This is a genomic window from Rhodanobacter sp. L36 (genome assembly GCF_009765755.1).
GTDB lineage: Bacteria > Pseudomonadota > Gammaproteobacteria > Xanthomonadales > Rhodanobacteraceae > Rhodanobacter.
In genome coordinates this window covers 1,515,404-1,573,074 of the sequence record NZ_LMUV01000011.1, presented here as the reverse complement: position 1 = coordinate 1,573,074, position 57,671 = coordinate 1,515,404, and the positions used below count along the sequence as shown (strand labels likewise).

Below are 57,671 nucleotides of genomic sequence, written 5' to 3'. Positions count from 1 at the left end.
TGCGGGTTACCTGATCCTTCCGAACATGCTACAGACGCTCAACGGCCTGAGCATCGCGCAGTATTGCGGCTCCAGCGCCGGTGGCCCGGCACCGCAGGCGGGCACGTTCTGCGCGCTTACACCGGCGCAGCAGCAGCAATACGTGAGCTTTGCCAATGGTGCCTATACGCCGATTTCAGCGGCCAGTTCGTATGGCAACTGGTTGCCGAGTTTCAATCTGGCGGTCGGCTGGAACGACGACTTCGTTACGCGCTTCGCGTTCTCCAAGTCGGTCTATCGACCCACCCTCGTTCAATTGCAAGCCGGGCAGTCGGTCGCAGGACTTCTTCCCTACGGCACCAATGGCAGCTCCGAGCCAACGGTGGGCAACGGATACAACGGCTCGAACCCGTATCTCAAGCCCATCACGGCACACAATTTCGACCTGACCCAGGAATGGTATTTCGGTCATGCAGGTTCGTTGACCGGCATGCTGTTCTACAAGCAGTTGAACAACACCATCCAGTACATCACCAACGTGGTCGATACCACAGTGACCAACAATGGCGTGACCTATCCGGAGCAATACACGGCAGGCCTGGCCAACCTGGATCAGAAGGGCAGCGTGGCCGGTGCGGAACTGGCCTACCAGCAGAAATACGATTTCCTGCCCGGCTGGCTGTCCGGTTTCGGCACGCAGATGAACTACACGTACATCAAGCCGCATGGCCTGGGTTTTGGTTCGATCTCGTATTGCCCGGCGAGTTATCTGGCCGCCACGCAGTGCATCAACCAGCACAACCTGCCGCCGTCCGAGTTGTCGCGCGACACCTTCAATTTCACCGCGTACTACGAGAAAGGTCCGCTGTCGGCACGACTGGCTTGGAACTGGCGATCGGCGTTCCTGATCACTGGCCAGGAAGCGGATTTCCCGTTGCTGCCGGTGATGGCCGATTCGCAGGGACAGCTGGATGGATCGGTGATCTACGCGCTCAACGATCACGTCAAGCTGGCGCTGCAAGTGGCCAATCTTTTGAACTCGACGTTCAAGACCCACGAGATCGTCAACACCGACGGCCTGCAAGTACCGAAGGGCTTTTTCCGCAACGACACCCGCTACAACCTGAGCTTGCGCGCGGACTTCTGATCGAAGGCGTCAAGCAAATTTGCGTCATGGCGCATGCCCGAGCATGTGCCATGACGCGAGGAAGGAAACGGAATGTGATTCCCCCCGTTGCCGCCATTTCTGCAATAACGGGAATGGCGGTTTTTTTTCCGCAGCTTGTCGGCCTCGTCGAAACCATGGCCGCGTCGGTGGAAGGACACGGCGCACGCCACCTGTTGCGCGACTTCGAGGCGTCAAGGTCATGAGTGCAGTTGTTGAGGCCCGATCCAGTAAACGACATGGCGATTGGCAGGTTCGTTTGGCGATAGCCGTGGTGCTGGTCGTGTTTTCGGTGACAGCCTCAGGTACCGAAACGACAGAACCATCGATTACACGCGCACGCAGTGCAGCGGAGCGCATCGAAGCCTTTTCGCACACCGGCTGCAACGCCATCGCTTCGCGCGTCGATGCATGGCCGGGAAACAGTCCGGTACTGCTGCGCAGCTACGACGACTTGCGCGGCGTAGGCGCACCTGCCCTTGCGCCCATCCACTCTGCCGCATTCACCTACGACAACGCGCTCGCAGTCATCGCCCTGCTCGCCTGCAACAAACGTCCACGGGCCGAACGCATCGGCGAAGCGTTACGGCTCGCGGCCATCAACGACACACGCCTGCGTGATGCCTATCGCGCTGGTGTTGTCGCGGGTAAAAAGCCCTTGTCGAATGGCTGGTGGGATGCGCAACAGAAGTACTGGATCGATGCCGCGCATCACTACGCCGGCGCGTATCAGGACGGCACGTCATCCGGCAATGTCGCCTGGGTTGCATTGGCCCTGCTGGCGCTGCATGACGCCACCGGCGACACGCGTTGGCGCGACGCCGCGGTGCATCTCGCCAACTGGGTTGTTGCTCACGCATCGGACAACCGCGGTGCTGGCGGTTTCGATGGGGGCGTCGAATCCTACTTGCTGGTGCCTAGGAAATCGTCGTGGAAATCGACCGAGCACAATATCGATCTCTGCGCGTTGTTCGAATGGCTCGACCGAATCTCCGCGCCAGGCGGCGACTGGAACACGCAGGCGGCGCATGCCCGTGATTTCGTCACCGCGCAATGGGATGCGGCGAGCGGCCATTTCTGGATGGGCACCACGGCCGATGGCATCTCGTCGCTTCGCTCGCCATCCGCGCTCGACGTGCAACTCTGGGCGCAACTACTGCAGGATGCAGCGAAGACATGGACACGTGCGTTGCATTGGGTGGAACAGACGAATGCCGTCAAGGGCGGTTTCGATTTCACCGACGTGCGCGACGGACTATGGACGGAAGGCACCGCGCAGGCCGCGCTTGTCTATCGACGAATGGGCGATGACGCCGCGGCGAATGCTTTGTTCGCATCGATCGCGCAGCAGGCGTCTCCAGGCGGGTATTTGTACGCCACGCCGCAGCCACGCATCACAGCCGTGTATTCCTACTACTACCATCAGCCGGCGCTCGCGGCGACGGCCTGGGCGCTGCTTGCCGCGTTCAATCGCAATCCTTATGTGCCCAGGGGAATTACCGATAGTCGGCGACATTGATGCGGCGGTTATTCAATGCAACGCTCGGCATGACACCCATACCGTGCTCTACAAAAAAAAATGGTCTTGAGCCTCAACGGAGGAACGCATGTCGTCTTTCAAGAAAATCGGTCAATTATTCATCGCGGCAAACCTCGCCATCGCAACTCTGATGGTAACTTCGCAGGCGCGAGCCGAGCATTGCGTGAGCTACGGAAATCAACCGTGGAATGGCAAAGAGCCTTATGCCAAATTGGCAAGCGCCGACCCGCGACAGAAACTCAATCTCGATGTCTGGAGCGTCGGCTCTCACTGGAAAGGCGGGTGGGTCAATCTGTGCAGTCACGCCGGCCCCCATAACCGATGGGCATTCAGAGGCGAGTGGCAACTCGACGGAAAAATCGTCCAGGCTTACCCGCACACAACAAGAGGTTGGGACTGGTTCCATTGGCTACCGCACGATGCGGCTGGAGTCGACGGGTTTCCGATCAAGGTCAGCAACGCCGGATTGCACAGCAAGGTTCAGTACGATCCGCGTCCTCTCCACGGCGTGTTCGATGTTTCCTATGACATCTGGCTGAGCGACAAACCCAACCCCGAACCGAAAGACAAGATCACCGAAATCATGATCTGGCTGACACGTGGCGGCGGATTGGAGCCACTCGAAAATAACGGCGGATATCTCGGTACGGCGGCTTTCGAAAACGTGACAGGTGCCTGGGGCATTTACGCCGGAAAAATGAATTCGACCTATCAAGGCGTCGACATGCACTGGCCGGTTTATTCCTATGTGAGTGATCAGCCGATCAGTCAATTCGATGACGACCTCGCGCCCTTCATCTGGGGTGCCATCCACGATTTTCAAACACGGGGACCGCTGTCCAATCACATGGACGACCGCTGGTACGTGCTCGGTGTGCAGTTCGGGGCCGAGCCGGTTTCAGGTTACGGGCGACTCGATGTTCATTCCTACAGCGTCCAGCCAGGACGCGAAACAAACTGATGTTCCCGGATGGTCTAGACGCGAACCTCTGATCGTATTGGGGCATTTTCGGCGGGCTCCCAACCAGTTCCTTCACCGCAGCTCTGGTTTCATGCTGCATTCCCGCCGTTCTGTTCTGATCGACTTTGATCAGGCTGCATGGTCGGGCGAAGAGTTGCAAACGCTCCACCGTCCGATAGTTTGCTCAACATCGTAGCGCTGCCAGACACATCGAATCGGCAACAAAAAGGGGTGAGTGATGACACAGCAGGAATTGCCGACAACCTCGGCCGCGCCCGTCGAAAAGGCGGATGCGTCGGACATGCCTTTGCCGCAGGATCCGAAGGTGGTCTTTCAAGGCGGCCTTTTTGTGCTGGCACTTCTTGCAGGGGCGTTTTTCGCCAAGGAAGTACTGCTGCCGATCGTGTTGGCTTTCATCCTGAAGCTCTTGTTGCAGCCGATCATGCGATTACTCGCCAAGGTGCACGTGCCTCGCGTTGTCGCCTCACTTCTGATGATCGTGTTGCTGTTCGGTCTGATCGGCGGCTTCGGCGAAATGCTCAGCGGGCCCGCCGCGAGCTGGGCCAAGCGGATTCCCGAGGGACTTCCGCGTCTGGAACAGCGCGTGCGTGTGGTCAGTGCACCGCTGAATGCGCTCGACCACATGCTCAGCCACGCGAAAGGCATCGTGGGAACGGCGCCCGCGCCGTCGACTTCTGCGCCACCGCCTGCGTCATCGCCCACAACAGCTTCCGCGACACCGGCGCCCGCCAGCGCGCCCCCCGCTGAAGCCGCGGGTGCCGTAGGGGCCGGGGCAGGTATCGAGTCGACGTTGATCGATGGGCTGCACACGTTCGCTTCGGAGTTTCTGACCACCTTCCTGGTGTTGTTCTTCCTGCTCAATTCCGGCGACACGTTTCTCAGGCGGCTGGTCGAGGTCATGCCGCGTTTTCGGGACAAACGTCAGGTCATCGATATCTCCCAGCAGGTCGAGGCGGATATCTCCTCGTATCTGGTCACCATCACGGTGATGAATGCGCTCGTCGGTATCGCCACCGGCTGCGCGATGTGGGCACTGGGTTTGGAAAACGCGGTGCTCTGGGGCGCCATCGCTTTCCTGTTGAACTTTGTGCCGATCCTCGGTCCACTGACGGGGCTGGTGATTTTTCTCGGCGTGGGCATGTTGAGCCTCGATCCGTTGTGGAAGGCCTTCATGCCGATGGTGGTGTACGCGGGCATTCACCTCGTCGAAGGTGAAACCATCACCCCGATGCTGCTGGCCAGGCGCTTCACGCTCAACCCGGTGCTGGTGATCATCGCCCTGCTCTTCTGGGACTGGATGTGGGGCGTGCCCGGGGCCATCCTCGCCGTGCCCATGCTTGCCATTACCAAAATCATCTGCGATCGCATCCGGCCGCTGGCGGCGTTTGGACATTTCCTCGAAGGCGAAAAAAATCCTCTTGAGCGCCAGACGCAGGAAGCGTCGTCGAAGAAAGGTACTTGACCCATGTGGATCGCGGTGCTTGCGGCCATCGCGATCACGGCGTTCGTCGTGGTCGTGTCGATGAATTTTCACCGGCCCGAAAAAACCGTTCGCCATGCAGTCAAGCACTGCCATGCCATCGATGATCCCCAGTTCGCGCTGGAAATGGATGCGATGCTCGGGCCCGATGTGCTTGAGGGAAATTCCATTACGCCGCTGCAGAACGGCGACGAGATTTTTCCGTCGATGCTTCAGGCGATCCGTGAAGCAAGAACGAGCATTACCTTCGAGACCTACATCTACTGGTCCGGGGATATCGGAAAGGAATTTGCCGATGCACTGAAAGAACGCGCGAAGGCAGGCATTCCCGTCCACGTGATGCTCGATTGGGCGGGTAGCGAAAAGATGGAGCGCAAGCTGCTCGACGAGCTCGTCGATGCCGGCATCGAGGTCGAGAAATATCACCCGCTTCGCTGGTATTCCATCGCACGCCTCAACAATCGCACGCACCGAAAACTGCTCGTCGTCGACGGGCGCATCGGGTTCACGGGCGGTGTCGGAATCGCCGATCAGTGGCAAGGCCATGCGCAGGATCCCGACCACTGGCGCGACATGCATTTTCGCGTGGAAGGACCGGTGGTCGCGCAGATGCAGGCCGGCTTCATGGACAACTGGATCAAAAGCACCGGCCGCGTCTTGCACAGCGATGTGTATTACCCAGTGCTGTCTCCATCGGGCCACGACCGGATGCATCTGTTCGTCAGCTCGCCGGCAGGCGGCAATGCGTCGATGCACCTGATGTATCTGCTCGCTGTCGCCGCTGCCAAAAAATCCATCGATCTGCAGGCGGCGTATTTCATTCCGGACGACATCATGGTCGACGCGCTGATCGCGGCGACAACGCGCGGCGCGCGTATCCGGCTACTGGTCCCGGACAAACACATCGACTCTCGTCTGGTTCGCATGGCCTCCAGACGAACATGGGGAAAACTGCTCGGTGCCGGCGTCGAGATTTACGAGTACGAGAAAACGATGATGCACAACAAGATGCTCATCCTCGACGGCCTGCTGGTTTCGGTCGGCTCCACCAACTTCGACATGCGCTCGTTCAACCTCAACGACGAGGCAAGCCTCAACATCTACTCGAAAGAGTTCGGTCGCGCGATGACCCAGGTGATGGACGACGATCTGAAAGGAGCCACGCGTTACACGCTGGAAAAATGGAACCAGCGATCGCTGCTCCAGAAGATCGGCGAGATTCTTGTCCGACCTTTTGAATCGCAACTTTGAAAGGCGCCTTGAAGAACCAACGGCAAAACGCTTGCAATAACGCGAAGTTTATCCTCGAGAGTTTCTGAAGAAATTTCCACGGCTGCGCGTGGATTTTCTTGTTTCCGCGCCTACCTTCTTCCTGGTGCATGCACCAGCTGATCGACGCGATGTGTGGTGCCAAAGTCTGACCAGATCGAACTCAGATTTTCTAGAGATCCACTGAATGACGAATGGAGTTTCAGAGGTAGCAGGCATCGTGCCACTCGCAGATACGCCAATACTCACGGGTGCGCGATAGTTTTGGCCCGGATTGATGTGTCCGCGGACATCTGCAAACGCTCGCGGACGCTCGGCATCCACGAATTCGAAAGTTGCGACGATCGAGCGTCCGCGTTCTGCATAGCTACGATGGAGGTCCTGGCGAACCCGCATGGCGGGCCACGCGATTGAAAGATGCCATCTTCCAATACAAGCTGGACGCAGCGCCAAAGAAAAAGGCCTGCATTGCTGCAAGCCTTTGATGTTCTTGGCGCCCGAAGCTGGACTCGAACCAGCGACCCCCTGATTAACAGTCAAGTGCTCTAACCAGCTGAGCTATTCGGGCGTGAGCTGCGTAGTTTGTCGGGGCCGCCATGGGCTGTCAACCCATTCGCAGCCTTTTCGGAACGCGTTTCAGCGCGTGATCACGCGATAGCACGGTACATACGCAGCGCCGCCGGGTAACTTCATGCGGTGCTGCTCGACGAACGCCTGCAGCAGCTTGTCGAGCGCCTGCATGATGTCCGTATCGCCATCGATCTCGAACGGGCCGGATTTCTCGATTGCCTGCACGCCCTCTTCTTTCACGTTGCCAGCCACGATGCCGGAGAAGGCGCGGCGCAGATCCGCCGCGAGTTCGTGAAGTGGTCGATCGTGATGGATCTGCAGCGCGCGCATCGCCTCGTGGGTCGGGCGAAACGGCATCTGGAATTCGAGCGGGACCTGCAACGCCCAGTTGAAGAAGAACGCGTCTTTCGTATCGAGCCGGTTGTGGCGCACCTTGTCGATGCCCTTGATCATGGCCTTCGCCACGGCGGCGGGGTCGTCCACGATGATCTGGTAATGCGCGGCGACTTCATCGCCGAGGGCGAGTCGCAGGAACCGGTCGATCTGCTCGAAATACGCGGCCGACTGGCTCGGGCCGGTGAAGATCAGCGGGAACGGCGTGCCGGCGTTGTCCGGATGCAGCAGGATGCCGAGCAGGTAGAGAATTTCTTCTGCTGTGCCGACGCCACCGGGAAACACAATGATGCCGTGGCCCATGCGCACGAACGCTTCGAGGCGCTTTTCAATGTCCGGCATGATCACCAGATGATTGACGATCGGATTGGGCGACTCGGCCGCGATGATGCCGGGCTCGGTGATGCCGATGTAGCGATTGTTGCGACGACGTTGCTTCGAGTGCGCGATGGTCGCGCCTTTCATCGGCCCCTTCATCGCGCCGGGACCGCAACCGGTGCAGATATCCAGGCCGCGCAAACCGAGTTGATAGCCGACGAGTTTGGTGTAGTCGTATTCCTCGCGCGAGATCGAATGCCCGCCCCAGCAGACGACGAGGTTGGGATCGATGTGCGGCTTGAGGATGCGCGCATTGCGCAGGATTTCGAACACGCCCTGCGTCAGGCCTGCCGAACCGTCCAGCTCGAGCCCGGTCTGCTCAAGCTGGGTCGACACGTAGACAATATCGCGCACCACGGCGACCAGCAGCTCGTTGATGCCGCGGATGATTTGTCCATCCACGAAAGCCTGTGCCGGCGCATGACTGAGCTCGATCTTGATGCCGCGGTCCTGCTGCAGTACCTGGATATCGAAATCCGGATATTGCTCGAGTATCGCGCGCGGATCATCGCTGATGCTGCCCGACGTCAGCACCGCGAGCGCGCAGCGACGCAACAGTGCATGCAGGCCGGAATCGCTCGCTCCACGAAGGCGCGCGACTTCGTTGCGCGAAAGAATATCCAGCCCGCCGACCGGCGAGATGCGCGCACTGACGGTGGCAAGTTTGCCGGCGGCGCTGCGGAAGTTTTCGTTGCTCAAATGATTCTCCTGGGTCTTTCGAACTAGTCCGCCAACAGATGACGCATGCTGGCGGACCGCCTAGCTTCATGCGCGTGCATCACATGGTCAAGCATGCACAAAAAAACCGGCGCCCTCGCGGACGCCGGTGTTACTTGTCACGCCTGAAACGTTACGAATGGATCAGAAGGTGTATTTCACCGTCAGCAGCAGCGACCAGCGCTGTGCCAGATCGTCGTTGTTGTTGATGTACGTGGGAACCGTCAGTGGGCTGTACTGGCCGTTCTTCACGTAGTTGGTGCAGGTTTTGCCGGCGCCGGCAGCGGTGCCGCAGTCGATGTTGTAGATGTATTCGCCGGTCAACGGATCCACGCCGTAGTAGTCAGCCAGTGCGCGACCGCCGGGGAAGTTCACGCGCTTCTCGATGCCCCACTTCTTGCTGAGCAAGTTGGTGAAGTTGTAGACGTCGAGCCGGATGATGCCCTTGTTGCCGCGGAAGATGCCCGGAATTTCTTGGCTGAAACTCAGGTCGAGCTGATTGAGCCAACCCGCACGATCGCCGTTGCGGCTGGCGATGTCGCCCTGATGATCCTTCAGGTAATCGTTGTGCTGAATGTAGCTGTAGAACGAATCGATCAGCTGCTGGCTGGTACCCGGGCGGAATTCCACCTGACCCGGCTTAGGGATGAAGGCGAGGTCGTTGGTGAAGCTGTCGCCGTTCGCATCGTTGCCGAACGTCCAGCTGTACGGATAAGCCGAGTGCCCGTCGAAGAACGCGCTGGCGCTGGTCGCGTAGTCGCCAAAGAAATGGTGTTGCCAGGTCAGCGAAGCGATCACGCGCTTAGGCACGGAGTAGTTCGAGACGCTGGCGACATTCTCGTTCGGATTGCGCACGTAGTCGTTCAAGTAGTTCGACGCCGCGACGCTGGACGTGCCCGGATTCACTTCGGTGGCGCGACTCCAGCTGAAGCCGACCATCGCCGACCATTCGTCGCTGAAAGACTTCTTCAATGCCAGGGTCAGGTTGTCCGCTTTGCCGCGGCTGGTGTCGGCCAAGTTGATGATGGAACCGGAGAATACCGGGTTGGCGTTGGCGCGGTTCGACTGGCCCGTGGCCTTCGGATCGCTGTTGGTCAGCTTGTAGAACAGTGCGCGACCATCCGGCAGTACGCCCGTCGGCGTACCCAGATTCAGATCCTGATAGAGGATCGCGTCACGCTGCTTGATGTGCTCGTAGTCGACCGTTGCGACCAGGCCCCACCACGGCAGTTCCTTGTCGAAGCCGAGGCTGAACTTCCATGCGCTGGGAATGCGGAAGCCCGGCTCGACCGTGTTCACGGTCATCTGGCCGCCGGCGGCACCGTCGTTCTGCGCGTGGGCATCCGGACTGAATGGCGGCAGGTTGGTGTTGCATGGTTTGGCTTGCGTCGGACCGCAGGTGAACTGCGTTTGCGTCACGCCCGAGTTCGAGAAGATGTTGCCGATCCACACGCCTGGCGGATTGGAAACGAACAGGCCGGCGCCACCACGCAACTGCGTCATGTGCTCGGTTTCGAAGTTGTAGTTGAACGACATGCGCGGCTGGACCACGCGATTGCCGTTGATGTTCGTCTGGTTGGTACGACCAAAGCCACCCGTCGCAGCACCATTCGCGCCGACGCCGGGCGCCGATGCGAACTTGGCGTTGTAGAGCGGCTTGTCGTCCATCAACGGAATGTCGATACGAACGCCGTATTGCACCGACAGGTTGTTGTTGACCTGCCAGGTGTCCTGCAGGAACACGCCGTATTGGTTCAGGCTGTACGCAGCGGCGGTATCGTTGAGACCGAGGCCGTTCGACGGACGATGATACGAATACTGGTAGTAGTCGCCGGCGAGGAAATTCTGCAGGCCCGTATTGGTGCTGCCCTTCAAGTCTTCGAACGTATAGCTGCCGAAGAGGCCCTGCACGAACAGGTTGTAGTACTTGTCCTTTTCAAAATCGACGCCGCCCTTGATGGTGTGGTCACCGAGGAACAAGGTGCCCGCCCACGCCGCGTTGAGCGTCTTCACCGAAAGCACGTTCGCTTGGCTCGAATACTCGGAGCCGAACTCCACTGCCGGGCCACCAAAGGCGACTGGGTACACCGTGATATCAGGCATGTCCACGCCGTTGTACGGGCCGCGGTTCTGCTTGAAATCCGAATAGGACAAGGTGGTGTCGGTCGAGAACTTGTCGGACCAATCATCGTAGAAATGGAACGCGTAGCTCTTGTTGTTCACCGCCGTGTTGTACCAACCGCTGGAGAGCACCAGCTTGGTAGTGCTGCCGGTGATGATCGGCTTGCTTTCCTTGGTCTGGCTGTAGGTGAAACTGGCACGGTGATTGTTGGTGATGTTCCAGTCGATCTTGCCGAGGTAGCGCTTGTCTTCGAGATTGGAATTGCCACCGCCGACCGAGCCGAGATCCTGCGTGATGCCGACGGTTTTCGCCGCATCGCGCACCTGCTGCACCATCGCGGATGTCAAACCGGCGATCGGCGTACCCGCGCCCGAATCGACTGGACCGTAAGGACTGCCGGCACCGACCTGCACGCTTTTTTCCGCTGACACGAAGAAGAACAGCTTGTCCTTGACGATCGGACCACCGACGGTGCCGCCACCAGTCCACTGGCGATCGAAGCCCTGGTACTCGGCGCCCTTTTCGTTGTCGCCGATCAGGTTCTGGTTCTGGAAGGCGTAGTACACCGAACCGTGGAAATCATTGGTGCCGCTCTTGGTCACCGCATTGACGCTGGCGCCCAGGCCGCGGCGGTTGGCCACGTCGTAGTTCGCGGTGGAGATGTTGTATTCCTGGATCGTGTCCTGCGAAATCGGCGTGCCAAGCGTCGGCAGGCCGTTGGCATTCAGGCCGAACGGATCGTTGGCGCTGATCGAATCGACCGTGATGTTGTTGTAGCGGCTGTTCTGGCCGACCGCTGAAATTTCGCCACGTGCGCGATCGGTGACGACCACGCGCGGATCCATGCGCACGATGTTCTGAATCGAGCGGCCTGGCGTCGGCTGAGCATCCAGCTCGGCGCGGGAAATATTGGTGCTGATGCCCTTGTTGTCCGGCGTGAACGTCTGTGACAGCGAGTTGGCCGAGACGCTGACGCCGGCAAGCGTCTTTGCGTTGGCTGCGTCGGCGGCCGCGGCACCCATGGTCAGGTTGACCGAAGTGCTCTGCGCCAGTTGCAGGTAGACGTTGTCACGTTCGGCCTGGGTCAGGCCGGCCTTGGACACGGTGATATCGAACGGTCCGCCGACGCGCATGCCCTGAGCCGAATAACGGCCAGCGGCATCGGTGGTGATGATCTTCGTGGTACCGGACGGCTCGTGCACGATCTGCACCGTGGCGCCGACAACAGGCTGGCCGCTGGCATCGAGCACATGGCCGTCGATCGAGGAGGAGGTGTCTTGCGCCATCAGCGGCGCGGTTGCCAGAAGCGCAGTGATCGCCAGGGGCAGAACCTTTGCGCGAAAACGATTGTTCATGGAGCATCAACCTCTTCGATTTCGAAAAATGGGTAAGACGCGACATCAACCGGATAGCCGGAAGTCAGGATGTCGTTCGTTTTCCCTTGGACGGTCTTGTGGACCAGATGCAGCGCTGCTGTCGCGTAGACGGCGAGCCGAAGCAAATCTAGCCGCATGATATTACAGTTTCGTAACTATTGACGATTGATCGGCAATTTCCTGCGAATTTAGGACACAAAAAAAGCCGATGCTTGTGGGCATCGGCTTTTTGCTGACTGTGACGAAACCGTTCTTAGAAGAACGAAGCTCCGAACGTCACCATCAGGGTGCGGCCTTCGAGCAGCGAGTAGTACGGCTCGGAAGCGAACAGCGTGGTGCCGTTGTCGTCCTTCATCTTGCTCGGATTCGCAGCCAGGTACGAGCTGATGTTGTTAGCGTTGGTGAGCGCCTGGCGATCCGTGATGTTGAACAGGTTGACCTTGATGAACGGCTTGCGGAACGACGTGGAGAAGTCCGGGAAGTTCCAGCCCGTGTTGAGGTTGAGTGTGGCGTAGCCACCCACCTTCTGCGTATTCGACCAGTCACCCCAGATCGGGCCGCGGTACTTTTCGTCGAGGCTCGCCCAGAACGGACCCTGGTCGTAGCTCAGGCGCACGTAGGCGGTGTTCTTCGGAGTATTGAGCAGAATCTTGCCGTCGGTGTTGTAGATGCCGTCGCCCTGCGTATCGAGGTTGGCCGCAAGTTTCGCCTGGGTATAGGCGTACGAACCGTACACCGACCAGTTATCCGAAATCTTGTAGCTGGCTTCAGTGTTCAGGCCGCGCATGTGCACCTTCGGCAGCGACAGGTACACGGTTGCAAACGTATATTCGTCGAAGCCCGAAATCTGCTTGTTGGTGAAGTTGGAGGCGTACGCATCGACGCTGGCCGAGAACGTGTCGTTGTAGAAACGCCAGCCGAGATCTCCGGTGGTGGAGATTTCCGGCTTGTTGAGGAAATTGTTCGCTGCCGTGACCTGGCCGGGTGCGGTGGCGACCGCTGCGTTCTGCAAGGTTGCGCCATTGATCGGCGCACGGAAGGTACGGCCGGCACCGAAGTAGAACTGGTTCTGCTCGTTCAGCTGATACTTCACGCCTGCGGTCGGCGTCACCTTGTGGTATGTCGAGCTGATGCCGTCGAGGCCGTACTGCGTGTAGCCGGGACGCACCGAACCCAGGTACTCGTAGTCGAAGCCCTTGCGCTGAACCCACAGATACGAAGCACCTGCGGTGATCGTCCACTGGTCGTTCGGCGTCCACGTGTCGGTCGCGAAGACCTTGCGCGTTTCGCTGGTGGTGTACTCGTTGTAGAGCGTCTGCACCAGACCATCGGGGTAACGGATCAGGTCGGTTTTGGCCCAATTGTCCGAAGGAACGCCATCGGCCGTCGGCGTGAACACTTCGCTCTGTTCCTGACGAGGGCGCTCCCACCAGAAACCGTATTCGAGGCTGTTGTTTTCGCCAAAGTCCTGGTTGAGCTTGGCGATCACGCCCGGACGCATGGTGTAGGTGGAGCTCAACGAATAGGCGAGTGCCTTGCCGCCGATGGTGCCGTTGCCATTGAGGTCCTGATTTGCGTACTGGTAGTAGTTGAGCGGAGAAGTCGACTCGGTGAAAGTCGCGCCGCCGCCGCCGCCGCCAAGGCCGTACTGGAAATACGGCACGACCGACAGACGCAGGTCGTCACTCAGCTTGAATTCGCCATCCAGGCTGACCAGCCAGCTGCGGAACGGGTTGGTATGCAGCTTGTAGAAATTAGTGTCGGTCGGACTTGTCAGGTCGCGGTCGTAGTTCTGGTTGTAATTCGTCTGCGCCTGCGCTTTGGTCAGGCTCTCGTACGTGTTGGTGAATTCACGGTTGTACTGGAACGACGCCGATATGGAATCATTGTCGTCGATGGTCCAGATCGACTTCCCATCGATCTTGGTGACTTTCTGTTCGCCGGGACCGCGCCACAGATCGGCACGATTATCCGAGTACGAGAGCCACGAACGCACCGGGCCGGTATCGCCGGTATTCAGCCGGAAAAACGTCCGGCGATAATCATTGCTGCCGAAGGTCTGGCTGACGTCCAGGCCGGCCGTGTGCGATGGGTCGATGGTGACCCATGCGATCGAGCCGCCCGCGGCGCCGCCGATCGGCGTGTCCACATCTGGATAACCCTGCAGCACGGTGATGTCACCCATGTTTTCTGTATCGCCGTACTCGGTCGAGTAGACCTTGTAGTTACCGCTGTCGTTGATCGGCGCGCCGTTGACTGTGGTACCGATTTCGTCGCTGGTGTAGCCGCGAATGCTGTAGTTGCCGTTGGCCAGGCCGGTGTAATCGTCGGTCGACGCGTTCACGCCAGGAATGCTGTCGATCATCTGCACGAAGGTCGCGCCGGGAGCCGCACGCACAATGGCGTCGCGGGTGATTGTCGAAACCGCCTTCGGCGCGGTCTGCACCGACATCAATCCATGAGCCAGCGACAGCGACTGTGCCTGTACCTGCACCGTGCTCAACTGCTGCACGCGCTTCGTATCGTTCGAGGTCGTCGTATTTGACGTGCTCGAAACGCTGGCGCGTTGCGCAGGTTTGGACGCATTGTCCTGCGTGGTGTTCGTCTGATCGCTGGTGCTTTGCGCCAGCGATACCGACGAGGCCAGCCCCAGAACCAGGGCCACGGATGCGTAGAGGTACTTTCTTTTCATGAGTTGATCTCGTTGATTCGTTGACTGGTCGACAGGTTCGCGTTGCCAATGGCAACCGCCCCGATCACAAATTCCTGCGAAAACCATCATTTAATCCGAAAGAAAAAGCGATTTCTTCGGGCATAAAAAAACCCAACCGACCAAGCTGGGTGGAAATGAGGTTTTATTCGCAATTTCATGCGCCGCGACGATTATGTCCAGCGGCATGGTACGTGACGGTGACGTGCCCATTGTTCCCGATTAATTTTACAGTAGTTTTACAAAATTTCCAGCTATGCCATTCGCCATAAGTGCACGAGTGTACGAAACATGGCGATACAGGCTGTGGCTCAGTAGTGAGCACTCGGCAAGCTGAGCGCGCCATGCGAATGGTCCATCGCAAATAAGAGCGACGTGCAACCGCTCGATGCGCTACATGCTTACGACGACAGCCCCAGGTAGCGGCTGCGCTTGGCCGGTTTGAGCGAAGCGAGATCGAGCATGACCAGTCCGTCCACGCAACCGGAGAAACCAGGGTCCTCGCCGAAGTCGAGAAACTGCACGCCCTCGGGCTCCACCAGGTCAACGTACTGGCGATAAAGCACCGGCATGGTGACGCCGAGAGCATCGAGGTGGTGCTTGAGCTTGCCGAGCCCAGCCGATGCGTCGAGACCTTCAAAGGCCAGGCGCACACCACGGATGACGTCCGGAGAAATCACGAATGGCTGGCGTGCGGCTGCAAGGCCGGGCGCACCGAAATAATGTTGATGCGCAGCGGCGATCCACTCGCGCGCCTCGCGCGGCAGGCTCACCGACATGCTTACCGGACCGAACATGTAGCGCAGGTCCCGATGGCGCTGCAGGTAAAGCCCAATGCCCTGCCAGAGTTGATCGAGCGCGCGCGAGCGCCAATATGCCGGGGCGATGAAGCTGCGACCCAATTCCAATCCCTGCGCCAGGCGGGATTCGAGTGCGGGCGAATACTTGAACAAGCTGGCGGTGTAGAGACCGGCCATGCCACGTTCGGCGATCACACGCCTGCCGTGACCAAAGCGGTAGGAGCCGACGATGCGCAACGATTTCGGTTCCCACAGCACGAGGTGTTCGTAGTGCGGATCGTAAGCATCGAGGTCGCGCCGCGCGCCGGTGCCTTCACCCACCTTGCGGAAGGTGAGTTCGCGCAGGCGGCCGATTTCGCGCATCACCGCGCTATCCAGCGCGCCCTTGAACAACCACGCCTGCTTGCCGTCGCTGAGGTCGGCAAGTTTGTCGGAGGCCATCAACTCGGCATTCACTTGCTCGGCCAGCTCCGGCAATGCCAGCGGTGCCTGCCCACCGAAGATCAGGCCGCGATGACGACCGATACGATAGACATGGCGACGCATCAGCTTGGCGGCCTGCTCCGGCACGCCACCGCTGCGCTGCTCCAGTTCGTCCGCACCGACCAATGCACCGATGCTGAAACCGATCCGACGCCTGCCCGGCGCAACGGCCTCGCGCGGCAACATGGCCGTGCTCAGCGGTTTCACCAGCATCGACAACCCATAGAACATGGCCGAATTGCGCGCGGCGACATGCACCGGCAACACCGGTGTCTTGGTACGCAACGCAAGCTTGGCAAAACCATCCGACCATTGCCCATCGCGCACGCCACCGGCTCGCACTCGCGACACCTCTCCTGAGGGAAACACGATCAATGCCTCACCGTTCGACAGCGCGCGGTAGATGCCACGTAATCGCGATGCGGCACCCTTGCCGAATACGTCGACGGGCAGCAGCAGCTTGCCCAACTGCGGGACGCTCGCCAGCCAGTCGTTACCGAGGATGCGCACATCGCGGCGAACCGATCCGATCAATTGCAGCAACGCAATGGCGTCCTGCATGCCGAGTGGATGATTGGCCACCACGAGCAGCGGGCCGTCCACCGGAATATGTTCGCGTTCGCGCGGGTTGACGTGATAACTGGTGCCCAGCACATCCAGCACGCGTTCGACAAAGTCGAAGCCTTCATTCGTGCCCACCTTGTCCAGCACGCGGTTGAAACCGCTTTCATCGGCAAGCCGTCCGAGCATTCCGGCCATCGGGCGACGGATGCCGGGATGATGTGCCAACCATGGCAGTCGTTCAGTGAGGCTCTGTTCGATACTGAGCATGACTGGGTCCTCGAATTTCGATCATCTTGCCCGCCGATTATGACAGCAAGCCGACCGGAGAACGTCGATTGCGTGCACCTGCGAGCGTGGCAGTTTCAAACAACCAGATGAAGAAACGATGCGACGCCCGCCATGAACATTTGCACGGAAAGCGCGATCAGCAGCATGCCCATCACGCGTTCGAGCGCGGTCAGCACGCTTTCGCCAAGCCATTTGAAAAGATAGGTGGCGCTGAGCAGGATCAGCGATGTCGCCAACCATGCCAGCAGCAGTGCCGTCATCCAGTCTGCCGTGCGTCCCGGCTGGGTGTTGGTCAACAGGAGGAGTGCTGCCATCGCCGAAGGTCCGGCCACGCCGGGAATCGCCATCGGCACGATGAAGGGCTCGCCTTCGCCCGGCTTGCCGAAAATACCGCCGCCATCGGCGGGCGGAAAAACCATGCGAATGCCAATCAGGAACAGCACGATGCCGCCGGCGATGCTGATCGAATCGGGCTTCAGCTGCAGCACCTGAAGAATGTGCTGACCGCCGAACAGAAATACCAGCAGCACACCGAGCGCGATCAGCAGTTCGCGCACCATCACCAGTCGGCGCCGCTTCGGCGGCACATGCCTCAGCAGGCTCAGGAAAAACGGAATATTGCCCAGCGGGTCCATGATCAGGAACAACATGATTCCCGCGGACAACGTGGTCATCTGCGTGTCCATCTCAGCTCCCTCCTAACCCCTTCGGCGTCGACCAGCGTCGGCACCGTTCAATCGGCGCGCAAATCCAGTATCGAACCACGTGCATTCATTGCCTGCGCACTGAGCAGATAGACGGCTGCTTCTGCGGTCACATCCGGCAACGGACGCTGCAGAATGTCTTCACCGAAATAAGCCAATCGCCGCAGGGCAGTGCGCATGGGCGCGGGCAACAGCGCATGCGTGCGCAACGGACCGCTGTCGGTTTCTTCATGGAGTATCGCCACGAATCTCTCCAGCGCTGCTTTCGAGACGCCGTAGCTGCCCCAGTGTGCGCGCTGCATCAACGCCGGATCGTCGAGAACGAAAACAACGGAACTGTCGCTCGCCTGCATCAGCAACGGCATGCATGCCTGCGTGAGTGCGAACGGTGCGGAGACATTCACGTGCAGCGCTCGCAGCCAGTCATCCGGCTTGTGCATGGCGATTGGCGTCAATCCGGCGAAGCTGGCAGCGGCGTGCACGATACCGTCGAGTCGACCGAGGTCGCGTTCAAGCCCTTCAGCGAGCGCTGCGTATTCGCGTGGCGTGGCGACTTCCATGTCGAGCGGATGAATGATGGGTTCGGAAAGCCCCTCTTTCATCATCGCGTCGTACAACTGTTCCAGCTGACGTTTGCGTTTCCCGGTGATCACGACGGTCGCGCCGGCGCGCGATGCCGCGCGCGCTACCGCGCTGCCAAGTCCGCCACTGGCGCCGGTGACAAGCACGACGCGTCCAGCCAGCGTATCCGCCGCGGGCATCCAGTCGAACGGCAATCGCGACGTGGGCAACGCGGTCAAGACGCGGCTCCCGCGACATCGCTCGCCATGCGACTCAGTTCACCGGCCGATTTCAAATCTTCGATGATGTCGCAACCTCCGATCAGTTCACCGTTGATGAACAACTGCGGGAACGTCGGCCAGTTGGCGAAGTGCGGCAGCGCCGCGCGCACCTGCGGATCGGCGAGCACATTCACCGCGTGGAAAACCGCGCCAGCTTCGAACAATGCGTTCGCGGCGCGACTTGAAAATCCGCACATCGGAAATTCGAGCGTGCCTTTCATGAAAAGCACGATGGGATGTTCGGCCAGTGTCGCCTTGATGCGCTCGTCGATGTCCATAGCTTGGTGTTTCATCTTTACAATGCAGGCAGACCGATATTGTATCAGTCACCCGTCGGCTGCCGTCCGCTGCGCCGGCCGTCTCCCCCAGCCACCGCTAAGGAGCCAACTCATGGCGATCGAACTTCCCCCGCTTCCGTACGAAAAAAATGCGCTTGAGCCGCATATCTCTGCCGAAACGCTTGAGTACCACTACAGCAAGCATCACCAGGCGTACGTGACCAACCTCAACAAGCTGATCGAGGGCACCGAGTTTGCCGACGCCAAGCTGGAAGACATCATCAAGAAGGCGTCCGGCGGTGTGTTCAACAACGCCGCACAGATCTGGAACCACACTTTCTACTGGCACTCGATGAGCCCCAAGGGTGGCGGCGAGCCCAGTGGAAAACTGGCCGATGCGATCACCAAGGCTTTCGGTTCGTTCGACAAGTTCAAGGACGAGTTCAGCAAATCCGCCGCCGGCAATTTCGGTTCGGGCTGGACCTGGCTGGTGCAGCGTCCGGACGGTTCACTCGCCATCGTCAACACGTCGAATGCCGCCACGCCGATTACCGGCAGCGACAAGCCGCTGTTCACCGCCGACGTGTGGGAGCACGCGTACTACATCGACTATCGCAATGCGCGACCGAAGTACGTGGAAGCTTTCTGGAATCTGGTGAACTGGGAATTTGCGACCAGCAACCTGGCTTGACGTTTTATTTTTTCGATAAAAAAACGGAGCCGCTCGGCTCCGTTTTTTTGTGACTGCGAATAACTTCAGCTTATCGCCAGCACAACCGGCTCCGCCTGTGTCTCGCGTCCCAACGCAGTCGCAAGTTCGGTAAGGCGCGCACTCAACTGCTGCGCATCCGGCGCACAAAGCGTGGCATGACCGACCTTGCGACCAGCACGTTCCTGCTTGCCGTAGTCGTGCCAGTGCGCATCGACAGCGCACAGCACGGGAGCGGCATCGGGCAGATCGCCGATCCAGTTGAACATCGTCGACATGCCACGTGCCGCGGTGTCGCCGAGTGGCAAACCAAGCACGGCACGTACATGATTTTCGAACTGGCTCGTATGCGCGCCTTCGATCGTCCAGTGGCCGGAGTTGTGCACGCGCGGCGCCATCTCGTTGCCAAGCAATTCGCCGTCCTTGACGAAAAGTTCGAGCGCGAAGACGCCGACATAACCCAGGCGTTCCGCCAGCGTACGCGCCAGCGTGGTGGCGCGTTGCTGCAACTCGTCGATATCCGGCGCTGGCGCCAGGCTCATCGACAATACGCCGTCGGTGTGCCAGTTGCGCGTCAACGGCCAAGTGCGGAAATCGCCATCGCGGCTGCGCACCGCGATCACCGACAGCTCGCACTCGAAAGGCACAAACGCTTCCAGAATCAAACCGTGTTTCGACGCCTGAGCACCCAACGCTTCCCATGCCGCGTCGGCCTCAGCCGCGCTCTTGAGACGAAACTGGCCCTTGCCGTCATAGCCAAGCCGACGCGTCTTGAGGATGGCCGGCGCGCCAACGGTGGCGAGTGCACGGTCCAGATCTCCGCGCGTAGCCACCGTCATGAAGTCCGGCGTCTGCAGGCCGCACTCACGAAACAGATTTTTTTCGGCCAGCCGATCCTGTGCGATGGCCAGTGCATGCGGTGCGGGAAAAACGGCAACGTGTTCGGCTAGCCAGTGTGCGGTTTCGGCCGGCACGTTCTCGAAATCGAAAGTGACGACATCGACCTGCGCGGCGAAAGCCTCAAGCGCGGCGTAGTCGGTCCAGTCTGCGACCACCAGCGGTGCGACCTGTCCCGCACATGCATCCGTGGCGCTATCCACAACAAGCGCCTTCACGCCGAGCGGCGCGGCAGCGATCGCCAGCATGCGCGCCAATTGCCCACCGCCGAGGATGCCGAGGACGGCCTGTCGACGCTCACTCATTGACGTGGATCCGGTTGCTCCAGCACGGCCTGGGTCTGTCGGCTGCGCCAAGTGTCGAGCGCGGTTGCCAGTTCCGGATCGTGCAACGCCAGCACGGCGGCGGCGAGCAGGCCGGCATTGACTGCGCCTGCGCGACCGATGGCCAGCGTGCCGACGGGAATACCCGCAGGCATCTGCGCGATCGACAACAGCGAATCCATCCCGTTGAGCGCCTTGGACTGCACCGGCACGCCGAAGATTGGCAAGCGCGTCTTGGCTGCAAGCATGCCGGGCAAATGGGCGGCGCCGCCAGCACCGGCGATGATCACCTGGATACCGCGCGCTACCGCATGCTCGGCATAGGCAAACAGCAGATCCGGCGTGCGGTGAGCGGACACCACCTGGACTTCATGCGGCACGCCCAATTCGGCCAGCACGCTGACCGCGTGCTGCATGGTTTCCCAGTCCGAACGTGAGCCCATCACCACGCCGACGCGCGGCGGATTGGTTGCTGCTGTCATGGTCCAGCCGTCCAAAAACGGCTATTGTACGGGCTTTCCTCCACCTCGACACCTTCAGCGGGCCTCATGGACAAGCGTCTTCTCGACATCCTTTGCGACCCCGTGAGCAAGACGCCGGTGCGCCTGTTGGGCAAGCCGGAACTGGATGCATTGAACAGCGCGATCGCCGCCGGAACCGTCGAATCGGTCGCCGGCGTGACGGTTCGCGAACGGCTGGCCGAAGGCCTGATCACGGTCGACCGGAAGGTTGTCTATCGGATCGACGACGGCATTCCGGTCATGCTTCCCGAGGAAGGGATCGGCACCCTACAGCTGACGGATTTCCCCGCCGCAGCCTGAGTTACGGCACTTTGGTGACCCTCCGTGCATGACACGGACACATCATTTGGCTTATCGTCACACTCCGCGAGGCGTGCGTTCGCCGCGTACGCAATGCTCCACAGGGGTGTGGCAATGAACGAAGCCAGCGATCCATCAAAGGTGGTGAACCTCAGTCCTCGCCTGGACGCCTCGAGCCAGCGCGTCGGCGAATTGCTGAATGCCGTTCGCAACATTGCCGGCCGGCGACTGCAGCAATGGGTCGGCAATGCGTTTGAACACGTCGATGACGCGCTCTTCGATCTTGCCGAAAAAGCCGAGAACAACGCGGCACAGATGCACTACTTCGACGGCATGCGCGATGTGCGCAAGCGCCGGCCCACGGTGGAGCGCAACTTTCTTGCGGCGATCAACCGCGACCTCGGCGAACTGGTGCATCCGCAGCAGCCCTCGTTGACTAACGCATCGGCGCAACCGGGTTCCGTAGAGCTGTCGCTGGTGGCCGACAACGAACTGGAAGAATCGCTGGCCATCACCAGCATGATCAGCAAGAACGAATCACGGCTGGCCCGCGACCTGTTCACGGTCAACCAGCGTTTGTCGGTGATCTGCGGTGGCCACAAGATCGACGATGCCAGCAATCCGGTGGCGCCTGCGATCCTTGCACAGGCATTCCGGCGCGCGCTGCATGAACTCAGCGCGGACATGCGCGTGAAGCTGATCATCTACAAGCTGTTCGATCGCTACGTGCTCTCGTCTCTCGAAGAGCTCTATCAGGAAATCAATGTCGAGCTCGTTCGCGCCGGCGTGCTCCCGCAACTGCGACTGGAAATTCCACACAACGCGAATGCTGGCACCGGTACGCGAGCAACACCCGCTCAAGCCAGCGTCGAACAGGCTGCGGGCGTCGTGGCGGGCACCGACGAAGCCGGCGAGATTCCAAGCGATCTCCTGCAGACGCTGCACGCATTGTTCAGCGCGCGTCGCGGACCTGCCGCCGGCATGTCGATGGGAAGCGATGGCGGCATGGTTTCCGTGCCGAGCGGGCCGTTGCCGTCGGCCAATGAACTGCTTGGCGCACTCAGCGTGCTGCAGAGTCAGATCGCCAGCGCCGGGCCGCTGCCGCAAGCGCGTCCCGGCGATGCGGCCGATCTTGGCCGTGAAGTCATGCAGCTCAAGAGCCAGTTGCTGAGCCAGATCGGCGCACTGCGCGGCGAGCGCCCGGCGCATGTTGCCACGATCGACGAAGACACCATCGATCTGGTCGGGATGCTGTTCGAGTTCATCCTCGAAGACCGTAACCTGCCGACCCAGATGCAGGTGCTGCTGGCGCGTCTGCAGATTCCGTATCTCAAGGCGGCGATCCTCGACCGCAAGATGTTCGCGCATCGCCAGCATCCTGCGCGTCGACTGCTGGACGGGCTGGCCGAACAAGCCAAGGGCTGGTCCGAAGAGTCGGATCGCGATCACCGGTTGCACGAGAAAGTGAAGTCGATCGTCGAGCAGCTGCTGCACGATTTCGACGACGACATGGGCATCTTCGATCGGTTGCTGATCGACCTGCAACAATTCCAGGACATCAACAAGCGTCGTTCCGAACTGGCCGAACAACGTGTGGCCGAGTCCACCCAGGGACGCGAGAAACTGGAACAGGCCCGTCGTCGCGCCGCCCGCGAAATTCTCGATCGCATCGGCGAGCAGAAGCTGCCGCCGCTCGTCCATGGCGTGCTGTCGCGCGCCTGGGCTAATCATCTGGTGCTGACGATACTGCGCCAAGGCGAGTCATCGCCGGAGTTCAGGAGTGCGCTGCATTTCGTGGACGATTTCATCGCCAGCACGCGCACGTCGAACGACCCGCAAGGTCGCCAGATGTTGCGGCAGACGTTGCCCGGCATCGAACGCGCCCTGCGCTTGGGCCTGGCCAACGTCGCGTTTCAGGATCAGGACATCGAGCGCCTGCTCGCGCAGTTGCACACCTACTATCGCCAGCAGCTCGGCGAGCCTGTTGCGGTCAGCGAAGAGATCGCCGAACAAGTCATTCCCAGCAGCATGCAGCCAATTGCCGAACGCGATGCGCTGGAAGAAGACGATGTCATCGACGACACCGTTACCGTGCCGCCGGACAGCCCCGAATGGCAGATGGTGCAGGCACTGCAGCCCGGCACCTGGCTGGAATTTGCGTTGGCGGATGAAGCACCGACGCGCGCAAAACTTTCGTGGATCAGCCCGATGAGCGGACGCTATCTCTTCGTCAATCGGCGCGGACTGAAAGTGGCGGATTACGCGCCGCATGAACTCGCCGTGCTGCTCGCCGATGGGCATGCGCGCATTCTTGCGGCCAATGCGCTTTTCGATCGCGCGATGACGGCCATCGTTGGCAAGCTTCAACAGCCCAGCGCATCGGATACCGAATGAGTGTCGATTTGTCGTCGGCATTGCCGAATGCCGACCAGATTCGAGCCGATGTCGATCGCGCCTTCGCCGAAGATCTGGGTCCAGGCGATGTCACTGCCGAATTGTTGCCCGCCAACGCCGCCGCCCGGGCGGAACTGACCTGCAGGGAAGACGCCGTGATCGCGGGTACCGCGTGGTTCGACGCGTGTTTTCGCAGTATGGATTCCGCCGTTCGCATCGAATGGCTTGCCCTCGATGGTGAGAAAGTTCCGGCTGGCAGCGTTATCTGCAAGCTGTCGGGACCGGCGCGGGCGTTGGTGAGTGCCGAACGCTCGGCGCTCAATTTCCTTCAACTGCTTTCGGGCACTGCAACCATCACCGCGCGTTACGTCGCTGCAGTCGCTGGCACGAAAACGCGCGTACTGGATACGCGCAAGACCATTCCGGGACTTCGGCTCGCGCAGAAATATGCGGTGCGATGCGGCGGTGGATTCAACCACCGCATCGGTTTGTACGATGCCATCCTGGTCAAGGAAAACCACATCATCGCTGCCGGCAGCATCGCTGCTGCAGTGGAGGCCGCGCGCCGGCTTCACCCCGATTTGCTGCTCGAAGTCGAAGTCGAAAACCTCGACGAGCTCTCACGGGCGCTGGATGCAGAAGTCGACCGGATCATGCTGGACAACTTCAGCGTCCCGCTGATGCGCGAAGCGGTGCAGAAAACGGCAGGGCGCGTGCCGCTGGAAGTTTCCGGCAATGTGGACCTGGAAACGATTGCCGAATACGCCCGCACCGGCGTCGATTTCATTTCCGTCGGCGCGCTGACCAAGCACGTGCGAGCCGTCGATCTGTCACTGCGGCTGCAGTTGCACTAGACGCCCCGAGCCGCTTGCGCGGCGGGGTTGGCGCCCACACACTGCATGCATGAGCGATCTCCATACGCTGTTCCTGTTGCTGCTGCTCGGCGCGGTCGTTGGCCTCTGGCTGAAATTCAGCGCCGGACGCGACCGCGCCGTGCGCGAAGCGCGGCGGCAATGCGAGCGGCACGGACTGCAGTTGCTCGATGAAACCGTTGGCCTTCGCGCGCTGCGTCTTCGCCGCGTCAATGGATGGCAGGCGATCGAACGTTGCTATGGTTTCGACGTGAGCATCGATGGCGACGACCGCGAACCGGGTCGCCTGTGGATGATCGGAAACGCCATGACCGGTCTGAGCCTGCCGACCGTGAAACTGGTTTCACCGCAAGAGGCTGTTGCCTCGTTGCTGGCGACGGCCAGCACAAGCAACGTCGTCCCGATCGATCGGCAGCGTCAGACCAATAACCGACCGCACTGATTCCGGTTGTGCGTGGACGGCGCGTTACTTGACCACGCGCAGGAACGGCGCACCGCGTTTTGGCTTGTCGCCACCACCATCGTTGCGCGGCGGCGGTTCGTCGCCCGGTTCGCTCGCAGGCGACGGCGGTGTGTCGCCACTTTCATCGGCCGGAAACATCATTCCCTGACCGTTCTCCTGCGCGTACAGCGCGAGTACCGACTGCACCGGAATATGGATCGCCTGGCTGACGCCGGAGAACCGCGCCTGGAAACTGATCCACTCGTTGCCGAGGTCGAGGTTGGCCACTGCACGCATGGCCAGGTTGAGCACGACCTGACCGTTCTTGATCACCTGCGGCGGCACGCGCACACCTTCAAAGCCGGCATCGACCAGCACATAAGGCGTCAGGTTGTTGTCGCTGATCCAGTCGTAGATCGCCCGCAGAAGGTACGGGCGGTTGGAACTCATCGACGTGCTTTCATTCGTACTCATGGGTTTGTCGCATGGCCTTTTCTTGATCGGTCATGCTGCGCGCAAAACCCTGACTGTGAAACAAACGCTCGCCGTAATCGACGATCGGCTTGCCTTCGCGACCCAGATCGACACCGAGCCACGGCAACCGCCAGATCACAGGCGCCACGAGGCAATCGGCCAAGCTCATTTCCGGATTCAGGAAGAACTTCGAAGCCTTGAACAGCGGCAGCGTGGTGAGCAGATGCTCGCGCAGGCGCTTGCGCGCAGCGTCGGCCGTACGGCCTCCCGCGCGGATGATATCGACCTGCGGCAGCCAGTCTTTCTCGATGCGCACGGCGGCCACGCGCAAGCGTGCACGCGATTGCGGATCGATCGGCATCAGCGGCGGATGCGGATAGCGCTCGTCGAGGTATTCGCAGACCACCGACGTATCGAACAGGGTGAGGTCCCGGTCAACCAGCGTCGGAGTGCTGACATAAGGATTGAGATCGACCAGGTCTTCCGGCGGCTTGGCCGGATCGACCAGTACCCGTTCATAGCTGACGCCTTTGGCGGCCATTACCAGTCGAGCGCGATGACACTGGATGTCATCGGCTGTGGTGTAGAGCGTCAGTACGGCACGCGAGCGAGCGCTTTGAACCATGCGCGGTTACCCCCATCGGTGAGACGGATGCGGCGGCTCTTGGCCGCCGCATCCGGATAATGCCATCCGTATCAGTGGACGTCTTTCCAATATTCCTTTTTGAGCACATAGGCCAGCAAGGTAAACAGGGCCAGGAACAGCACCACCCAGATGCCATAGTGCTCACGCTGCAGGGCCGCCGGCTCGGAGGCGTATTGGAGGAAACTCGTCAGGTCGCGCGTCGCCTGCTGGAACTGCTCCGGCGTCAGCTTGCCCTGATGCGCCAGCTGCAGCTTTTCCACTTCATCGCTGCTGCCCGACTTCATCACCGCGGTCTGCGTGCCCTGCAATTCCCACAACGGGAACGGCATGGCGGCATTCGGCAGTGCCGTGTTGTTCCAGCCGATCGGGCTGTGCGGGTCGAGGTAGAACGAATTGAGATACGTGTAAACCCAATCCGCACCCTTGGCGCTGACTTCGAGCGAGAGATCCGGCGGTGCCTTGCCGAACCAGGTGGCGGCGGATTCGGACGGCATCGGCGAAATCACCGGATCGTCGAACCTCGCGCCGGTGAGGTCAAAGTTCTGCATGACCTCCTGCTGGGACAGGCCGAGGTCGTCCCCAATGCGCGAATAGCGCAGGTACTTCAGCGAATGACAGCCGACGCAATAGTTGAAGAACAACTTGGCGCCACGCTGCAACGCCGCCTGATCGCGCACGCTGGAGCCGGACGCCATCAAGCCGTGCCCCTCTTCCGCATGCGCAGGAATCGTGCTCGCCAACAGGCCGAGCGCGAGCGCCAGCGATGGCAGGAATTGCTTCATCAGGGATCCCCGTTTCATCAAGTTCTGCCGCTTAGTCATGCACCGTCACCCGATCCGGAACCGGCTTGGTCTTCTCCCAGCCGAAGTACGTGTAGGCCCACAGAAACACGAAGAAGCCGAAATAAATGATGGTCATCACACGACCGAACAGGTTTTCCCAGAACGTCAGGTCGACGTTGCCAAACCACTCGGGAATGACCTCGGCGGTAACACCGGCGCCGACCGCACCCAGACCGAGGAACGCCACCACGAACAACCCCAGGCTCACTTTGTAGCCGGTGCCGCGATAGCGGATCGACTTGACCTTGCCGCGATCGATCCAGGGCATGAAGAACAGCACGGCGATCGCGCCAAACATTGCCAGCACGCCCCAGAATGCCTGACCCAGGAACGACGGGATCATCCGCACGATCGCGTAGAACGGTGTGAAGTACCAGACAGGCTTGATCTCGGCCGGCGTGACCAGGTTGTTGGCCATGATCGAGTTGTCGTGCTCTAGGAACCACCCGCCAAACGTCGGCGCAAAGAAGATGATGAACGCGGCGATCAGGAGGAAAAAGCCCACGCCGACCAGATCCTTCACCGTGTAATACGGATGGAACGGAATACCGTCGGTCGGCTTCAGCGCATCCCAGCGATTGCCCTTGGGGCCTTTCTTGATTTCCACGCCGTCCGGGTTGTTCGAGCCCACCTCATGCAGCGCGGCGATATGCAGCACAACCAATAACAGCAACACCAGCGGTAGTGCGATCACGTGCAACGCGAAGAAGCGGTTGAGCGTGGCGTCGGCGGGCAGGAAGTCGCCCATGATCCACTCGACCAGTGCGCCGCCAATTTTCGGAATCGTGCCGAACAGGGAGACGATCACCTTCGCGCCCCAGAACGACATGTTGCCCCACGGCAGCACGTAGCCCATGAACGCTTCCGCCATCAACACCAGGAAGATCAGCATGCCGAGCAGCCACACCAGTTCCCGTGGCTTCTTGTACGAGCCGTACATGATGCCGCGGAACATGTGCAGGAACACCACGATGAAGAACAGCGAGGCGCCGGTGGAATGCATGTAACGGATCAGCCAGCCCCACTCCACGTCACGCATGATGTACTGCACCGAGTCGAAGGCTCCCGCCGCGCTCGGGTTGTAGTTCATGGTGAGGAAGATGCCGGTGACGATCTGGTTAACCAACACCAGCAACGCCAGCGAACCGAAGTAATACCAGAGGTTGAAATTCTTCGGCGCGTAATACTCGGTCATGTGCGTGCGGTACATGGGCATCAGGCCCGGTGCACGCTCGTTGACCCAGTCGCCGATGTTGGTGAATACGTTGGCCATTACGCAGCCCCCTTCGGATCCACGCCAATCTGGATGGTCGTGTCGTCGATGAAGTTGTACGGGGGAATCTGCATGTTCTTCGGTGCCGGCACGCCCTGATACACGCGGCCCGCCATGTCATAGCGCGAATGGTGGCACGGGCAGTAGTAGCCGCCCTGCCAGTTCGGATCGAACGGTTCGGGTTTCATTTCGCCGACATAGCCCGGCACGCAACCCAGGTGCGTGCAGATGCCGACCATCACCAGCCATTCCGGCTTGATCGATCGGGTGCCGTTCTGTGCGTACTTGGGCTGCTGGTCAACGGTCGATTTCGGATCGACCAGCCGCGTGTCCTGCGCTGGCAATACCGCGAGCTGCGCCGGCGTGCGGTTGACGATGAACACCGGCAGGCTGCGCCAGCCGACGATCAGCTGCTGACCGGCCTCGATCTTTTTCAGCGACTGCGTAACCGGAGCACCAGCGGCCTTGGCGCGCGCGCTGGGTTCCCACGACTTGATGAAGGGCACAGCTGCCGACACGATTCCCAGACCACCAACCACCGCGGTGGTTGCTGTAAGGAAACGGCGGCGGCCGTGATCGACGACTTCGTTCGCCATCAGGCTCTCCGGTACTTGTACTTGCAATGCATGGTGGGGTTTTGGGCCCCGCAAAAATCGCGTTAGTGTAGCGTCAGGCCCTGGCCCGTACAATAAAACCGCAACACCGGGCGCGAGCAACGCCATCGCCCCGCACCACTCGCCACGACAGCCGGATTTCCCTTTTCGACATGAAACATGCCGCCGGCACTTTTGCCTTCATCGCCCGCTTCGTCGTTCTCGGGCTGGCGGTCGCGTTCGTGGTCAGCCTGTTCTGGCCGGGAAGTGGAGAACGCCTGCGCGCGCGCTTCGGGTTGCATTCGACGCCTGCCGCGATCTTAACCGCCCATGTCGGAGCCGGCCCGGTTTCTTACGCCGACGCGGTGGCGGCGGCAGCGCCATCGGTGGTGAACATCTACGCCAACAAGATCGTCAACGAGCCGGCGATCCAGATGTACACCGATCCGACATTGCAACAACTCTTCGGCGGCCAGCCCACGACCTATCAGCATCGCGAGCAGACACTCGGCTCCGGCGTGATCGTCAGCGCGCGAGGGCAAGGGTACGTACTGACGAATTACCACGTGATCGCCCAAGCCGAAGACATCCAGACCCTGCTCTACGACGGGCGCGTCGCGAAGGCGACGCTGGTGGGCGCGGACGAGGAAACCGATCTAGCCGTCCTGCGCATCGACGCAACCAACCTTCCAGCGATTCATCTGGGCGATCAATCGCTGCTGCGCGTCGGCGATGTCGTGCTGGCGATCGGCAATCCTTTCGGACTCAACCAGACCGTGACCATGGGCATCGTGAGCACCATCGGCCGCCAGTTGAACAGCTCAAGCGCGGAAGATTTCATCCAGACCGATGCTGCGATCAACCTTGGCAACTCCGGCGGCGCACTGATCAACACGCAGGGCGAACTGGTCGGCATCAACGCCTTGCTGATCGGCAAAGGCCAGGCCGCCAATGCTGAAGGCATCGGCTTCGCTATCCCGGTGGCAACGGCGCAAAAGGTTCTCGATCAACTCATCACCACCGGCCATGTAGTGCGTGGCTGGCTCGGTGTCGACTACACCTTCGTTCCCGTTCCGGCCAACAGTGGACTGCCCGCGGCGGCGCGCGGCGTGCAGGTGACGGACGTCTATCCCGGCGGCCCGGGTGCGCAGGTCGGCATCCTGCCGCACGATGTATTGCTGCGCATCGGTGATGACGACATTCGCGATCCGGCGGACCTGCGTCGTCGCGAAGCGTCGCTCAAGCCCGGCAGCACGGTGGAGGTTTCCGGTCTTCGCAACGGCAGTCCGTTTCACGTCAGCGTCGTGCTTGCACAACGGCCCACGATGAGTGCCAGCTCGGCCGCGAGCGACGGCTAGAAACGCGTTTCGTCAGTTCGAACCGCTCGCCGCCAGCGGCGGATGCAGCGCCGCGCCATAGCGCTTGCGCAACGCACCGACGCGAACCACGTACACCTGCGTTTCCGCGTACGGCGGCACGCCGCTGTAACGCTGCACCGCGCCGGGACCTGCGTTGTACGCAGCGGCGGCGAGTTGCTCGTTGCCGTTGAAGTCATGCAGCAGCAGGCTGAGATAACGCGCGCCGCCGCGAATGTTCTGGTCGGTGTTGAACGCGTCGAGCACACCCATGTCGCTCGCCGTGGATGGCATCAGCTGCATCAACCCTTGAGCACCCTTGAGCGACATCGCGCGTGGATTGAACGCGCTTTCCGCGTGGATGATCGCGCGCAGGAACGCCTCGTCCACGCCGTATTCCGTGCTCGCCGCGCGGATCACGTCCGCATACGCCGTAAGGTTCAACGACACGCTGCCCCAGTGGATCGGCGAATGCAGGTTGCAGGCCAGGCACTCGGCGATATAACTGAACAACATGGTCACCGAATGACCCTTCTGGCTCACCGAGGGCAGGTTGGTGTATTCGACGCTGCCATCAGCTCGCACGATGCGGTACACGGCGCCGCGCAACACGCGGCTGGCCGGGTCGTTGTTCATCGCAACCGGCGCGATCGCACCGCTGTGCGACTCGTGATAACTCCAGTGCCCGGGCGTGCCCGCGCCGACCGCCGCCAATGGCAGCTTCGCGGTTGTATCGGCCGAACCGCGTACCCATGCGAGCGATGTGCGCTGTAAGAGCACATCGCCCAGCGCGCGCGCGCTGGTTTCAGCCGAACCCTGCACGCGCGCCAGTGACGTCGATATGGAAGTGTCCATGGCGATATCACGCGCGGTCGTGTCGACCGAACCTTCGACCCTGACGAGCGAGCTGAGCAGCGGCTTCACCCGGCGACGGGGCGCATCGCTGCCGAACGTGCTGATCTTCTTGCAGTCGTGATATCCCGCCGTGCTGCTGCTGTAGACGATCTCGCCTTGCACGCCGGTGCAGTGATAAAGCGCGCCGGCCGTGGCCGCGGAACACCACGCCATTCCCGACAACAACGCGCACGCCAGCGCGACCCGGTAAAGGATCGAACGAAACGGGAAGCCCCAATCGAGCCTTTTGACGCTTCCCCCGTGACTGGCGACATCGAGCATGGGCGCAGTGTGCCGTCATGCGATGCCGCCGCCAAGCGCGCCATGGCCGTTTCGTGCGCCACGACGCATGGGAAGCAAACCCGTTCAATTGGTTCAACGCCGAGCGCAAGTGCTTGATCTGCCATGGCGATTGAGTGGCGACGCGACTCCAGCGCGGTTAAACTGCGCGGTCCGGCGAATGCATGCAGGCGCCTCCAACGAATTCGGCATCGATGTCCATGAGCGGTACGCCAGCTTCCATGAAACTATTCATCAAGACCCACGGTTGTCAGATGAACGAGTACGACTCGGCCAAGATGGCCGACGTGCTGAAGGCTTCGCACGGCATGGAATTGACCCAGGACGAAGCTGAAGCCGATGTCATCCTGATCAACACCTGCTCTATTCGCGAGAAGGCACAGGAAAAAGTCTTCAGCCAGCTCGGCCGCTGGAAGCAGCACAAGAAGGGCGGCAAACCGGTGCTGATCGGCGTCGGCGGTTGCGTGGCATCGCAGGAAGGCGATGCGATCGTCAAGCGCGCGCCCTATGTCGACCTGGTGTTCGGCCCGCAAACGTTGCATCGCCTGCCGCAATTGATCGACGCCCAGCGTGCGAGCGGCTTGCCGCAAGTCGACATCAGCTTTCCCGAAATCGAGAAGTTTGATCGCCTGCCCGAGCCACGCGCCGAAGGTCCCAGCGCGTTCGTCTCGATCATGGAAGGCTGCTCGAAATACTGCAGCTACTGCGTGGTGCCATATACCCGCGGCGAAGAGATCAGCCGTCCCTTCGATGACGTGCTGGTGGAAGTGTCCCAGCTCGCCGCGCAGGGCGTGCGTGAAGTGAATTTGCTTGGCCAGAACGTCAACGCCTTTCGCGGCCCGATGCATGACGGCGGCATCGCCGACCTGGCCGTGCTGATCCATGCCATCGCGCAGATCGACGGCATCGGCCGCATCCGCTTCACCACCTCGCATCCGCTGGAGTTTTCCGACTCGCTGATCGAGGCCTACGCCAGCGTGCCGCAGCTCGCCAACTATCTGCATTTGCCGGTGCAAGCCGGCTCCGATCGCATCCTGAGCGCGATGAAGCGCGGCTACACGTCGCTAGAGTTCAAGCAGAAAATCCGCAAGCTGCGCGCCGTGCGCCCGGACATCTGCGTGTCGTCGGATTTCATCGTCGGCTTCCCCGGCGAAACCGCCGAGGATTTCGAAAAGACCATGAAGCTGATTGAAGATGTCGGCTTCGACCAGAGCTTTTCCTTCGTGTTCTCCTCGCGCCCGGGTACGCCGGCCGCCAACCTTGCGGACGACACCACGGCCGCTGAGAAACACGAGCGCCTGACGCGACTGCAAGCTGCGATCAATGCCAACGCGAAGAAGATCAGCACGGCGATGATCGGCAGCGTGCAACGCGTGCTTGTCGAAAAACCGAGCACGCGCGATGCGAACGAATTGACTGGCCGCACCGAGAACATGCGCTTCGTCAATTTCCCCGGTCATCCACGCCTCATCGGACAGTTCGTCGACGTGGTGATCACCGACGCGATGGCCAACTCGCTGCGCGGGCGCCTGAAAATCGCCGAAGACATCGCCGCCTGACCGAACCGTGGAAGCGCACCCTGTGCGCGATACTCATTGGCACACGGCGTCGCGCACAACCGAACGGAGTCCCTTGTGGACAGGGTGCGCTCCTACCGGCAACAGTCCACCCGAGCATCTATCGACATCCATCCATGACCGACACGCTTACCCAACGCGACTTCCATCTCGATCCCGAAGACAACGAACGCCTCGCCAATCTGTGCGGTCCATTCGATGAACACTTGCGGCAGATCGAGCTGCGCCTCGGCGTGGAGGTCAACCATCGCGGCTGCGTGTTCCAGGTGATCGGTGAAGAAGTAGCTGTGAGGGCCACCGAAAAAGTTTTGCGCGCGCTGTACGACGCAACCACCAGCGAAACGCTGACCGGCGCGCGGGTGCATCTGTACCTGGCCGAATCCGGTATCGATGCGATCGCCGATGCATCGGCAGAAAACACGCAGGACGTCACGATCCGCGTGAAGCGCGGCGTCATCAAGGGCCGCGGCCCGAACCAGTCGCGTTACCTGCACGCCATCGCCACGCACGACATCAATTTCGGCGTTGGCCCGGCCGGCACCGGCAAGACGTATCTCGCGGTGGCCAGCGCGGTCGAAGCGCTGGAGGCCAACCGCGTACAGCGCTTGTTGCTGGTGCGCCCGGCGGTGGAAGCCGGCGAAAAACTCGGTTTCCTGCCGGGCGATCTTTCGCAAAAAGTGGATCCGTATCTGCGTCCGCTCTACGACGCGCTGTACGAAATGCTCGGCTTCGAGAAAGTCGCCAAGTTGATCGAGCGCAACGTGATCGAGATCGCGCCACTCGCCTACATGCGCGGTCGCACGCTCAACGATTCGTACGTGATCCTCGACGAGGCGCAGAACACGACGGTCGAGCAGATGAAAATGTTCCTGACGCGCATCGGCTTCGGCACCGTGGCCGTGATCACCGGCGACGTCACCCAGGTCGATCTGCCGCGCAGCACGCGCTCGGGTTTGCGTCAGGCCATCGAAGTGCTGCGCGGTGTCGAAGGCATCAGCTTCACGTTCTTCACCTCGCGCGACGTAGTGCGCCATCCACTCGTCGCAAAAATCGTGCGCGCCTATGAATCCTTCGAGCAGAAGGACGAAAACATTCGATGAGCGGCGCGGCGCTCAAGCTCGCGGTGGGTTATGCGCTGCCGCGCGCAGGGCTGCCTTCGTCAACAAGCTTCCGGCGCTGGGTCGACGCCGGCTTGCATGGCGCACGGCATCGAAAAGCCACCGAGTTGTCGATCCGCATCGTCGATACCGATGAAGGACACGCGCTCAACCGCGATTATCGCGGCAAGGATTACGCCACCAATGTGTTGTCCTTTCCCGCCGAATTTCCGCCCGGCGTGAAACTGCCGCTGATCGGTGACCTCGTGATCTGCGCACCGGTTGTGCTGCGTGAAGCCACCGAACAAGGCAAGCCGCCGCGCGATCACTGGGCGCACCTGACCATCCACGGCGTGCTTCACCTGCTCGGTCACGACCACATCGATGATCAGGACGCCGAGCGCATGGAATCGCTCGAAACCCGCATCCTGGCCGGCCTCGGCATCGCCGATCCCTACCTGTAGAAGCGCACCCTGTGCGCGATGCTTTCCGCCGATAACGAAGATCCATCGCGCACGACCGAAGGAAGTCCTATTGGACAGCGTGCGCTCCTGCAGACTCTGAACCGCCACGATTTTTCCGTTAGAATCCGGCTTCCGCCCGCATCGGGCAGAATCCCAATAGTGATGAACGACGACCCTGGCAGTACCAGCGGCCCGGCGCACCGTACGTGGTGGGACCGACTGGGCCATCTTTTTTCCGGCGAACCGCGCAACCGCAACGAACTGATCGAAGAGTTACGCGCCGCCCAGACCAACGGACTGCTGTCCGTCGACACCCTCACCATGGTCGAGGGTGCGATCAAGGTCACCGAACTGAGCGTCGACGATGTGATGGTGCCGCGCGCACAGATCGTCATGCTTTCCGCCGAATCGAGCCTGCCTGATCTGCTCGCCGTGGTGGTGGAATCCGGCCACTCGCGTTTCCCCGTGCATGGCGAAGACAAGGACGAAATCCTCGGCATTCTGTTGGCCAAGGACCTGCTCAAATTCTTCGGCGCCGCCGAGCATTTCGACATCCGCGGCATCATGCGTCCGGCGGTGCTGATCCCCGAATCGATGCGCCTCAACGTGCTGCTGGCGGAGTTCCGCCTGACCCGCAACCACATGGCGCTGGTGGTGAACGAGTATGGTGGCGTCGCCGGCCTCATCACCATCGAGGACGTGCTGGAACAGATCGTCGGCGAGATCGACGACGAGCACGATGATGACGACGATCCCGAGCTGATGCACGAACAGCCCGGCGGCGACTGGCTGGTCAGCGCGCTCACGCCGATCGAGGATTTCAACGAGCAGGCCGGCACCGAATATTCCGATGAGGAATACGACACCGTCGGCGGCATGGTCACATCCGAGTTCGGCCATCTGCCGGAAGTCGGCGAGGAAGTCGTCATCGGCGACTATCTTTTCCACGTGACCGAGGCGGACGATCGCCGCGTGCAGCAGTTCCGTGTGAAGCGCCCGTCCGACAAATAGACGTCCATTTCAAAAGCGACACCACGATTCCATCGCGCACTCGTTGCGCCTTCACCTGATGTTGGTCGCATGAATCGTATTGGCTGCAAACTTGCCCTGCTCTGCCTGCTCGCTCTCGCCGCAGTCATGCCTGCGCATGCCGACGTTGCCAACGCACCCGGCAGTGATCTTCGCGTATCGCTGATTACCTACGGACCCGGCGCCATCTACTGGGAACGCTTCGGACACAACGCGATCGAGATTCGCGACAACGTGTCCGGCGAGTCGGTGGATTTCAACTACGGCGTGTTCGATTTCAACGAATCGAATTTCTTCCTCAACTTCGCGCGCGGCCGCATGCATTACATGATGGATGCGGAATCCAGCGCGCCGGAGCAGGACGGTTACAGGCAGGACGGCCGATCGGTCACCCGGCAGCAACTCGCGCTCAGCGCTGACCAAGCCGCCGCGTTGCGCGATTTTCTGTTGTGGAATCTGCGTCCGGAAAACGCCGGCTACAACTACGACTATTACGCCGACAACTGCAGCACCCGCGTACGCGACGCGCTGGACAAGCCCATCGGCGGACGCCTCAAAACGTTGCTCGAAGCGCGTCCCGCGCGCATGACCTTCCGCCAGCAGACTGCGCGCCTGATGAGTGCGCAGCCGTGGCTCATGCTCGTGATGGATGTGGGCCTGGGGCCATATTCGGATCAGCCGCTTACTGCGTGGCAGGAAACTTTTCTGCCGGAGGTATTAAAGACGCAGTTGCGAACGGCGCAAGTGGACAACGGGCACGGCGGATCGATTCCGCTGGTGCAGTACGAACAACTTCTGGCGCCCAATCGCCTGGACGTGCCGCCGGAAAACGCGCCGAACCTGAAATTGCCGCTCGGCATGGCCGGCCTGGTTTTCGCGGGGCTGCTCGTACTTACCCGGCGTCGTATTTCCGTCGGTTACGCGTTGCTCGGCACGCTGTATCTGCTGAGCGCGGGCGTGATCGGCCTGATCCTGCTGGCGCTGTGGATCTTCACGGCGCACCACTCGGCATGGGCCAACGCCAACCTGCTGCTGTTCAATCCGCTCGCGTGGCTGCTGTTGCCCGCGCTGTGGCGTTCACGTCGCGGCTTTGCGCCTTCGCGATTCGTCGATGGCGTGATCGTGCTGCAGCTGGTCGCTGTGCTCGCGGCGGTGCTTTTGCACCTGCTGCCCGGCGTCGTGCAGCAGAATCAGCCATGGCTGCTGTTTGCCCTGCCATGCTGGCTGGCACTGGCCTGGAGCCTGCGGCAAAACCGGTAATCCATCCGCAATTGCCCTGTCTTGAAGGGCGCGTCATCATGCGCGGATGAACCTGCTCACTCCCGTTCCTGTTGCACCGTCGTCGGCGCCCCAATCGATGGTGGTGAACTGCATTGCCTATCGCAAAGATGGCTCCCGCATCGGCGATGTCACGCTCGATGCGATCAGCGACATCCTCCAGCAGGACGGCACCTTCGTGTGGGTCGGCCTGCACGAACCGGATGAAGCATTGCTGCTGAAACTGCAGGAAGAATTCGGCCTGCATGACCTGGCGATCGAAGACGCGCACAACGCACACGAGCGCACCAAGATCGAAACCTACGGCGACTCGCTGTTCGTCGTGGTGCAGACCGCGCAGCTCGTCAGCGGCAATCTGGCGTTCGGCGAAACACATATCTTCATGGGCCCGCGCTACCTGGTCAGCGTGCGTCACGGCGCGTCGCTCTCGTATGCACCAGCGCGCCGCACCTGCGAGCACACGCCGGATCTCCTCGCACTCGGCCCGAGTTATGCGCTCTACGCCATCCTCGATTTCATCGTCGACAACCTGCTGCCGATCGTGCGCGACTTCCGCGAAGAACTGCAGCAGCTCGAGCAGGACATCTTCGCCGAAACTTTCAAGCGCAGCACCGTGCGAAGGCTGTACGACATGCAGCGCGACCTGATGACCTTGCGCCTGGCCGTCGCGCCGTTGCAGGACATCATCAGCCAGTTGGTGCGCCTGCACCCGAGCCTGATTCCCGACGAACTGCGCGCGTATTTCCGCGACGTCTACGATCACGTGTTCCGTGTCAACGAATCCATCAGCGCCATGCGTGAAATGCTCGGCGCCGCCATCAACGTCAACCTCTCGCTGGTCACCTTCGGCCAGAACGAAGTGATGAAAAAACTCGCCGGCTGGGCCGCCATGCTCGCCGCCCCGACCCTGCTCACCAGCTGGTACGGCATGAACTTCGCGCACATGCCCGAACTCGACAAACCCTGGGCCTACCCCGCCATCATCGTGCTGATGGCCTGCACCGTCGGCGGCATTTTCGTGGGGCTGAAGCGGGCGAAGTGGTTGTAGCTGCACGGCTGTAGGAGCGCACCCTGTGCGCGATATGTTCGCCGCAAGATTCATCGCGCACAGGGTGCGCTCCTACAAAAAGCTGAGCTGTGTGCCGCTGGAATCACGGGGTTCGAGCTTGCGACAGTCTCCGCATGCCCCAGCCACCCGGCCATCGCGCGTTGCGCAAAGGACGCGCATCGCTACCGAACCAGATCTATCTGGTCACCACAGTCACCGCCGGACGCGAACCATGGTTCCTCGACCTGGAATTCGCCCGGACCTTCTGTCGGTTGATGATCGAACCAACGACCTGGGGTGATTCGATTCCGCTCTGTTGGTTACTGATGCCGGACCACTGGCATGCGCTGATCCAGCTTGGTGAGCGAGACGATCTCTCAGTCGTCATGAACCGCATCAAGTCCATCACCAGCAAGCACATCAAGCCGATGAAGCAAGAGGCAGTCCACGGGCTATGGGCTCGTGGTTTTCACGATCACGCGCTGCGACGTGATGAAGACATCCGCGCTGCAGCCCGCTACATCGTCGCCAATCCGGTACGCGCAAAACTTGTGGATCGAGCAGGCAACTACCCCTACTGGAACTGCATCTGGCTGTAGGAGCGCACCCTGTGCGCGATGGCTTTTTTGTGTGGGTGATCCGAAAAGCCGTCGCGCACGACCGAAGGAAGTCCCTTGTGGACAGGGTGCGCTCCTACATGGTCCACGGTAAAGTGCGGGCCACCGTTTGCATCCAAATTACTGCGCGGTTTTCGCCCCATCCTTAGCCGTCCATTCCTTCAACCACGCATTCACCGCGTCGTGCCATTGCACGCTGTTGTGCGGCTTCAGCACCCAATGATTTTCATCGGGGAAGGTAAGGAACTGGCTGGGAATGCCGCGACGTTGAAGTGCGGTGAACGCGCCCATGCCTTGCGTGATCGGGATGCGGAAATCGTTGCCGCTGTGGATCACCATCATCGGCACGCGCCAGTCGGCGACGTGATTGATCGGGTTGAATTTCTCGTAGTTCTGCGGATGCTCGTACTGCGTGCCGCCGTTTTCCCTTTCCTCGAACCAGAGTTCTTCGGTGTCGTAATACATCGCGCGCGCGTCGAACACGCCGTCGTGATCGACCAGGCATTTCCACGGCTGATTCCACACGCCGGCAATCCAGTACGTCATGTAGCCGCCATAACTCGCGCCGAGCGCACACGCGCGGTTGCCGTCGAGAAAGCTGTACTTGTCCAGCGCCGCTTTCCAGCCGAGCTTCAGGTCTTCTAGCGGCTTGCCGCCCCAATCGCCGGAGATGGCATCGGTGAACGCCTGCCCGTATCCAGTGGAACCGTGGAAGTTCACCGTCACCACCGCGAAACCCTGCCCGGCGTACGTCTGCGGATTCCAGCGATAGCTCCAGCCGTTGTCCATCGCGCCCTGCGGACCGCCGTGGATGATGAAGGCGACCGGATAGGTTTTGCCCGGCTGATAGCCGACCGGTTTCACGACATAGCCCTGCACGCTCGCGCCGTCCGCGCCCTTGAAGTTGTAGAACTCGAAGTCGCCGACCTTCGCATTGGCAATGGCATCGGCGTTGTAGTGCGTGATCTGCTTGAGGCCCGATCCATTCGCACTGGCGAGATACAAATCTGCCGGTCGTTTCAGGTCATCGCGCGCCAGCAGCAATTTGCCGCCGGCCATGGAATAGCCGTCCACCGTGCCGTCGCCCACCAGCCGCGTCGCCTTGCCGCTCGCCACGTCGATGGCGAACAACGCATGCTGGCCATTGTCGTCGCTCGTGGCGTACAGCGTCTTGCCGTCATCGGAAATCGTGACGCCGCCGGGCGAGCGATCCCATTGCGGATCGACTTCGCGTTTTGCACCGCTGGCGAGATCGAGCGCGGTGATCGCGAACCGATCCGACTCGGACGCCGGCGTCTTCATCGCCAGGTAGTACAGCGTCTTTCCGTCATGCGATGGCACCGGAAACGCATCCCACGCCTTGTTGTCGGCAGTGAGATTCTTCGGTGCCGCCGATCCATCCGACGGCACGCTGTACACATCGAAGTTGGTCGACCACGGCTCGCTGCTGCCGGCGATGCGCACATCGAAATACACGCTGCGACCATCCGGCGAAAACGCGAATTCGCTTTCGTCGCCGAACGGTTTGCTCGGCACATCGCCATCGATACCGCGAGTCAGCAGCGTCGGTTCGGCCGGCAACTGGCCCTTGCCGTCGAAGCTCGCGATATACAGCTGATTGCGTCGCTCGCTGGCCCATGTATCCCAGTGGCGCACGAACAATTTGGTGTACAGCGTGCCGCTGGCCTTGTCCTTGTCGCGCGCATCCGCGCGCTGCTGCGTGCAGGCGAGCGTGCTGCAATCGGTGAACACTTCATACGACAACAACACGCGCTTGCCATCAGGCGACAACTTGTAGCCGCCGACATCGAGCGGTGAATGAGTCACCTGCACCGCCGCCGCATGCTTCGCTGGATTCAGGCCGGTTTGGCCGCCCAAATCCACCCGCCACAGCTGCGCTACGCCATTCGCCGGCGCCACGTAATACAGGCTGCGTCCATCCGCCGACCAACGCACGGAGCTGCCCTTGTCGATCACCTTCACCGGCGGGCCGCCGTGCAGATCCAGCACAACAATCGCGTTGACACCCTTGTTGGCCGCATAGTCCGTGCTGCGCAAACCATAAGCGGCATAGCGACCATCCGGCGACAACTGCGGATCACTCACTCGATCCATCATCACCAGATCGCGCACGTTGAACGGATGCGCGCCCTGCGCCTTGACGAAGGTGGTATCCACCTCACCCGCCATCACAGGCATCGTCACCAGCGCCAGCAGAAGCGCAGCCATCAAAGGTTTCATCGTGATTTCCCCGGTTGAACAAAGTCGTGACGGTAAGCGTGGCGTGCACCGGACGCAAGCCGCATATGCATCGCGCTGGCGTATCGCCGGATACAGCGGCGAAGGTCGCCATCACCAATGCATTCAAGCGGCCCGCATCCCGATCCGCCCTTCGCGAAGTGCAACGCATGTGCTCCCGTGAGCGCCGCCAGCGCCGATCCCGGGCCGTTCGGCCCCTGCCATGGCGACAACTTTCTGACAATTTTCGTCACTACCTGCCCGGCATGGACAGAGCCAGGCAATGCCACGCCAGTCACATTTCCAGCGGCGGTGAATGCAGGCGCAGCAAGGGTCGCGAGCTTTCGTGACCGCAGGCACAAACTATTCGGCCTTGGATATGCGGAAATAGCCGTGCAGCGCTGATGGCACGCAACCTGCTTTAGTCTGCTCGAGCTTCCTGGTCGTTGTTGACCAATGAGTGTGGGTCCGATCCGCTAGGGGGATTCGGAGCTGGGGCTCAGGGGGCATCACCCAAGGTTAGATAACCAACTACAGAGGAACCACCATGAAGACCATGCAGAAAGGCTTTACCCTGATCGAATTGATGATCGTGGTTGCGATCATCGCGATCCTGGCCGCCATCGCCATCCCGCAGTACCAGACCTACGTGATCAAGTCGCAGTTCAGCCGAGTGATGGGTGAAGCTGGCGACCAGAAAGTTGTCGTTGAAGACTGCATCAACAACAATCAGCTAACAGTTGGTGCCGCTGCGGGCAACTGCGTCTCTACAGCTACTTCTTCCGATCTGATCGCTCCTCCGGGCAAACCGACACTTCCTACCACTCTCACCCCAGCAGGCAACACTGTCATTACTGCAGTTTTTGGTGGTCATGCCAACGCAGCTTTGAATGGCAGCCTGCTTTGGACGCGTAATGCAAGTGGTAGCTGGGCCTGCTCCAGCACCATTACTGCAGCACTCAGGCCCAAGTATGCTCCCGTGAGCTGCCAGAACTGATTCATCGACTTATTGTTGTCTTGCAGAGGCCGCCATTGGGCGGCCTTTGTTTTTGAATTCTTCAACATGACGAGACTGGCTTCATGGCCTACGCACCACTCGGAATTTGGCATCGTTTCTTGCCGTTGCTTGGTAGCCTGCTGCTAATCGTCCTCGTTTTCTGGCCGGCGCTCTCCGGCGGCTTCATCTTCGACGATTACCCCATCTTTGCGGAAAACCAGGCAATCCATGTCAATGGCTGGCACTGGCAGGCATGGCATGCCGTCTGGGCATGGTCACTTGCGAATGTGCAAAGACCGCTGGCGATGTTGAGTTACGCGCTTAACTACGCGCTGGGTGGTTCGACCTGGGGATTCAAGGCCGTCAATCTGGCCATCCATTTATTGAACACGGTTTTGTTGTTCTTGCTGACCAAGCGCTTGATGCTGGCTGGTTGGTCGGCGCGACTTGGTGAAAACATCGAGCGCCATCACCAGCGTCTCGGCTACTGGTCTCTGGCGGTTGCCTTCGCCTGGGCCGTTCATCCGCTGCAGGTATCGGCAGTGATGTACGTGGTGCAGCGCATGGAGTTGATGGGTTTTACTTTTGTGCTGCTCGCGCTACTGGCGTACTGGCATGCGCGGCAACGCCAGTTGACGGGACAGCGCAGTTGGCCATGGTTGTTGCTCTGTGCTGCACTGGTGGCCGTCGGTTACCTGGCAAAGGAAACCGTGGTGCTGGTGCCAGGTTATGCGTGGCTGATCGAGGTGACTCTGCTGCACTTTGCAGCGGCGCGTTCATCAGTCGAGCGCCGCTGGAAAATTGCTTACATGATCGGTTTTGTCGCGGCACTGGCACTGTTCGTTGCGTATTTGTTGCCTCACTACGCCACGGCGGCTGCCTACCAAATACGTGACTACACTGCGTGGCAACGCGAACTCACCCAATTGCGGGCGCTGCCCATGTATCTCGGGTGGAGCTTGCTGCCTTTGCCCGACCAGTTGCATTTCTATTACGACAACTATCCCGTTTCGACGGATTTGCTGCATCCGATCACGACGCTGCTTGGCGGTTTGATTTTGGTTGGGCTGCTTTCACTGGGCGTTGCGGTGCGTAAACGGCGTCCCCTGCTGGCGCTCGGCATCGGGTGGTTTTTCATGGCGCACTTGCTCACGAGCAGCCCGCTGCCACTGGAACTGGTTTTCGAGCACCGCAACTATCCCGCCTTGTTTGGCGTACTGCTGGTGGTGGCCGACCTCATGTGGTTACTTGCATGTCGAATCAAGTCGGGCGTGCCCGGCCTCGTCGTCTGCGTCCTCATTTTGAATCTCGCCTTTCTCACGGCGCTTCGAGCCGCCACGTGGGCCAGTCCGCTTTTTCTGGCAACGTCACTTGCCAGCATGAATCCAGACTCGCCCCGCGCCGCTCTCGACTTGGCCCGGCGCTACGTAGCTATGTCTGGCGACAATCCCGCCAACCCGCTCTACTCGTTGGGTATTCAGCAACTGGAGCGTGCGGCGCGGTTGCCCACGTCATCCATCTTGCCGGAGGACGCGCTGCTGATTCAGTCGGCGGCCCATCCGGGTACGGCGGATGGCCCATGGTGGACCAGCCTGCAGCAAAAATTGCGAACCCGTCCGCTAGGACCAGAGACCAATCAAGCACTGTATGGATTAGTGCAACAACGCTTAGGCGGCAACATCGGCATCGACGCGCGGCAGTTGGCCGAGGCGTACAAGATCGTGGTTGCACGCAACCCCGATCGCCTCACCTTGCGCACTCAATACGCCGAACTGGCTGCCGCCGCCCTGCACGATCCAACCACCGCCATTGAACAATGGCAGGCCGCATTACCGTTACGAAAAGATACAGATGTCTACGCTCGCGAATTGGCCGGCTATTTGGTGGACCACGACCGTGGTCAGGAAGCACTGGCAGTGATTGCCAAGGCACAATCCATGCGGCCGAAATTGAGCGGCGACAAAGTGTTGCTCGCATTACGGACGAAGGCGCTAGCGCAACTGACAGCACCATCTGCGACATCGCCAGCTGCGATCACCAAACCCTGAACCGGGCATTTTCTCAGTGAGCTGGAGAAGACCTCTAACCTGAAAGCCGGGACGGTCCGGGTAACTGAAGCAAACGCGGCGTTGAGATCGACGCCAATCGTCGAAACGCGTAAGGCGTCACGTTCGACGAGGATGTAGTGGTACGGAAGCTGCTTCAAATTACTGATTCAAAGGAGGAATCACATGCCACGCCAACGCTCAACCGTCGGCTTCACCTTGATCGAGATGATGATCGTGGTCGCGATCATCGCGATCCTGGCCGCCATTGCCATACCGCTTTATCAGACGTACGTGGCGCGTTCGCAGGTAACCCGCGCGATGAGTGAGGCCAGCGAAGCCAAGGTACTGATCGAGGATTGCGTCACTAGTGGCAAGGTGCAGTTGGGTACGGCCGTGGGGCAATGCAACAACAGTGTTCTCGCCGCCTCGGACATCCTGAAGGATCCATCGCAGGGCGCCGCCACCGCGCCGCCAGGCACAGGCATTGCGCAAGTCCAGTTGCCACAGAATGCCAACGATACCGGCACGATTTACGTCACGCTGGGCAACCACGCGTCGCCTTTGATCACAAACGGAAAAATTACCCTCACGCGCGATCCGACAGGGTCGTGGACCTGCAAGTCCGACACCGCGATCATCGGCGAAAAATTCTCTCCGGCGAATTGCAAACCTAACTGATCGCTTTCGCACGCGATGGGGACGTGCTCGGACACAGTGATCTTTCAGTCGTTGGAATACAGTCGTGTATTGTCACTTCAACGAACGCTGCAGCTTGAGGGTGCACGCGCAGATCGCGACAGATCGCTGTCATGGCGCCATGCGATCCCTCGGCATCACAATCCGTCGACAAGGGCTGGCCCTACTCTAGCGGTCACGCGCGGAGGTGCCGTTGCCATGCATCGACTTCCCATCGGCAGTCAATACACACCGCCCGACTGAAACCGCATTCATATCACTTGCAACAGGGAGTTCGCTCATGAGCGAAAGAAAACGTGCTTCGGTCGTCACCATCCTGGTGATCGTCGCCATCATCGTGGTCGCGGCAGCCATCGCCGTACCCGCCTGGAAAAACCGTCAGGTCAGTGGCCGCGTAAGCGACGCGCTGAAAACAACCCAGGCAGCCAAACTGGTGGTGATGGAAGCGGCGACCACCCGCGGCGGCGTGGTCAATATCCAGCGCGGCGATGTCGGCTACAACGCCAGCGCCATGTCGAGCCCTTACGCATCCAGCGTGACGATTGCCGATGGCGGCCGGATCACCCTCTCCACGCGCAACACCGGCGCCGATCCCGATCCGGTGTTGTTGCTGACACCGAGCGATGACGGCAAGGCCGGCGGCAGCGGCTCCATCACCTGGAACTGCAGCGTCGTCACCGGCGATGCGAACATGCTTTCGGACATCTGCAAGACGACGGCTCCAGCGGCCGCCGTAACCACAGCACCTGCGGCGACCGCATCGCAAGCGCCGGTGACTTCGGGTTCCGCCGTGAAGTCGGAACCTGCCGCAGCGGCCACCGCTGCCGCCCACTGAGGTCGACCGCCATCGCCCGATGCATGCGGCGATGGCGGTAGCTCGGCAAAGTGGAATCGTTATGATGGGCGGATGATGCCGACCGCTCTTTCATCTCTTGTTGTGCAAACGCAGCCAGCACCACGCGATTGCGCCGGTGAATACGCGCGATGAGTGCTCGCCGGAATTTCCGCCTCAACGCAACCGTCGTTCTCGCCATCGGCACGCTTGTCGTGGCCTGCGTGTACTGGGCCGGCTTGTCGGGCAGCTGGCTGTTCGACGACTACCCCAACATCGTCGACAACCACAACGTGCAGCCGGCCAATGCCAGCCTGTCATCTCTCGTCGGCGCGGCGCTCTCTTCACAGTCCAGCGACTTCAAACGACCGTTGTCATCACTGACATTTGCGGTCAATTATCTTGTGGGTGGAATGGACCCATACAGCTGGAAGCTGGTCAATCTGCTGATTCATCTGCTCAATGGTGTGGCCATTTTCATGTTGGCCAGGAAACTGATCCAGCTGGCGCCGGCATTACCCGCCCGTGTTGCGAGCAGCTCCTTACGCAGCCACTTGAACCAGACACAGCGCGCGCCCGCGGATGTCGTGGCGGCACTGATCGCCACGGGCTGGATGCTGCTACCGATCAACCTCACTGCGGTGCTCTATGTCGTGCAACGCATGGAGAGCATGGCGAACCTGTTCGTGCTCATCGGCCTGCTCGGCTATGTCGCAGGCCGGCAACGCATGCTGCAAGTCAATGAAGTCCTGGATGCAACGGAGCACAGGCCTACAAATACACGTGGATTCCTGCTGTGCATCACCAGCCTCATCATTCCAACCGCGTTGGGGGCTTTGGCGAAGGAAACCGCAGTGATGCTGCCGCTGTACGCGCTGGTGATCGAATGGATCTTCTTCCGCTTCCGCAAGTGCAGCGATGCTTTTGATTTTCGCATTGCAACGTTGTTCGTCGTAGTGCTGCTGGTACCCATGGCGATCGGCATGATCTGGGTGTTGCCGGCATTGCTGCAACCAAACGCGTGGGCGACGCGCGATTTCACCCTGGGCACGCGCCTGCTCAGCGAAGCGCGCATCGTGGTGGGCTATATCCGATGGACACTGTTGCCGACGCCGAATGCGTTGTCGTTCTATCACGATGATTTCCGCATATCGACCGGCTTGCTGACGCCATGGACGACGCTCGCGAGCCTGGTGATGCTCGTCGTGATGGTGCTGTCGATTTTCTGGCTACGATCACGACGTCCGCTCGCGGCACTTGGCATCGCACTATTCCTGGCATGCCATCTGTTGACGGGCACCGTTCTTCCGCTGGAGCTGATCTACGAACATCGCAATTACTTTTCCAGCTTCGGCCTGCTGCTTGCGTTGGTGCCGCTGCTCGCGGTGCCGCGCCAGACGTGGCTGGCGTTGCCGCGCTATCTGCTGCTTGCGGGACTTCTGCTTTGCTGGTCGGCGTTCACGGCCATGACCTCGTATGCATGGGGCAGTCCGTTGCGACTCGCGGAAGAACTCGCCGAACGCGCACCCGCTTCACCTCGTGCGCAGTACGAACTGGGACGGACCTACATCATCTATTCGCGCTATGACCCGGCGTCACCGTTTACGCCGCTGGTCTATGCACCACTGGAAAAATCCGCCGCGCTGCCCGACTCGTCGATTCTTCCGGAGCAGGCACTGATTTTCATGAACTCACGCATGCATCTGCCACTGAAAGATGCATGGTGGGAAAGCATGATCGGAAAGTTGCGACAGCGGAAACCCGGAGTGCAGGATGAAAGCTCCCTGGGAGCACTGACCCAATGCGCGCGTGATGGGGAATGCGAATTGCCCAAGGCCCGCATGGTCGATGCCTATAACGCGGCATTGTCGCACTCTGCGCCCGGCGCGCGTCTGCAGTCCATGTACGGTGACTACGCATGGAACGTATTGCATGACCACGACTTGGGCGAGCGCATGACTGCCGCAGCGGTACAAAACGCCACAAACGAACCGGCGTACCGCATAACACTGGCACGCATGCTCGTTGCGCAAGGGCGTGTGCGGGAAGCACAAGAGGTCGTCCAACAACTACAGCGACTGAATTACGGCGGACGTCTGGACGCCCAGATAGCAGAATTGAATGTGCTTACCGGATTGAAGTGAAACGATACGCCGCCGGTGCAGTGACCGAGCGATCAGTACATCGCTGCAAACATGGCATTCTTTGCCCAGAAGCGGCGTGAATGACCCAGGATGCAAGAAATGAAAGCCGACGATTCCTATCCCTTGATGACTATCGGTGTTCCTGTCTTCAACGAGGAGCGCTTCATCGATTCTGCGCTGACATCGTTGCGCGGCCAGGACTACCCGAATCTGGAAATCATCATTGCCGACAATGCCTCCACGGACCGCACACTGGAAATTTGCAAACGCCACGCTCTTGAAGACACGCGCATTCGCATTGAAACCACGGAAATCAATCGGGGTGCCGTCGCAAATTTCGGGCACGTGCTGGATATGGCATCCGGCGCTTATTTCATGTGGGCTGCCGGGCACGACCTCTGGACATCGAATCTCGTGTCTGAATGTATCTCGCTGCTGGAAGACGATGCGCGGGCTTGTCTCGCGTTTGCCAGTTCACGCTGGATCGGCGTGGATAGCGAACCTCTCGCCATGGCTTCAGGCTGGAGCGATACTCGCGACCTGGCTGCAGCAGCGCGTTTTTTCACCATATTCTGGGGCAACATGCACCCCGTCATGGGCGTGATGCGAACCCATCGAATGCGCGAATGCTCGCCCATGCCCGGCATCGTCGGGGGCGACCTTGTGTTTCTCGCTGATCTGTCCCTGCGCGGCAGCTTCCTGCATGCGGCGAAATCGTGTTGGTCGCGAAGGGAGTTCCGTTTGGAGAAGCATCACGACGATAAATTGAAACGCTACGCGTCCGATTCAACCGGCATCATCAGAACAAGATTCACGCGAATGTTTCCATTGCTCAAACTTCCATTCGCATTGATCAAGGTCGTGCTGCGATCCGGAATTTCGATCGGTGACAAGTTGGGAATCATCATTGCGTTGATGCCTTCCCTGCTATTGCGTTACGTGGTTGGTCGGCGCGGTCATGCTGAATAACCTCAGGATTGCTGTTCTTGAGAGTCATGCGTTAAGACGTCTGTTTGCTGCATCGCGCTGGATCTTCGGGCCCGCGGCGGTGATCTTTCTGATCATTGCCGGCGTTCGGGCGCGGGGAGCTTTCCACGCGATCGCGGTGGGTTCCCATCTGGCTTCGTTGACCGTCACTGTCTTGCTGTGGGCCTCGCTCAGTCTGCTTGGCCCTGTTTTCACCTGGCTCGCTTTGCGCGGGACCAGCGCGATCATCCCCTACGAAACCGCATTGAAAATCTACCTGGGTCGGTTGCCGGCCAAGTATCTTCCCGGAGGCGTTTGGCAAACCGTCTCGAGGATGATCGACCTGCACCGCATAGGTGTCGATCGCTCCCAGCTCTCTGCACTTGTCATGCTTGAAAACCTCGTGCCGCTCGCCGTTGCGCTGACTTTGGGAGGAGCGTGCACATTCGTCATCGGCGCCAGCAGACTTCCCGCGCTTATCGCGATGATGGGTGGTTTGACCATACTGGTCAGTGTCCCCGTCCTGCTGCGTCATCGTCTGCTGTTGTACAAGAGCCGCTTTCCCTTGCGCATCTATTTCCTCGCCGTCCTGACTTCGGTTGCGTTCTGGATCATCGCGGCTACCGCGTTTACGTACTACTGGTATTCGTTCCCCTCGGCGCACGTCGACGTATCGCCCCTGCAGGTATCTGGCAGCTATCTTCTTGCATGGTCTGCCGGATTCGTCAGCGTGTTTTCGCCGCAGGGAATTGGCGTGTTCGAGTCGGTGATCAGCTTGCTCCTGAAGGGCACACTTTCCTTTGGAGAAGTCGCTGTACTGGCCGTCGGATTCCGTGTTGCGACTCTCGTAGCTGATCTCCTCGCTTACGCCATCTTTTTGATGGTCCGATATGGCCGGAGAATTCTTCGCCCTAACCGGGAATGAAGGTATCCTCACGCAGTTGCAGGCTTGGAACAAAGTCTTGTCCATGAGCGTGTGAAACCGACCCGCCTCTCTGGAAACACTGAATATGAAGGCTGTAATTCTTGCGGGTGGACTCGGCACTCGGCTGAGCGAAGAAACCACGATTCGTCCCAAACCCATGATCGAGATCGGCGGCATGCCGGTGCTCTGGCATATCCTCAAGATCTACTCCCATCACGGCATCAATGACTTCATCATTTGCCTGGGCTACAAGGGCTATGTGATCAAGGAATACTTCGCCAACTATTTCCTGCATATGTCTGACGTGACCATCGACCTGCGAACAAACCAGCTCGATGTCCATCACAAGCACGCCGAGCCATGGCGGATCACTCTGGTGGATACGGGCGAGAATACGCAGACCGGCGGGCGACTGAAGCGGGTCGAAAGTTACCTTGAGAACGAGACGTTCTGCTTCACTTATGGCGATGGACTTTGCGACATCGACATTGCTGCTCAACTCGCATTTCACAAAAAAAGAAATGGCTTGGCCACGATGTGTGCAGTCCAGCCGCCCGGCCGTTTTGGTGCCATCAATATTCATGACAACCGAATCACCCGCTTCGAGGAGAAGCCCTCCGGCGACGGATCCTGGATCAATGGGGGATTTTTTGTTTTGGAGCGTGAGGTGCTCACCTATATCGCGGACGATGAAACCATCTGGGAGCGCGAACCGCTGGAAGCACTGGCCCGCGACGGCCAGATTTCCGCGTATACGCATGAAGGTTTTTGGCAGCCCATGGACACCTTGCGCGACAAGGTCAAACTTGAAGAGCTCTGGCAGAGCGGACATGCCCCATGGAAAACCTGGTCTTGAGAAATCTGTTTGGCGGTGCCTATGAAGGCCGCCGCGTCCTGGTAACGGGGCATACCGGATTCAAGGGCTCCTGGCTTTGTCTTTGGTTGGAGGCCATGGGTGCGCAAGTTTCCGGCCTGGCGCTGGCCCCGGACACGGAACTCGCTCATTGGAATCTGCTTGGTCTCAGCGACGTGCGTGACACACGCGTGGATATACGCGACGGCAACGCGCTACGACAAGCGCTGGATGCCATTCAGCCCGAGGTGATTTTTCATTTGGCGGCGCAACCTTTGGTTCGACGCAGTTATGGCGATCCCGTGACTACGTTCGATACCAATGTCACCGGCCTTGTGAATCTTCTTGAAGCGGTGCGCAGTACGACATCGGTGCGCGCGCTGGTGAACGCGACTACGGACAAGGTATATCTGGATCAACCCACCACTTCCGGTTATCGCGAAGATCATCCTCTTGGAGGACATGACCCCTACAGCACATCCAAGGCCTGTGCCGAGCTGGTGACGGACTGCTATCGAAAGAGCTTTTTCAGTGTTTCGGGTCCTCGAATGGCTACGGCGCGCGCTGGCAACGTCATCGGTGGTGGCGACTGGTCGGAAGATCGCCTGGTGCCTGATCTTGTTCGCGCCGCATCGACTGGCACAGCGCTGTCGATCCGCAACCCCGGTGCGGTCCGCCCGTGGCAACACGTCCTGGAGCCGCTGTCGGGTTATCTGCGTCTCGGCGAAGCGCTTCTCACGGGCGCCGATGTGGAAGGTGCCTGGAATTTCGGGCCTTCTCTGGACGCGAATCTGCCTGTTCAAGAGTTAGTGACAAAAATGAAGGATCACTGGCCCGAATTTCTGGTTGAGCACGACGCCACTCCGCAACCCCACGAAGCCGGCGTATTGCGGCTGGACTGCTCCAAAGCTGCACAGACACTTGGATGGCGGCCCGTGTGGAACGCCGATGACACTTTGCAACGCACCAGCCACTGGTATCGTGCTTATTACGAGCATGGCCTGATATGCAGTCGCAGCGATTTGCGTGACTACGTTGCTGCTGCGCAGGTCTCCGGCCAAGGTTGGGCAGCATGAAATTCCATTCCACACCGCTGTCCGGCTTGACGTTAGTCGAGACGTCGGCGACGCAGGACGAACGTGGCCGATTCAGCAGATTGTTCTGCGAGGAAGAGTTCTCCTCCATACGTGCAGACTTGCACTGGACCCAAATCAATCTCTCCACCACTTTCCAGAAGGGAACAGTGCGCGGAATGCACTATCAACATCCACCAGCCACAGAGGCCAAGCTGATTCACTGCCTGCGCGGTCGTGTCTTTGATGTTGCGGTCGATTTGCGTAAGGATTCCGCCACCTTTCTGCATTGGCATGGCGTTGAATTGAGTGAGCAAGGGGATATGCAATTCTTTTTGCCCGAAGGCTTCGCGCACGGATTCCAAGCGCTCACCGATGACGCACAGCTGCTGTACTTTCACACCGCTGCATGGAGTCGCGACCTCGAAGGAGGACTGCGTCACGATGATCCAGCCTTGGGCATCACATGGCCGTTACCGATCTCGAACCTGTCCGAAAAAGACCGTCAGGCGCCGCTGATCGACCAGCACTTCGTTGGAGTCTCCGTATGAAATGTCGTTTTTGCGCCACGCCGTTATCCAATGTTTTCGTGGATCTTGGCAGCGCACCACCTTCGAACGCGTTTCTTACCATGCAAACCATCGACGCTCCGGAAAGCTGGTTTCCGTTGAAGTTGTTCAGTTGCGACAACTGTCGTCTCGTGCAAGTCGACGAGGTGCAGGCGCATGGTGAACTGTTCTCCCCCGATTACGTCTATTACTCCTCGTTTTCCAGCTCCTGGCTCGCCCACGCTGAACGTTATGTGGAGTCCGCCGTCGAGCGACTCGGTTTGGGCCGCGAAAGCCTGGTGATTGAAATTGCATCCAACGACGGCTATCTCTTGCAATACGTCGCCGCTCGCGACATTCCATGCGTCGGCATCGAGCCCACCAGCGGCACAGCCAAAATCGCGCGGCAGAAGGGCATCGAAACGATGGAATGCTTTTTCGGCCGCGACGTGGCAAATGCATTCGTAAACGATCGAAAGACGGCCGATCTGATTATCGCCAACAATGTTCTGGCGCACGTGCCGGACATCAACGACTTCGTCGCAGGCATGGCGACTGCCCTCGCCCCCGAGGGAACCATCACCATCGAATTTCCGCACCTGATGGAACTCGTGGCCAGCAATCAGTTCGACACGATCTACCACGAACACTTTTCATACTTCTCGCTTCAGACCGTCCAGAAAATTCTTGCCGCTCACGGCTTGCGCGTTTGGCACGTCGAACAATTGCGAACGCACGGTGGTTCCTTGCGTCTCTGGGCGTCGCATGATCACAGCGGCCATGTCCAGACACCCGATGTTGCGGCCGTGCTTGCGCTTGAGTCACGCGCTGGCATGCAGGACGCCTCGTATTACACGGGCTTTCAGGTACGTGCCGACACGGTCAAAAATTCATGCCTGACTTTTTTGCTGGAGCAACGTTTGGCTGGACGTCTGGTGGTGGGCTACGGTGCAGCGGCCAAAGGCAACACGTTGCTGAACTACGCTGGTGTGCGACCAGACCTCTTGCCTTATGTCGTCGATGCATCACCCCACAAACAGGGCCGCTGGCTCCCGGGCTCGCGTATCCCCGTGGTGGCCGAAACGCGAATACGTGAAGATCGACCTGACTACGTGCTGATTCTGCCGTGGAATCTTCGCGATGAGATCCTCAGTCAACTCTCTTATGCCCGAGAATGGGGATGTCAGTTCGTCACGGCGATACCATCAATTTCCATTTTTTAGTTGCGCAATTTCCTAGGCGTTCTTCAATAGAGAAACAAAATGACAGAGATTCCAGTATTCAATCCCTTGATAGAGGCAGAGGAACTAGAGTCTGCCCAAGCGGCGCTAAAAATGGGTTGGTTGGGGATGGGCGCCTATGTGGGTCAATTCGAAGACGAGTTGAAGGCATTCATTGGCGCGGATGATCGATATGTAGCGGCAGTTAGTACAGGGCACGCGGCGCTACATCTTTCACTTTTGATAGCCGGCGTCGGACCAGACGACGAAGTTATAACGCCATCCTTTAACAACATTGCCGATTTCCAGGCCATTTTGGCCACGGGTGGAGAACCCGTATTTTGTGATATAGATGAACAGACTCTTTGCATCGATTTATCCAAAGCCGAAGAGTTAATTACGCCTCGAACGAAAGCCATAATTGTAATGGATTATGATTGCATTCTTTGTGATCACGACCGTGTCGCTAATCTGGCAAAAAAATATAACATCCGCGTTATACACGACGCGGCACATGCCTTTGGATCAAAATACAAAGGGCGTAATGTCGGAAGTTTTTCCGATATCTGCATATTCAGTTTCGATCCTGTCAAAACGATCACTTGCATTGACGGAGGTGCAATTATTGTTCGAACAGAAGAGGAACTGAAAGCCATACATGAAATGCGTCTCATAGGAATGGGTCAGCCCACATCCGTGATGTATCAAAATCGACGCGCTTGGACATATGACGTTAAAAGACTTGGCTTTCGTTACCACATGGCCAACCTTCATGCCGCCATCGGACTGGCGCAGCTCAAGAAAATGGATCGCATTTCAACGACTCGTCGAGCTCTGTGCAACCAATACAATGATCTTCTATCCAAAATTCCCGAAGTTCGCGTGCCGCAAACGAGCTTTGAAGAGGTAACGCCTTTTCTTTATTACATCCGCGTGAGCGAAAACGATCGCGATGATCTACGTAATCACTTATCGTCAGTTGGCATCGATACGGGAATTCATTGGCAACCCGGTCACTGGTTCAGTCTATTCAAAAGCTGCAGACACGGCGATCTTACGGTTACCGATAAAACAGGAAAGGAAATACTATCTCTTCCAATGAATACAAGCATGAGCTTGGAGGATGGCAAACATGTGGCTGCGGCGATCAGTGATTTTTTCTCTAAAAATTAACGTCGATAAGGCGTTGCCATTGTCCACGCGGGACATTTATCTTGAAAACCAATCTCGAAAACGGTAGGACGCTGTTAACCGCGCTAAAGCTTGCAGCGGGTCCCTTTGGCTCTGAACTTAATATCCCTGTTGGATGTCCAGTCCGTGCGCTGCTGAGGCCCGTCGCAACTACTCCGGAAAATGTAGTTTTCGGCGATATCGTCGCAATGAGCGAATGGCGCAACCGATTCGTGACTCATTTCCTGACTGAATTCCTTGCGACACCGGAAAGAACAAAATCATGGCTGACGGACGTTGTTGGACCCAACGGAAGTAAGATACTTTTCATGGTGGATTTGCCGGATGGAACAACAACTGGCCATGTCGGCATAGACTTCATAAACTGGGAAACCGGTTACGCGGAAGCCGACGCGATCGTGCGTGGCGGTGAGGCGCCAAAGGGCGTGATGCGCGAGGCCTTATTGACCGCGATTTCCTGGGCGAAAAATCAGCTTGGCATAAAAGCTGTAGGTGTTCGTGTACGCTCGAATAATCCTGCCTTGGGTTTTTATCACAAAATTGGCTTTACTGAAATTGCACGCTACCCCCTCCGTCGCATTGACGAGCCAGACTTGGTTCGCTGGGTCGAGGATATCCATTTCAAGGAAGAGGAAGCGGAGCATTTTCTGGTTCACATGATGTTTGATTCTCAAAATTGATTTTCTCCAGCACGTTTATTATCTACTCAATGGAAATATAGATGCCCATGCAATTAGAGAATGAGACGACTCTAAGCTTTGAGAGCGAACGACGCGAACGAGTATCGAACTATCCCAACAATCGGCCGTGGCGAGACTTGTCCGATCAGTGGATGTCTCATGCATTTTCTTCAAAATACATGTACAACTTTTCCAGTCTTGGACGTCCTATCATTCAGACCCCCATAGATATGGTTGCACTTCAGGAGCTTATCTGGACGACCAGACCTGACTTAATAATAGAAACGGGCATAGCTCACGGCGGCTCGTTGATCCTGAGCGCATCGATGCTCGCGCTGCTCGATTACTGCGAGGCGGCGGAAAATGGAGAAATGCTCGATCCACGAGCCAGTCGTCGCCGAGTGCTTGGCGTTGATATTGATATTCGCAGTCACAATCGCGCGGCAATTATCAAGCATCCCCTTTCTCATTTAATAGAAATGATCCAAGGTTCTTCAATTGACTCGGACATCATAGCTAAAGTTCACAGTGTCGCAGCTACGTACAAACGCATCCTTGTAATTCTGGACTCCAATCACACTCACAATCATGTGCTGGCTGAACTCGAAGCCTATGCGCCGCTGACTAGCTTAGGCAGCTATTGCGTGGTATTTGATACGGTAGTCGAGGACCTGCCTGCAGACACATTCCCGGATCGTCCTTGGAACAAGGGGGATAATCCCAAAACGGCTGTATGGGAATATCAACGTCGCTTGAGGGAAGGGCTTCATCTAGCCGCGGATGGAGAGCCATTAATGTTTGAGGTCGACTCGGAAATGGAAAATAAGCTACTCATTACGGTAGCCCCTGATGGTTACTTGAAACGCATTTGAATTAAGGAATTTTTCGAAGTAACTTTGGCTTAAAAAGCTATGTACGACTGCCTGTGGCAGATCTATTAAATCGATTGATAGGCTTGACTTTAAACTATCCTCGAGCCCGCTACGCATCCCGCCGATATGTCAGTGACGTAATCTGCTCGGATACCAACCCGATCAAAAAGATAATGACGCCGGCACTCCACATCAACGTGCTTCCGTTCGTCAGTCGACCTTGATGAGTGAAGGTCCACGCATAGTTGAGGCAACCCAGCAGGAAGAATGCAGCGCTAGCCGGAACAAACAGCTTCAGCGGCGAATACAGCGTCGCGATCTTGAAGATGATCAGCAGAAATCGCAGGCCATCGCGTATCGGCTTGATGTGGCTTTTGCCGATACGTTGCGCTGCGGTGATGGGTACGTAGGCCACCGGATACGCGCTGCGGAAGAAGGCCATGGTGCTGGTGGTGGGATAGGAAAAGCCGTTGGGCAGCAGGTGCAGGAATTCGCGAAATTTTTCCGCGCGCACGGCACGGAAGCCGGAGGTGAGGTCAAGTATCGGATGGCCGGTCATGCGCGTTGCCAGCCAGTTGTAGATGGTGTTTGCCACGCCCCGGCCCACGCCTGCCTGGCTGCTCCAGTCGCGAGCGCCGACGACCATGTCATAGCCTTCGTCGAGCTTGGACAAGAGGCGATCGATATCCGCCGGATCGTGCTGGCCGTCGCCATCCATGAAGATGAGTACTTCACCGCTCGCATGGCGCGCGCCGCGTTTGATCGCGGCGCCGTTGCCCATCGAGTACGGCGACGAAAGGCACGTGACTTCATTGCCGACGCACACCGCCCGGGTTTCGTCGGTGGAGCCATCGTCGACGACCACCAACTCGGCATCGGGATAGGCCCTTCGCAACCGCGGCAGGAGCTTGGTCAGCGCAGGCGCTTCGTTCTTGGCGGGCAGGATGATGCTTGAACGGTTCAACAGGTCGGCTCCCCCAGGATAAGCGAAGATCATAGCGTGAAGCATGCTGGCGGTTGGACCATGCGCGGTTCATCCGGACGTGGCAGGCGGCGAATCTTTCCTCGTAACCGCTTCGGCTCCGATGGAACAGTGAAGGCATCCGCGCGAGCCGCGTTCGAATCCCTTGGCCGGGGTCTTGCAAGACTGGTCGGGTTACAAGCCCTCGGCCCGGACGGGAACACCTGATTTCGCCCCTGCTTGAGGCTTTGTCCATGCCCGGCGAGCCGTGGATTGTGTGGTACGTCACGCCGCCGATTTCCGCCCCTTGGAAAGGATGACCTGGGCTCTGGATTGCGGTAGATTCAACAACATACAGCGGGGGTTTCAACCAAATCATGTCATCCCAACTACAGCAACCGTCGCTCGTGGGTTTGTCCGGCATGGCGCGCCGCCTGGTGTCCGAAGGGGTGCTGCCGGAGACCGACGTTCGCAGGGCCATGGCTGACAGCGCACAGCAGAAGGTGACGCTGGCTGCCTGGATGCTGGATCGCAATCTGGTCGACAGCCTGCAGCTGACCCAGATTGCCTCGGCTGAATTCGGCATGCCGATCATGGATGTGGCCTCGATCAATCCCGCATCGATGCCACTGGGGCTGATCAGCGAAGCGCTGATCAGCAAGCATCAGGCGCTGCCGTTGTTCCGCCGCGGCAAGCGCCTGTTTGTCGGCATCGCCGATCCGATGCAGTCGCACGCGCTGGACGAGATCAAGTTCCACTCCAACTGCATGGTGGAGCCGATCCTGGTTGAGCGCGGATCGTTGCTGAAGACGATCGACACGCTGCTCAACAACATGCGCGAC

At 59.5% G+C, this 57,671-nt stretch carries 51 protein-coding genes and 1 tRNA gene (2 of these 52 running past the window's edge); 34 read left to right on the top strand and 18 right to left on the bottom strand.

The window, feature by feature from the left end; translation table 11 throughout:
• The 6 genes from GSQ73_RS16865 to cls all read left to right on the top strand — a co-directional run.
• Nucleotides 1–1,126, top strand: partial view of a TonB-dependent receptor gene (locus GSQ73_RS16865; protein ID WP_254063439.1) — the 3' end only. The gene continues 2,120 nt to the left of window position 1, outside the view; 1,126 of the gene's 3,246 nt are visible here — the last part of the coding sequence; the start codon falls outside the window, past its left edge; it ends in the stop codon at nucleotides 1,124–1,126.
• A 74-nt stretch (nucleotides 1,127–1,200) separates the two neighbouring features.
• Entirely contained in the window at nucleotides 1,201–1,350 is a 150-nt protein-coding gene (locus GSQ73_RS16860) for a hypothetical protein (RefSeq protein ID WP_158886048.1), read from the top strand.
• Nucleotides 1,347–2,663, top strand: a complete 1,317-nt coding sequence (locus tag GSQ73_RS16855) for a hypothetical protein (protein ID WP_254063438.1) — start codon at nucleotides 1,347–1,349, stop codon at nucleotides 2,661–2,663. The genes GSQ73_RS16860 and GSQ73_RS16855 overlap by 4 nt, the downstream gene beginning before the upstream one ends.
• Before the next feature lie 88 nt (nucleotides 2,664–2,751).
• Nucleotides 2,752–3,645, top strand: coding sequence for a hypothetical protein (locus tag GSQ73_RS16850; protein WP_158886046.1), 894 nt, complete (start codon nucleotides 2,752–2,754; stop codon nucleotides 3,643–3,645).
• Nucleotides 3,646–3,883: 238 nt separating this feature from the next.
• Nucleotides 3,884–5,128, top strand: a complete 1,245-nt coding sequence (locus GSQ73_RS16845) for an AI-2E family transporter (RefSeq protein ID WP_216844796.1) — start codon at nucleotides 3,884–3,886, stop codon at nucleotides 5,126–5,128.
• A gap of 3 nt (nucleotides 5,129–5,131) precedes the next feature.
• Nucleotides 5,132–6,397 carry a cardiolipin synthase gene (cls, locus tag GSQ73_RS16840; RefSeq protein ID WP_158886044.1) on the top strand — a complete coding sequence of 422 codons (1,266 nt, stop codon included), beginning with the start codon at nucleotides 5,132–5,134 and terminating at the stop codon, nucleotides 6,395–6,397.
• 509 nt (nucleotides 6,398–6,906) lie between these two features.
• Here cls and GSQ73_RS16835 read toward each other — a convergent pair.
• The 8 genes from GSQ73_RS16835 to grxD form a co-directional block, all read right to left on the bottom strand.
• Nucleotides 6,907–6,983: transfer RNA gene (locus GSQ73_RS16835), tRNA-Asn, on the bottom strand.
• Nucleotides 6,984–7,051: 68 nt separating this feature from the next.
• Nucleotides 7,052–8,455: a nucleotide 5'-monophosphate nucleosidase PpnN gene (gene ppnN / locus GSQ73_RS16830; RefSeq protein ID WP_158886042.1), complete on the bottom strand. Its 1,404-nt coding sequence runs from the start codon at nucleotides 8,453–8,455 to the stop codon at nucleotides 7,052–7,054.
• A 162-nt stretch (nucleotides 8,456–8,617) separates the two neighbouring features.
• Entirely contained in the window at nucleotides 8,618–11,950 is a 3,333-nt protein-coding gene (locus tag GSQ73_RS16825; protein WP_158886040.1) for a carboxypeptidase regulatory-like domain-containing protein, read from the bottom strand.
• Nucleotides 11,951–12,224: 274 nt separating this feature from the next.
• Nucleotides 12,225–14,663, bottom strand: coding sequence for a TonB-dependent receptor (locus tag GSQ73_RS16820; protein WP_158886038.1), 2,439 nt, complete (start codon nucleotides 14,661–14,663; stop codon nucleotides 12,225–12,227).
• 419 nt (nucleotides 14,664–15,082) lie between these two features.
• Nucleotides 15,083–16,795: a lysophospholipid acyltransferase family protein gene (locus GSQ73_RS16815; RefSeq protein WP_158886036.1), complete on the bottom strand. Its 1,713-nt coding sequence runs from the start codon at nucleotides 16,793–16,795 to the stop codon at nucleotides 15,083–15,085.
• A 95-nt stretch (nucleotides 16,796–16,890) separates the two neighbouring features.
• The gene (locus GSQ73_RS16810) at nucleotides 16,891–17,490 is read right to left on the bottom strand and encodes a YhgN family NAAT transporter (protein ID WP_158886589.1); all 600 of its coding nucleotides are present in this window, start codon (nucleotides 17,488–17,490) and stop codon (nucleotides 16,891–16,893) included.
• Nucleotides 17,491–17,549: 59 nt separating this feature from the next.
• Entirely contained in the window at nucleotides 17,550–18,320 is a 771-nt protein-coding gene (locus GSQ73_RS16805) for an SDR family NAD(P)-dependent oxidoreductase (protein WP_158886034.1), read from the bottom strand.
• Nucleotides 18,317–18,640: a Grx4 family monothiol glutaredoxin gene (gene grxD, locus GSQ73_RS16800; protein WP_158886587.1), complete on the bottom strand. Its 324-nt coding sequence runs from the start codon at nucleotides 18,638–18,640 to the stop codon at nucleotides 18,317–18,319. Before grxD ends, GSQ73_RS16805 begins: the two co-directional genes overlap by 4 nt.
• A gap of 112 nt (nucleotides 18,641–18,752) precedes the next feature.
• On the opposite strand from grxD, the gene GSQ73_RS16795 reads away from it, so the two are divergent.
• Nucleotides 18,753–19,331, top strand: coding sequence for a Fe-Mn family superoxide dismutase (locus GSQ73_RS16795; RefSeq protein WP_158886032.1), 579 nt, complete (start codon nucleotides 18,753–18,755; stop codon nucleotides 19,329–19,331).
• 65 nt (nucleotides 19,332–19,396) lie between these two features.
• On the opposite strand, the gene GSQ73_RS16790 is transcribed toward GSQ73_RS16795, so the two are convergent.
• Nucleotides 19,397–20,551, bottom strand: coding sequence for a 5-(carboxyamino)imidazole ribonucleotide synthase (locus GSQ73_RS16790; protein ID WP_158886030.1), 1,155 nt, complete (start codon nucleotides 20,549–20,551; stop codon nucleotides 19,397–19,399).
• Nucleotides 20,548–21,051, bottom strand: coding sequence for a 5-(carboxyamino)imidazole ribonucleotide mutase (purE, locus tag GSQ73_RS16785; RefSeq protein ID WP_158886028.1), 504 nt, complete (start codon nucleotides 21,049–21,051; stop codon nucleotides 20,548–20,550). The genes GSQ73_RS16790 and purE overlap by 4 nt, the downstream gene beginning before the upstream one ends.
• Nucleotides 21,052–21,117: 66 nt before the next feature.
• On the opposite strand from purE, the gene GSQ73_RS16780 reads away from it, so the two are divergent.
• The 4 genes from GSQ73_RS16780 (at nucleotide 21,118) to GSQ73_RS16765 (ending at nucleotide 25,098) form a co-directional block, all read left to right on the top strand.
• Nucleotides 21,118–21,390 (top strand): hypothetical protein, encoded by a 273-nt coding sequence (locus GSQ73_RS16780; protein WP_158886026.1) that lies wholly within the window; start codon nucleotides 21,118–21,120, stop codon nucleotides 21,388–21,390.
• A gap of 114 nt (nucleotides 21,391–21,504) precedes the next feature.
• On the top strand, nucleotides 21,505–23,784 hold the full coding sequence (locus GSQ73_RS16775) for a DUF1631 domain-containing protein (RefSeq protein ID WP_158886024.1): 2,280 nt from the start codon (nucleotides 21,505–21,507) through the stop codon (nucleotides 23,782–23,784).
• Nucleotides 23,781–24,638: a carboxylating nicotinate-nucleotide diphosphorylase gene (nadC, locus tag GSQ73_RS16770; RefSeq protein WP_158886022.1), complete on the top strand. Its 858-nt coding sequence runs from the start codon at nucleotides 23,781–23,783 to the stop codon at nucleotides 24,636–24,638. Before GSQ73_RS16775 ends, nadC begins: the two co-directional genes overlap by 4 nt.
• Before the next feature lie 49 nt (nucleotides 24,639–24,687).
• Nucleotides 24,688–25,098, top strand: coding sequence for a DUF3301 domain-containing protein (locus GSQ73_RS16765; RefSeq protein ID WP_158886020.1), 411 nt, complete (start codon nucleotides 24,688–24,690; stop codon nucleotides 25,096–25,098).
• Nucleotides 25,099–25,122: 24 nt separating this feature from the next.
• Here GSQ73_RS16765 and GSQ73_RS16760 read toward each other — a convergent pair whose 3' ends face one another.
• The 5 genes from GSQ73_RS16760 to petA form a co-directional block, all read right to left on the bottom strand.
• Complete coding sequence (locus GSQ73_RS16760; protein WP_254063437.1) at nucleotides 25,123–25,572, bottom strand: ClpXP protease specificity-enhancing factor; 450 nt, start codon at nucleotides 25,570–25,572, stop codon at nucleotides 25,123–25,125.
• A complete protein-coding gene (locus GSQ73_RS16755) occupies nucleotides 25,559–26,197 on the bottom strand; it encodes a glutathione S-transferase N-terminal domain-containing protein (protein WP_158886018.1) in 639 nt (212 codons plus the stop codon). Before GSQ73_RS16755 ends, GSQ73_RS16760 begins: the two co-directional genes overlap by 14 nt.
• A gap of 71 nt (nucleotides 26,198–26,268) precedes the next feature.
• Nucleotides 26,269–27,000, bottom strand: coding sequence for a cytochrome c1 (locus GSQ73_RS16750; RefSeq protein ID WP_158886016.1), 732 nt, complete (start codon nucleotides 26,998–27,000; stop codon nucleotides 26,269–26,271).
• Between the two features lie 31 nt (nucleotides 27,001–27,031).
• Complete coding sequence (locus tag GSQ73_RS16745; RefSeq protein WP_158886014.1) at nucleotides 27,032–28,333, bottom strand: cytochrome bc complex cytochrome b subunit; 1,302 nt, start codon at nucleotides 28,331–28,333, stop codon at nucleotides 27,032–27,034.
• A complete protein-coding gene (gene petA / locus GSQ73_RS16740) occupies nucleotides 28,333–28,929 on the bottom strand; it encodes a ubiquinol-cytochrome c reductase iron-sulfur subunit (RefSeq protein WP_158886012.1) in 597 nt (198 codons plus the stop codon). The genes GSQ73_RS16745 and petA overlap by 1 nt, the downstream gene beginning before the upstream one ends.
• Nucleotides 28,930–29,099: 170 nt before the next feature.
• Between petA and GSQ73_RS16735 the strand changes: the two genes are divergently transcribed.
• Nucleotides 29,100–30,284: a trypsin-like peptidase domain-containing protein gene (locus GSQ73_RS16735; protein WP_158886009.1), complete on the top strand. Its 1,185-nt coding sequence runs from the start codon at nucleotides 29,100–29,102 to the stop codon at nucleotides 30,282–30,284.
• Nucleotides 30,285–30,296: 12 nt separating this feature from the next.
• Here the strand turns inward: GSQ73_RS16735 and GSQ73_RS16730 are convergent, their stop codons facing one another.
• A complete protein-coding gene (locus GSQ73_RS16730; RefSeq protein WP_158886007.1) occupies nucleotides 30,297–31,457 on the bottom strand; it encodes a lytic transglycosylase domain-containing protein in 1,161 nt (386 codons plus the stop codon).
• A 218-nt stretch (nucleotides 31,458–31,675) separates the two neighbouring features.
• Between GSQ73_RS16730 and miaB the strand changes: the two genes are divergently transcribed.
• The 7 genes from miaB (at nucleotide 31,676) to GSQ73_RS16695 (ending at nucleotide 38,567) form a co-directional block, all read left to right on the top strand.
• The gene (gene miaB / locus GSQ73_RS16725) at nucleotides 31,676–33,034 is read left to right on the top strand and encodes a tRNA (N6-isopentenyl adenosine(37)-C2)-methylthiotransferase MiaB (RefSeq protein ID WP_158886005.1); all 1,359 of its coding nucleotides are present in this window, start codon (nucleotides 31,676–31,678) and stop codon (nucleotides 33,032–33,034) included.
• Between the two features lie 134 nt (nucleotides 33,035–33,168).
• Nucleotides 33,169–34,152 (top strand): PhoH family protein, encoded by a 984-nt coding sequence (locus GSQ73_RS16720; RefSeq protein ID WP_158886003.1) that lies wholly within the window; start codon nucleotides 33,169–33,171, stop codon nucleotides 34,150–34,152.
• Nucleotides 34,149–34,613: an rRNA maturation RNase YbeY gene (ybeY, locus tag GSQ73_RS16715; RefSeq protein WP_158886001.1), complete on the top strand. Its 465-nt coding sequence runs from the start codon at nucleotides 34,149–34,151 to the stop codon at nucleotides 34,611–34,613. The genes GSQ73_RS16720 and ybeY overlap by 4 nt, the downstream gene beginning before the upstream one ends.
• 162 nt (nucleotides 34,614–34,775) lie before the next feature.
• Nucleotides 34,776–35,624: a transporter associated domain-containing protein gene (locus GSQ73_RS16710; protein WP_158885999.1), complete on the top strand. Its 849-nt coding sequence runs from the start codon at nucleotides 34,776–34,778 to the stop codon at nucleotides 35,622–35,624.
• Between the two features lie 69 nt (nucleotides 35,625–35,693).
• Complete coding sequence (locus tag GSQ73_RS16705) at nucleotides 35,694–36,902, top strand: DUF4105 domain-containing protein (protein WP_158885997.1); 1,209 nt, start codon at nucleotides 35,694–35,696, stop codon at nucleotides 36,900–36,902.
• Nucleotides 36,903–36,948: 46 nt separating this feature from the next.
• Nucleotides 36,949–37,968: a magnesium and cobalt transport protein CorA gene (locus GSQ73_RS16700; RefSeq protein WP_158885995.1), complete on the top strand. Its 1,020-nt coding sequence runs from the start codon at nucleotides 36,949–36,951 to the stop codon at nucleotides 37,966–37,968.
• 161 nt (nucleotides 37,969–38,129) lie between these two features.
• On the top strand, nucleotides 38,130–38,567 hold the full coding sequence (locus tag GSQ73_RS16695; protein ID WP_254063436.1) for a transposase: 438 nt from the start codon (nucleotides 38,130–38,132) through the stop codon (nucleotides 38,565–38,567).
• A gap of 138 nt (nucleotides 38,568–38,705) precedes the next feature.
• On the opposite strand, the gene GSQ73_RS16690 is transcribed toward GSQ73_RS16695, so the two are convergent.
• Nucleotides 38,706–40,826: a S9 family peptidase gene (locus GSQ73_RS16690; protein ID WP_158885991.1), complete on the bottom strand. Its 2,121-nt coding sequence runs from the start codon at nucleotides 40,824–40,826 to the stop codon at nucleotides 38,706–38,708.
• Nucleotides 40,827–41,370: 544 nt separating this feature from the next.
• Here GSQ73_RS16690 and GSQ73_RS16685 point away from each other — a divergent pair.
• The 14 genes from GSQ73_RS16685 to GSQ73_RS16620 all read left to right on the top strand — a co-directional run bounded on the left by GSQ73_RS16685 (nucleotide 41,371) and on the right by GSQ73_RS16620 (nucleotide 55,868).
• The gene (locus GSQ73_RS16685; protein ID WP_158885989.1) at nucleotides 41,371–41,820 is read left to right on the top strand and encodes a pilin; all 450 of its coding nucleotides are present in this window, start codon (nucleotides 41,371–41,373) and stop codon (nucleotides 41,818–41,820) included.
• Nucleotides 41,821–41,903: 83 nt separating this feature from the next.
• Complete coding sequence (locus GSQ73_RS16680; protein ID WP_158885987.1) at nucleotides 41,904–43,868, top strand: hypothetical protein; 1,965 nt, start codon at nucleotides 41,904–41,906, stop codon at nucleotides 43,866–43,868.
• 183 nt (nucleotides 43,869–44,051) lie between these two features.
• Nucleotides 44,052–44,546 carry a pilin gene (locus tag GSQ73_RS16675; RefSeq protein ID WP_158885985.1) on the top strand — a complete coding sequence of 165 codons (495 nt, stop codon included), beginning with the start codon at nucleotides 44,052–44,054 and terminating at the stop codon, nucleotides 44,544–44,546.
• A 298-nt stretch (nucleotides 44,547–44,844) separates the two neighbouring features.
• Complete coding sequence (locus tag GSQ73_RS16670; protein ID WP_158885983.1) at nucleotides 44,845–45,399, top strand: pilin; 555 nt, start codon at nucleotides 44,845–44,847, stop codon at nucleotides 45,397–45,399.
• 149 nt (nucleotides 45,400–45,548) lie between these two features.
• On the top strand, nucleotides 45,549–47,540 hold the full coding sequence (locus GSQ73_RS16665; protein ID WP_158885981.1) for a hypothetical protein: 1,992 nt from the start codon (nucleotides 45,549–45,551) through the stop codon (nucleotides 47,538–47,540).
• A 99-nt stretch (nucleotides 47,541–47,639) separates the two neighbouring features.
• On the top strand, nucleotides 47,640–48,509 hold the full coding sequence (locus tag GSQ73_RS16660) for a glycosyltransferase family 2 protein (protein ID WP_158885979.1): 870 nt from the start codon (nucleotides 47,640–47,642) through the stop codon (nucleotides 48,507–48,509).
• Complete coding sequence (locus GSQ73_RS16655; protein ID WP_158885977.1) at nucleotides 48,499–49,431, top strand: hypothetical protein; 933 nt, start codon at nucleotides 48,499–48,501, stop codon at nucleotides 49,429–49,431. Before GSQ73_RS16660 ends, GSQ73_RS16655 begins: the two co-directional genes overlap by 11 nt.
• 85 nt (nucleotides 49,432–49,516) lie before the next feature.
• The gene (rfbF, locus tag GSQ73_RS16650; RefSeq protein ID WP_158885975.1) at nucleotides 49,517–50,287 is read left to right on the top strand and encodes a glucose-1-phosphate cytidylyltransferase; all 771 of its coding nucleotides are present in this window, start codon (nucleotides 49,517–49,519) and stop codon (nucleotides 50,285–50,287) included.
• Nucleotides 50,269–51,360 (top strand): CDP-glucose 4,6-dehydratase, encoded by a 1,092-nt coding sequence (gene rfbG, locus GSQ73_RS16645; RefSeq protein WP_158885973.1) that lies wholly within the window; start codon nucleotides 50,269–50,271, stop codon nucleotides 51,358–51,360. Before rfbF ends, rfbG begins: the two co-directional genes overlap by 19 nt.
• Nucleotides 51,357–51,908 carry a dTDP-4-dehydrorhamnose 3,5-epimerase gene (gene rfbC, locus GSQ73_RS16640; RefSeq protein ID WP_158885971.1) on the top strand — a complete coding sequence of 184 codons (552 nt, stop codon included), beginning with the start codon at nucleotides 51,357–51,359 and terminating at the stop codon, nucleotides 51,906–51,908. Before rfbG ends, rfbC begins: the two co-directional genes overlap by 4 nt.
• Nucleotides 51,905–53,128 carry a class I SAM-dependent methyltransferase gene (locus GSQ73_RS16635; protein WP_158885969.1) on the top strand — a complete coding sequence of 408 codons (1,224 nt, stop codon included), beginning with the start codon at nucleotides 51,905–51,907 and terminating at the stop codon, nucleotides 53,126–53,128. The genes rfbC and GSQ73_RS16635 overlap by 4 nt, the downstream gene beginning before the upstream one ends.
• A gap of 39 nt (nucleotides 53,129–53,167) precedes the next feature.
• Nucleotides 53,168–54,298 (top strand): DegT/DnrJ/EryC1/StrS family aminotransferase, encoded by a 1,131-nt coding sequence (locus tag GSQ73_RS16630; RefSeq protein WP_158885967.1) that lies wholly within the window; start codon nucleotides 53,168–53,170, stop codon nucleotides 54,296–54,298.
• A gap of 41 nt (nucleotides 54,299–54,339) precedes the next feature.
• A complete protein-coding gene (locus GSQ73_RS16625; RefSeq protein ID WP_216844794.1) occupies nucleotides 54,340–54,996 on the top strand; it encodes a GNAT family N-acetyltransferase in 657 nt (218 codons plus the stop codon).
• Between the two features lie 41 nt (nucleotides 54,997–55,037).
• Nucleotides 55,038–55,868 carry a cephalosporin hydroxylase family protein gene (locus tag GSQ73_RS16620; RefSeq protein ID WP_254063435.1) on the top strand — a complete coding sequence of 277 codons (831 nt, stop codon included), beginning with the start codon at nucleotides 55,038–55,040 and terminating at the stop codon, nucleotides 55,866–55,868.
• A gap of 109 nt (nucleotides 55,869–55,977) precedes the next feature.
• Here the strand turns inward: GSQ73_RS16620 and GSQ73_RS16615 are convergent, their stop codons facing one another.
• On the bottom strand, nucleotides 55,978–56,832 hold the full coding sequence (locus tag GSQ73_RS16615; protein WP_158885965.1) for a glycosyltransferase family 2 protein: 855 nt from the start codon (nucleotides 56,830–56,832) through the stop codon (nucleotides 55,978–55,980).
• Between the two features lie 374 nt (nucleotides 56,833–57,206).
• On the opposite strand from GSQ73_RS16615, the gene pilB reads away from it, so the two are divergent.
• On the top strand, nucleotides 57,207–57,671 hold the 5' end (the start) of the coding sequence (gene pilB / locus GSQ73_RS16610) for a type IV-A pilus assembly ATPase PilB (RefSeq protein ID WP_158885963.1). Its footprint extends 1,260 nt past the window's final position; the window shows 465 of its 1,725 coding nt (coding positions 1–465); its start codon is at nucleotides 57,207–57,209; the stop codon falls past the right edge of the window.

Excerpts from the sequence above, each read along its gene's own strand:
- GSQ73_RS16655 (WP_158885977.1), top strand. The coding sequence starts at position 48,499 with ATGCTGAATAACCTCAGGATTGCTGTTCTTGAGAGTCATGCGTTAAGA.
- cls (WP_158886044.1), top strand. The coding sequence starts at position 5,132 with ATGTGGATCGCGGTGCTTGCGGCCATCGCGATCACGGCGTTCGTCGTG.
- GSQ73_RS16660 (WP_158885979.1), top strand. The coding sequence starts at position 47,640 with ATGAAAGCCGACGATTCCTATCCCTTGATGACTATCGGTGTTCCTGTC.
- GSQ73_RS16700 (WP_158885995.1), top strand. The coding sequence starts at position 36,949 with ATGAACCTGCTCACTCCCGTTCCTGTTGCACCGTCGTCGGCGCCCCAA.
- GSQ73_RS16790 (WP_158886030.1), bottom strand. The coding sequence starts at position 20,551 with ATGAGTGAGCGTCGACAGGCCGTCCTCGGCATCCTCGGCGGTGGGCAA.
- GSQ73_RS16825 (WP_158886040.1), bottom strand. The coding sequence starts at position 11,950 with ATGAACAATCGTTTTCGCGCAAAGGTTCTGCCCCTGGCGATCACTGCG.
- GSQ73_RS16845 (WP_216844796.1), top strand. The coding sequence starts at position 3,884 with ATGACACAGCAGGAATTGCCGACAACCTCGGCCGCGCCCGTCGAAAAG.
- GSQ73_RS16745 (WP_158886014.1), bottom strand. The coding sequence starts at position 28,333 with ATGGCCAACGTATTCACCAACATCGGCGACTGGGTCAACGAGCGTGCA.
- GSQ73_RS16705 (WP_158885997.1), top strand. The coding sequence starts at position 35,694 with ATGAATCGTATTGGCTGCAAACTTGCCCTGCTCTGCCTGCTCGCTCTC.
- GSQ73_RS16665 (WP_158885981.1), top strand. The coding sequence starts at position 45,549 with ATGAGTGCTCGCCGGAATTTCCGCCTCAACGCAACCGTCGTTCTCGCC.
- GSQ73_RS16810 (WP_158886589.1), bottom strand. The coding sequence starts at position 17,490 with ATGACCACGTTGTCCGCGGGAATCATGTTGTTCCTGATCATGGACCCG.
- GSQ73_RS16680 (WP_158885987.1), top strand. The coding sequence starts at position 41,904 with ATGGCCTACGCACCACTCGGAATTTGGCATCGTTTCTTGCCGTTGCTT.
- GSQ73_RS16820 (WP_158886038.1), bottom strand. The coding sequence starts at position 14,663 with ATGAAAAGAAAGTACCTCTACGCATCCGTGGCCCTGGTTCTGGGGCTG.
- GSQ73_RS16670 (WP_158885983.1), top strand. The coding sequence starts at position 44,845 with ATGAGCGAAAGAAAACGTGCTTCGGTCGTCACCATCCTGGTGATCGTC.
- petA (WP_158886012.1), bottom strand. The coding sequence starts at position 28,929 with ATGGCGAACGAAGTCGTCGATCACGGCCGCCGCCGTTTCCTTACAGCA.
- GSQ73_RS16635 (WP_158885969.1), top strand. The coding sequence starts at position 51,905 with ATGAAATGTCGTTTTTGCGCCACGCCGTTATCCAATGTTTTCGTGGAT.
- GSQ73_RS16720 (WP_158886003.1), top strand. The coding sequence starts at position 33,169 with ATGACCGACACGCTTACCCAACGCGACTTCCATCTCGATCCCGAAGAC.
- GSQ73_RS16675 (WP_158885985.1), top strand. The coding sequence starts at position 44,052 with ATGCCACGCCAACGCTCAACCGTCGGCTTCACCTTGATCGAGATGATG.
- GSQ73_RS16850 (WP_158886046.1), top strand. The coding sequence starts at position 2,752 with ATGTCGTCTTTCAAGAAAATCGGTCAATTATTCATCGCGGCAAACCTC.
- GSQ73_RS16760 (WP_254063437.1), bottom strand. The coding sequence starts at position 25,572 with ATGAGTACGAATGAAAGCACGTCGATGAGTTCCAACCGCCCGTACCTT.
- miaB (WP_158886005.1), top strand. The coding sequence starts at position 31,676 with ATGAGCGGTACGCCAGCTTCCATGAAACTATTCATCAAGACCCACGGT.
- rfbC (WP_158885971.1), top strand. The coding sequence starts at position 51,357 with ATGAAATTCCATTCCACACCGCTGTCCGGCTTGACGTTAGTCGAGACG.
- grxD (WP_158886587.1), bottom strand. The coding sequence starts at position 18,640 with ATGGACATCGACGAGCGCATCAAGGCGACACTGGCCGAACATCCCATC.
- GSQ73_RS16620 (WP_254063435.1), top strand. The coding sequence starts at position 55,038 with ATGCCCATGCAATTAGAGAATGAGACGACTCTAAGCTTTGAGAGCGAA.
- GSQ73_RS16765 (WP_158886020.1), top strand. The coding sequence starts at position 24,688 with ATGAGCGATCTCCATACGCTGTTCCTGTTGCTGCTGCTCGGCGCGGTC.
- GSQ73_RS16630 (WP_158885967.1), top strand. The coding sequence starts at position 53,168 with ATGACAGAGATTCCAGTATTCAATCCCTTGATAGAGGCAGAGGAACTA.
- GSQ73_RS16795 (WP_158886032.1), top strand. The coding sequence starts at position 18,753 with ATGGCGATCGAACTTCCCCCGCTTCCGTACGAAAAAAATGCGCTTGAG.
- rfbG (WP_158885973.1), top strand. The coding sequence starts at position 50,269 with ATGGAAAACCTGGTCTTGAGAAATCTGTTTGGCGGTGCCTATGAAGGC.
- GSQ73_RS16755 (WP_158886018.1), bottom strand. The coding sequence starts at position 26,197 with ATGGTTCAAAGCGCTCGCTCGCGTGCCGTACTGACGCTCTACACCACA.
- GSQ73_RS16750 (WP_158886016.1), bottom strand. The coding sequence starts at position 27,000 with ATGAAGCAATTCCTGCCATCGCTGGCGCTCGCGCTCGGCCTGTTGGCG.
- rfbF (WP_158885975.1), top strand. The coding sequence starts at position 49,517 with ATGAAGGCTGTAATTCTTGCGGGTGGACTCGGCACTCGGCTGAGCGAA.
- GSQ73_RS16690 (WP_158885991.1), bottom strand. The coding sequence starts at position 40,826 with ATGAAACCTTTGATGGCTGCGCTTCTGCTGGCGCTGGTGACGATGCCT.
- GSQ73_RS16730 (WP_158886007.1), bottom strand. The coding sequence starts at position 31,457 with ATGCTCGATGTCGCCAGTCACGGGGGAAGCGTCAAAAGGCTCGATTGG.
- ybeY (WP_158886001.1), top strand. The coding sequence starts at position 34,149 with ATGAGCGGCGCGGCGCTCAAGCTCGCGGTGGGTTATGCGCTGCCGCGC.
- purE (WP_158886028.1), bottom strand. The coding sequence starts at position 21,051 with ATGACAGCAGCAACCAATCCGCCGCGCGTCGGCGTGGTGATGGGCTCA.
- GSQ73_RS16855 (WP_254063438.1), top strand. The coding sequence starts at position 1,347 with ATGAGTGCAGTTGTTGAGGCCCGATCCAGTAAACGACATGGCGATTGG.
- nadC (WP_158886022.1), top strand. The coding sequence starts at position 23,781 with ATGAGTGTCGATTTGTCGTCGGCATTGCCGAATGCCGACCAGATTCGA.
- GSQ73_RS16775 (WP_158886024.1), top strand. The coding sequence starts at position 21,505 with ATGAACGAAGCCAGCGATCCATCAAAGGTGGTGAACCTCAGTCCTCGC.
- GSQ73_RS16735 (WP_158886009.1), top strand. The coding sequence starts at position 29,100 with ATGAAACATGCCGCCGGCACTTTTGCCTTCATCGCCCGCTTCGTCGTT.
- GSQ73_RS16780 (WP_158886026.1), top strand. The coding sequence starts at position 21,118 with ATGGACAAGCGTCTTCTCGACATCCTTTGCGACCCCGTGAGCAAGACG.
- GSQ73_RS16815 (WP_158886036.1), bottom strand. The coding sequence starts at position 16,795 with ATGCTCAGTATCGAACAGAGCCTCACTGAACGACTGCCATGGTTGGCA.
- GSQ73_RS16685 (WP_158885989.1), top strand. The coding sequence starts at position 41,371 with ATGAAGACCATGCAGAAAGGCTTTACCCTGATCGAATTGATGATCGTG.
- GSQ73_RS16710 (WP_158885999.1), top strand. The coding sequence starts at position 34,776 with ATGAACGACGACCCTGGCAGTACCAGCGGCCCGGCGCACCGTACGTGG.